This window comes from Streptomyces zhaozhouensis, from assembly GCF_900230195.1.
GTDB classification, from domain to species: Bacteria; Actinomycetota; Actinomycetes; order Streptomycetales; family Streptomycetaceae; genus Streptomyces; species Streptomyces zhaozhouensis.
Genome location: NZ_OCNE01000018.1, coordinates 1 through 56,108 on the forward strand (window position 1 = coordinate 1; position 56,108 = coordinate 56,108).

At 73.5% G+C, this 56,108-nt stretch carries 56 protein-coding genes, 3 tRNA genes and 3 pseudogenes (1 of these 62 running past the window's edge); 49 read left to right on the plus strand and 13 right to left on the minus strand.

Translation table 11 applies throughout. From position 1 onward, the window contains the following. From CRP51_RS21725 to CRP51_RS21750, 6 genes and pseudogenes are all read left to right on the plus strand, one after another. Nucleotides 1-162: pseudogene (locus CRP51_RS21725) on the plus strand (ATP-binding protein); the annotation flags it as partial. Between the two features lie 167 nt (nt 163-329). Further along, nucleotides 330-1,112, plus strand: a complete 783-nt coding sequence (locus CRP51_RS21730; protein ID WP_097232987.1) for a fumarylacetoacetate hydrolase family protein — start codon at nt 330-332, stop codon at nt 1,110-1,112. Continuing rightward, complete coding sequence (gltX, locus tag CRP51_RS21735; protein WP_097232988.1) at nt 1,105-2,580, plus strand: glutamate--tRNA ligase; 1,476 nt, start codon at nt 1,105-1,107, stop codon at nt 2,578-2,580. The genes CRP51_RS21730 and gltX overlap by 8 nt, the downstream gene beginning before the upstream one ends. 148 nt (nt 2,581-2,728) lie before the next feature. After that, nucleotides 2,729-2,800: transfer RNA gene (locus CRP51_RS21740), tRNA-Gln, on the plus strand. A gap of 33 nt (nt 2,801-2,833) precedes the next feature. After that, nucleotides 2,834-2,906, plus strand: a tRNA-Glu gene (locus tag CRP51_RS21745). A gap of 25 nt (nt 2,907-2,931) precedes the next feature. Further along, nucleotides 2,932-3,004: transfer RNA gene (locus CRP51_RS21750), tRNA-Glu, on the plus strand. A gap of 63 nt (nt 3,005-3,067) precedes the next feature. On the opposite strand, the gene CRP51_RS21755 is transcribed toward CRP51_RS21750, so the two are convergent. Next, entirely contained in the window at nt 3,068-3,745 is a 678-nt protein-coding gene (locus CRP51_RS21755) for a MerR family transcriptional regulator (RefSeq protein ID WP_097232989.1), read from the minus strand. Nucleotides 3,746-3,919: 174 nt separating this feature from the next. On the opposite strand from CRP51_RS21755, the gene CRP51_RS21760 reads away from it, so the two are divergent. Beyond that, entirely contained in the window at nt 3,920-4,420 is a 501-nt protein-coding gene (locus CRP51_RS21760; protein ID WP_170970637.1) for a DUF4188 domain-containing protein, read from the plus strand. Nucleotides 4,421-4,581: 161 nt separating this feature from the next. Here CRP51_RS21760 and CRP51_RS21765 read toward each other — a convergent pair whose 3' ends face one another. After that, nucleotides 4,582-5,316, minus strand: a complete 735-nt coding sequence (locus tag CRP51_RS21765; protein WP_097232990.1) for an IclR family transcriptional regulator — start codon at nt 5,314-5,316, stop codon at nt 4,582-4,584. A gap of 163 nt (nt 5,317-5,479) precedes the next feature. Between CRP51_RS21765 and leuC the strand changes: the two genes are divergently transcribed. From leuC to CRP51_RS21790, 5 genes are all read left to right on the plus strand, one after another. Continuing rightward, the gene (leuC, locus tag CRP51_RS21770; protein ID WP_097232991.1) at nt 5,480-6,904 is read left to right on the plus strand and encodes a 3-isopropylmalate dehydratase large subunit; all 1,425 of its coding nucleotides are present in this window, start codon (nt 5,480-5,482) and stop codon (nt 6,902-6,904) included. 3 nt (nt 6,905-6,907) lie between these two features. Further along, nucleotides 6,908-7,501, plus strand: coding sequence for a 3-isopropylmalate dehydratase small subunit (leuD, locus tag CRP51_RS21775; RefSeq protein WP_097232992.1), 594 nt, complete (start codon nt 6,908-6,910; stop codon nt 7,499-7,501). Between the two features lie 124 nt (nt 7,502-7,625). Further along, on the plus strand, nt 7,626-7,877 hold the full coding sequence (locus tag CRP51_RS21780) for an SCO5555 family protein (protein WP_097232993.1): 252 nt from the start codon (nt 7,626-7,628) through the stop codon (nt 7,875-7,877). Nucleotides 7,878-8,003: 126 nt separating this feature from the next. Then, nucleotides 8,004-8,585, plus strand: a complete 582-nt coding sequence (locus tag CRP51_RS21785) for an HU family DNA-binding protein (protein WP_097232994.1) — start codon at nt 8,004-8,006, stop codon at nt 8,583-8,585. Nucleotides 8,586-8,695: 110 nt separating this feature from the next. Continuing rightward, a complete protein-coding gene (locus CRP51_RS21790; protein WP_097232995.1) occupies nt 8,696-8,899 on the plus strand; it encodes a hypothetical protein in 204 nt (67 codons plus the stop codon). 53 nt (nt 8,900-8,952) lie between these two features. On the opposite strand, the gene cofC is transcribed toward CRP51_RS21790, so the two are convergent. Beyond that, nucleotides 8,953-9,600, minus strand: a complete 648-nt coding sequence (gene cofC / locus CRP51_RS21795) for a 2-phospho-L-lactate guanylyltransferase (RefSeq protein WP_097232996.1) — start codon at nt 9,598-9,600, stop codon at nt 8,953-8,955. A 227-nt stretch (nt 9,601-9,827) separates the two neighbouring features. On the opposite strand from cofC, the gene CRP51_RS21800 reads away from it, so the two are divergent. The 3 genes from CRP51_RS21800 to CRP51_RS21810 are packed head-to-tail and all read left to right on the plus strand — an operon-like array spanning nt 9,828 to nt 12,776. Further along, complete coding sequence (locus tag CRP51_RS21800) at nt 9,828-10,589, plus strand: lysophospholipid acyltransferase family protein (RefSeq protein ID WP_097232997.1); 762 nt, start codon at nt 9,828-9,830, stop codon at nt 10,587-10,589. Beyond that, complete coding sequence (locus CRP51_RS21805) at nt 10,586-11,587, plus strand: NAD(P)H-dependent glycerol-3-phosphate dehydrogenase (protein ID WP_097232998.1); 1,002 nt, start codon at nt 10,586-10,588, stop codon at nt 11,585-11,587. The genes CRP51_RS21800 and CRP51_RS21805 overlap by 4 nt, the downstream gene beginning before the upstream one ends. A gap of 34 nt (nt 11,588-11,621) precedes the next feature. Beyond that, the gene (locus tag CRP51_RS21810) at nt 11,622-12,776 is read left to right on the plus strand and encodes a D-alanine--D-alanine ligase family protein (protein ID WP_097232999.1); all 1,155 of its coding nucleotides are present in this window, start codon (nt 11,622-11,624) and stop codon (nt 12,774-12,776) included. Nucleotides 12,777-12,803: 27 nt separating this feature from the next. Here the strand turns inward: CRP51_RS21810 and CRP51_RS21815 are convergent, their stop codons facing one another. Together CRP51_RS21815 and CRP51_RS21820 are read right to left on the minus strand one after the other, a co-directional pair. Continuing rightward, nucleotides 12,804-13,385, minus strand: a complete 582-nt coding sequence (locus CRP51_RS21815; protein ID WP_245880738.1) for a DUF3515 domain-containing protein — start codon at nt 13,383-13,385, stop codon at nt 12,804-12,806. Between the two features lie 20 nt (nt 13,386-13,405). Next, entirely contained in the window at nt 13,406-13,639 is a 234-nt protein-coding gene (locus CRP51_RS21820; RefSeq protein WP_097233001.1) for an Lrp/AsnC ligand binding domain-containing protein, read from the minus strand. A 137-nt stretch (nt 13,640-13,776) separates the two neighbouring features. Between CRP51_RS21820 and CRP51_RS21825 the strand changes: the two genes are divergently transcribed. Then, nucleotides 13,777-14,766, plus strand: coding sequence for a thiamine-phosphate kinase (locus CRP51_RS21825; RefSeq protein ID WP_097233002.1), 990 nt, complete (start codon nt 13,777-13,779; stop codon nt 14,764-14,766). A gap of 74 nt (nt 14,767-14,840) precedes the next feature. Then, nucleotides 14,841-15,635 (plus strand): bifunctional hydroxymethylpyrimidine kinase/phosphomethylpyrimidine kinase, encoded by a 795-nt coding sequence (thiD, locus tag CRP51_RS21830; RefSeq protein ID WP_097233100.1) that lies wholly within the window; start codon nt 14,841-14,843, stop codon nt 15,633-15,635. 88 nt (nt 15,636-15,723) lie between these two features. Here the strand turns inward: thiD and rpmB are convergent, their stop codons facing one another. Next, nucleotides 15,724-15,909: a 50S ribosomal protein L28 gene (rpmB, locus tag CRP51_RS21835; RefSeq protein WP_097233003.1), complete on the minus strand. Its 186-nt coding sequence runs from the start codon at nt 15,907-15,909 to the stop codon at nt 15,724-15,726. 250 nt (nt 15,910-16,159) lie between these two features. Here rpmB and CRP51_RS21840 point away from each other — a divergent pair, with 250 nt between their 5' ends. The 5 genes from CRP51_RS21840 to coaD all read left to right on the plus strand — a co-directional run bounded on the left by CRP51_RS21840 (nt 16,160) and on the right by coaD (nt 22,144). Then, nucleotides 16,160-17,797 (plus strand): DAK2 domain-containing protein, encoded by a 1,638-nt coding sequence (locus CRP51_RS21840; protein WP_097233004.1) that lies wholly within the window; start codon nt 16,160-16,162, stop codon nt 17,795-17,797. 57 nt (nt 17,798-17,854) lie between these two features. Further along, entirely contained in the window at nt 17,855-20,077 is a 2,223-nt protein-coding gene (gene recG, locus CRP51_RS21845) for an ATP-dependent DNA helicase RecG (protein WP_097233005.1), read from the plus strand. Nucleotides 20,078-20,247: 170 nt separating this feature from the next. Then, complete coding sequence (locus tag CRP51_RS21850) at nt 20,248-20,718, plus strand: DUF6227 family protein (protein ID WP_097233006.1); 471 nt, start codon at nt 20,248-20,250, stop codon at nt 20,716-20,718. Nucleotides 20,719-21,020: 302 nt separating this feature from the next. Next, nucleotides 21,021-21,632 carry a 16S rRNA (guanine(966)-N(2))-methyltransferase RsmD gene (rsmD, locus tag CRP51_RS21855; protein WP_097233007.1) on the plus strand — a complete coding sequence of 204 codons (612 nt, stop codon included), beginning with the start codon at nt 21,021-21,023 and terminating at the stop codon, nt 21,630-21,632. A 26-nt stretch (nt 21,633-21,658) separates the two neighbouring features. After that, complete coding sequence (gene coaD, locus CRP51_RS21860; protein ID WP_212615969.1) at nt 21,659-22,144, plus strand: pantetheine-phosphate adenylyltransferase; 486 nt, start codon at nt 21,659-21,661, stop codon at nt 22,142-22,144. Between the two features lie 4 nt (nt 22,145-22,148). On the opposite strand, the gene CRP51_RS21865 is transcribed toward coaD, so the two are convergent. Next, complete coding sequence (locus CRP51_RS21865) at nt 22,149-23,213, minus strand: hypothetical protein (RefSeq protein WP_141514642.1); 1,065 nt, start codon at nt 23,211-23,213, stop codon at nt 22,149-22,151. 151 nt (nt 23,214-23,364) lie between these two features. Between CRP51_RS21865 and CRP51_RS21870 the strand changes: the two genes are divergently transcribed. The 5 genes from CRP51_RS21870 (at nt 23,365) to mutM (ending at nt 27,204) form a co-directional block, all read left to right on the plus strand. Beyond that, nucleotides 23,365-24,483, plus strand: coding sequence for a cell division initiation protein (locus CRP51_RS21870; RefSeq protein ID WP_097233010.1), 1,119 nt, complete (start codon nt 23,365-23,367; stop codon nt 24,481-24,483). A gap of 212 nt (nt 24,484-24,695) precedes the next feature. Next, complete coding sequence (locus tag CRP51_RS21875) at nt 24,696-25,307, plus strand: YceD family protein (protein WP_097233011.1); 612 nt, start codon at nt 24,696-24,698, stop codon at nt 25,305-25,307. Nucleotides 25,308-25,309: 2 nt separating this feature from the next. Next, nucleotides 25,310-25,483 (plus strand): 50S ribosomal protein L32, encoded by a 174-nt coding sequence (gene rpmF, locus CRP51_RS21880; RefSeq protein ID WP_097233012.1) that lies wholly within the window; start codon nt 25,310-25,312, stop codon nt 25,481-25,483. A 19-nt stretch (nt 25,484-25,502) separates the two neighbouring features. Next, nucleotides 25,503-26,351 carry a ribonuclease III gene (gene rnc / locus CRP51_RS21885; RefSeq protein WP_097233013.1) on the plus strand — a complete coding sequence of 283 codons (849 nt, stop codon included), beginning with the start codon at nt 25,503-25,505 and terminating at the stop codon, nt 26,349-26,351. Next, entirely contained in the window at nt 26,344-27,204 is an 861-nt protein-coding gene (gene mutM / locus CRP51_RS21890) for a bifunctional DNA-formamidopyrimidine glycosylase/DNA-(apurinic or apyrimidinic site) lyase (protein WP_097233014.1), read from the plus strand. The genes rnc and mutM overlap by 8 nt, the downstream gene beginning before the upstream one ends. A 40-nt stretch (nt 27,205-27,244) precedes the next feature. Here the strand turns inward: mutM and CRP51_RS21895 are convergent, their stop codons facing one another. Continuing rightward, nucleotides 27,245-28,057 carry a CAP domain-containing protein gene (locus tag CRP51_RS21895; protein ID WP_097233015.1) on the minus strand — a complete coding sequence of 271 codons (813 nt, stop codon included), beginning with the start codon at nt 28,055-28,057 and terminating at the stop codon, nt 27,245-27,247. A gap of 163 nt (nt 28,058-28,220) precedes the next feature. Between CRP51_RS21895 and CRP51_RS21900 the strand changes: the two genes are divergently transcribed. From CRP51_RS21900 to ftsY, 4 genes are all read left to right on the plus strand, one after another. Continuing rightward, nucleotides 28,221-28,550, plus strand: a complete 330-nt coding sequence (locus CRP51_RS21900; protein WP_097233016.1) for an acylphosphatase — start codon at nt 28,221-28,223, stop codon at nt 28,548-28,550. Nucleotides 28,551-28,885: 335 nt separating this feature from the next. Further along, on the plus strand, nt 28,886-29,092 hold the full coding sequence (locus tag CRP51_RS21905) for a hypothetical protein (RefSeq protein WP_097233017.1): 207 nt from the start codon (nt 28,886-28,888) through the stop codon (nt 29,090-29,092). Between the two features lie 192 nt (nt 29,093-29,284). Next, nucleotides 29,285-32,854 carry a chromosome segregation protein SMC gene (gene smc / locus CRP51_RS21910; protein WP_097233018.1) on the plus strand — a complete coding sequence of 1,190 codons (3,570 nt, stop codon included), beginning with the start codon at nt 29,285-29,287 and terminating at the stop codon, nt 32,852-32,854. A gap of 161 nt (nt 32,855-33,015) precedes the next feature. Continuing rightward, on the plus strand, nt 33,016-34,221 hold the full coding sequence (gene ftsY, locus CRP51_RS21915; RefSeq protein WP_097233019.1) for a signal recognition particle-docking protein FtsY: 1,206 nt from the start codon (nt 33,016-33,018) through the stop codon (nt 34,219-34,221). An 18-nt stretch (nt 34,222-34,239) separates the two neighbouring features. Here ftsY and CRP51_RS21920 read toward each other — a convergent pair whose 3' ends face one another. Further along, the gene (locus CRP51_RS21920) at nt 34,240-34,950 is read right to left on the minus strand and encodes a bifunctional DNA primase/polymerase (RefSeq protein ID WP_097233020.1); all 711 of its coding nucleotides are present in this window, start codon (nt 34,948-34,950) and stop codon (nt 34,240-34,242) included. 295 nt (nt 34,951-35,245) lie between these two features. Here CRP51_RS21920 and nsdA point away from each other — a divergent pair, with 295 nt between their 5' ends. From nsdA to CRP51_RS22010, 18 genes and pseudogenes are all read left to right on the plus strand, one after another. After that, entirely contained in the window at nt 35,246-36,760 is a 1,515-nt protein-coding gene (gene nsdA / locus CRP51_RS21925) for a transcriptional repressor NsdA (RefSeq protein ID WP_097233021.1), read from the plus strand. A gap of 324 nt (nt 36,761-37,084) precedes the next feature. Continuing rightward, a complete protein-coding gene (locus tag CRP51_RS21930) occupies nt 37,085-38,341 on the plus strand; it encodes an ammonium transporter (RefSeq protein WP_097233022.1) in 1,257 nt (418 codons plus the stop codon). After that, complete coding sequence (locus CRP51_RS21935) at nt 38,338-38,676, plus strand: P-II family nitrogen regulator (protein ID WP_097233023.1); 339 nt, start codon at nt 38,338-38,340, stop codon at nt 38,674-38,676. The genes CRP51_RS21930 and CRP51_RS21935 overlap by 4 nt, the downstream gene beginning before the upstream one ends. Before the next feature lie 40 nt (nt 38,677-38,716). Further along, nucleotides 38,717-41,155 carry a [protein-PII] uridylyltransferase gene (locus CRP51_RS21940; protein ID WP_097233024.1) on the plus strand — a complete coding sequence of 813 codons (2,439 nt, stop codon included), beginning with the start codon at nt 38,717-38,719 and terminating at the stop codon, nt 41,153-41,155. A 77-nt stretch (nt 41,156-41,232) separates the two neighbouring features. Then, nucleotides 41,233-42,783, plus strand: coding sequence for a signal recognition particle protein (ffh, locus tag CRP51_RS21945; RefSeq protein WP_097233025.1), 1,551 nt, complete (start codon nt 41,233-41,235; stop codon nt 42,781-42,783). 68 nt (nt 42,784-42,851) lie between these two features. Then, a complete protein-coding gene (gene proS, locus CRP51_RS21950) occupies nt 42,852-44,267 on the plus strand; it encodes a proline--tRNA ligase (protein WP_097233026.1) in 1,416 nt (471 codons plus the stop codon). Between the two features lie 83 nt (nt 44,268-44,350). Then, a complete protein-coding gene (locus CRP51_RS21955) occupies nt 44,351-44,998 on the plus strand; it encodes a hypothetical protein (RefSeq protein WP_170970638.1) in 648 nt (215 codons plus the stop codon). Nucleotides 44,999-45,147: 149 nt separating this feature from the next. After that, nucleotides 45,148-45,573 (plus strand): 30S ribosomal protein S16, encoded by a 426-nt coding sequence (gene rpsP, locus CRP51_RS21960; protein ID WP_097233028.1) that lies wholly within the window; start codon nt 45,148-45,150, stop codon nt 45,571-45,573. Nucleotide 45,574: 1 nt separating this feature from the next. Further along, nucleotides 45,575-45,814 carry an RNA-binding protein gene (locus CRP51_RS21965; protein WP_097233029.1) on the plus strand — a complete coding sequence of 80 codons (240 nt, stop codon included), beginning with the start codon at nt 45,575-45,577 and terminating at the stop codon, nt 45,812-45,814. Nucleotides 45,815-45,933: 119 nt separating this feature from the next. After that, complete coding sequence (gene rimM / locus CRP51_RS21970; RefSeq protein ID WP_097233030.1) at nt 45,934-46,485, plus strand: ribosome maturation factor RimM; 552 nt, start codon at nt 45,934-45,936, stop codon at nt 46,483-46,485. Beyond that, nucleotides 46,482-47,291: a tRNA (guanosine(37)-N1)-methyltransferase TrmD gene (gene trmD, locus CRP51_RS21975; protein ID WP_097233031.1), complete on the plus strand. Its 810-nt coding sequence runs from the start codon at nt 46,482-46,484 to the stop codon at nt 47,289-47,291. Before rimM ends, trmD begins: the two co-directional genes overlap by 4 nt. A gap of 131 nt (nt 47,292-47,422) precedes the next feature. Further along, nucleotides 47,423-47,770 carry a 50S ribosomal protein L19 gene (gene rplS, locus CRP51_RS21980; RefSeq protein WP_097233032.1) on the plus strand — a complete coding sequence of 116 codons (348 nt, stop codon included), beginning with the start codon at nt 47,423-47,425 and terminating at the stop codon, nt 47,768-47,770. A gap of 30 nt (nt 47,771-47,800) precedes the next feature. Further along, entirely contained in the window at nt 47,801-48,514 is a 714-nt protein-coding gene (gene lepB, locus CRP51_RS21985; RefSeq protein ID WP_097233033.1) for a signal peptidase I, read from the plus strand. After that, nucleotides 48,507-49,340 (plus strand): annotated as a pseudogene (lepB, locus tag CRP51_RS30105) (signal peptidase I); the annotation flags it as partial. The gene lepB (CRP51_RS21985) and the pseudogene lepB (CRP51_RS30105), both read left to right, overlap by 8 nt. A gap of 268 nt (nt 49,341-49,608) precedes the next feature. After that, a complete protein-coding gene (gene lepB, locus CRP51_RS21995; RefSeq protein ID WP_097233034.1) occupies nt 49,609-50,580 on the plus strand; it encodes a signal peptidase I in 972 nt (323 codons plus the stop codon). A gap of 57 nt (nt 50,581-50,637) precedes the next feature. After that, nucleotides 50,638-51,405, plus strand: a complete 768-nt coding sequence (gene lepB, locus CRP51_RS22000) for a signal peptidase I (protein WP_097233035.1) — start codon at nt 50,638-50,640, stop codon at nt 51,403-51,405. A gap of 13 nt (nt 51,406-51,418) precedes the next feature. Continuing rightward, complete coding sequence (locus tag CRP51_RS22005) at nt 51,419-51,754, plus strand: DUF2469 domain-containing protein (protein ID WP_097233036.1); 336 nt, start codon at nt 51,419-51,421, stop codon at nt 51,752-51,754. A gap of 109 nt (nt 51,755-51,863) precedes the next feature. Next, nucleotides 51,864-52,583 (plus strand): annotated as a pseudogene (locus tag CRP51_RS22010) (murein hydrolase activator EnvC family protein); the annotation flags it as partial. Here the strand turns inward: CRP51_RS22010 and CRP51_RS22015 are convergent. From CRP51_RS22015 to CRP51_RS22030, 4 genes are all read right to left on the minus strand, one after another. Then, nucleotides 52,533-53,186: a TetR/AcrR family transcriptional regulator gene (locus tag CRP51_RS22015; RefSeq protein ID WP_097233101.1), complete on the minus strand. Its 654-nt coding sequence runs from the start codon at nt 53,184-53,186 to the stop codon at nt 52,533-52,535. The pseudogene CRP51_RS22010 and the gene CRP51_RS22015 sit on opposite strands and share 51 nt — an antisense overlap. A gap of 73 nt (nt 53,187-53,259) precedes the next feature. After that, on the minus strand, nt 53,260-54,111 hold the full coding sequence (whiG, locus tag CRP51_RS22020) for an RNA polymerase sigma factor WhiG (RefSeq protein WP_097233037.1): 852 nt from the start codon (nt 54,109-54,111) through the stop codon (nt 53,260-53,262). 144 nt (nt 54,112-54,255) lie between these two features. Continuing rightward, nucleotides 54,256-55,419, minus strand: a complete 1,164-nt coding sequence (gene dprA / locus CRP51_RS22025; RefSeq protein WP_097233038.1) for a DNA-processing protein DprA — start codon at nt 55,417-55,419, stop codon at nt 54,256-54,258. Then, nucleotides 55,416-56,108 carry the 3' portion of a YifB family Mg chelatase-like AAA ATPase gene (locus CRP51_RS22030; RefSeq protein WP_097233039.1) on the minus strand. Its footprint extends 915 nt past the window's final position, so only the last 693 of its 1,608 coding nucleotides appear in the window; its start codon lies beyond the right edge, outside the window; the stop codon is at nt 55,416-55,418. The genes dprA and CRP51_RS22030 overlap by 4 nt, the downstream gene beginning before the upstream one ends.

Consider the following 56,108-nt stretch of genomic DNA (forward strand, 5'->3'; position numbering starts at 1 on the left):
GGTTTTGACGGGCATCAGCCGTATTCGCCGGAGGAGGTGCGGGAGGCGTTGCAGATCGGTCCTGACGCGCCGATCATCACGACCGACGCGCGGCACCGGGCGGAGGCGAAGAGCGGCCTGATCACCCTCGTCGAACACGCGCTGATGGCCCGGCTGCGCTGATCTCCCCCCACCGCACTTCCGCACGCCTCCCGAACACCCGGTTCGGGAGGCGCCTGCTTTTTCGCGCGCGCCGGTGTCCTAGGGTGTGAGGCGCAGGTTTCCAGGCGTGAGCCGGGCTCAGCCAGGGTTTTCGCCACTTCGAGCAGGCCAGTGAGGGACTACCCAGCGTGCGCATCGCCAGATTCTCCATCGACGGGACCGTCGGATTCGGCGTGGTGGAGGGAGAGCCGACCGACGAGGGCGGGCTCCGCCTCGACATCATCAAGGGCCACCCCTTCGCCGAGTTCGAACGCTCGGGGCACCTCGTGCCGCTGAGCGAGGTCAGGCTCCTGCCGCCCGTGCTCCCCAGCAAGGTGGTGGCCATCGGCCGCAACTACGCGGAGCACGCGCGGGAGATGGGGAACGAGGTCCCCGACGTTCCCGTCACCTTCTTCAAGCCCTCCACCTCGGTCATCGGCACCGGAGACGAGATCCGCTACCCGTCGATCTCCTCCGACGTCCACCACGAGGCCGAGCTGGCCGTCGTCATCGGGCGGCTCTGCCGGGACGTGCCGAGGGAGCGGGCCCGCGAGGTGATCCTGGGCTACACCTGCGCCAACGACCTGACCGCGCGCGACGTCCAGCAGCGCGAGAAGCAGTGGGCCAGGGCGAAGGGCTTCGACACCGCCTGCCCCCTCGGCCCCTGGATCGAGACCCAGCTCGACCCCGCTGACCTGGCCATCATGTGCACGGTCAACGGCGAGCAGCGACAGTTGGGGCGCACCAGCGAGATGGTGCGCTCCGTGGAGGATCTGATTGTGCACATCACGGAGTCGATGACCCTGCTGCCGCAGGACGTCATTCTCACCGGAACCCCGGCCGGCGTCGGCCCCGTGCGGGACGGCGACGAGGTCGCCGTGAGCATCGAGGGCATCGGCACCCTGACCAACAAGGTGGTGCGCCGTGGCTGACGTCAGGGTCCGCTTCTGCCCCTCGCCGACCGGCGACCCGCATGTCGGGCTGGTCCGCACCGCCCTGTTCAACTGGGCCTTCGCCCGCCACCACGGCGGCACCCTGGTGCTGCGGATCGAGGACACGGACGCGGCGCGCGACTCCGAGGACTCCTACCGCGCGCTGCTGGACTCGCTGCGCTGGCTGGGCCTGGACTGGGACGAGGGCCCCGAGGTGGGCGGTCCGCACGCGCCGTACCGCCAGTCGGAGCGGATGGACGTCTACGCGGACGTCGCCGCCCGGCTGATCGCCGCCGGCCACGCGTACCACTGCTACTGCACGACCGAGGAGTTGACCGCCCGGCGCGAGGCCGCCAGGGCCGAGGGGCGGCCCTCCGGCTACGACGGCGCCTGCCGGACGCTCAGTGAGGAGCAGGCCGCCGCGTACCGCGCGGAGGGCCGCGAGCCGATCGTCCGCTTCCGGATGCCCGACACCGAGATCGTCTTCGACGACCTGGTCCGCGGCGAGCTGACGTTCTCCCCGGAGAACGTCACCGACTACGGGATCGTCCGAGCCAACGGCGCCCCGCTGTACACCCTGGTCAACCCGGTCGACGACGCGCTGATGGGGATCACCCACGTGCTGCGCGGCGAGGACCTGCTCTCCTCCACGCCCCGGCAGATCGCGCTCTACCGGGCGCTGGCCGAGATCGGCGTGGGCGGCGGCGGGGTGCCGGCGTTCGGACACCTGCCGTACGTGATGGGCGAGGGCAACAAGAAGCTCTCCAAGCGGGACCCCCAGTCCTCGCTCAACCGCTACCGCGAGGCCGGCTTCCTCCCCGAGGGGCTGCTCAACTACCTGGCGCTGCTCGGCTGGTCGCTCGCCGAGGACCGGGACGTCTTCGGCCTCGACGAGCTGGTCGCCGCGTTCGACATCGGCGCGGTCAACGCCAACCCGGCGCGCTTCGACCTGAAGAAGTGCGAGGCGATCAACGCCACCCACATCAGGGAGCGGCTCACGGTCGAGCAGTTCGTCGAGGCGTGTCAGCCGTGGCTCACCGCCCCGCACGCGCCGTGGAGCCCGGAGCGGTTCGACCCGGAGGCGTTCGCGGCGCTCGCCCCGCTGGCCCAGACCCGGGTCACGGTGCTCTCCGACATCACGGCCAACGTGGACTTCCTCTTCCTGCCGGAGCCGGCGATCGACGAGGCGTCCTGGGCCAAGGCGATGAAGCCGGGCGCCGACGCCGTGCTGGGCTCCATCCGGAAGGGGCTGGCCGAGGTGGACTCCTGGACCGCCGAGCCGCTGAAGGAGGCCGTGCTGGCCGCCGGCGAGGCCCACGGGCTGAAGCTCGGCAAGGCGCAGGCCCCGCTGCGGGTGTCGGTCACCGGGCGGACCGTGGGGCTGCCGCTCTTCGAGTCGCTTGAGGTCCTGGGCCGCGAGCGCACCCTGGCCCGCGTCGACGCCGCCCTCGACCGGCTGGCGGGGTAGCGACGAGGGGGGGACGGGGCCCTCGGGAGCGATCTCGTTTTGGTGCACCGTCCCCCATCGGGTAGTGTTCTTTCTGCCGCTGAGGGGGCCAACACCCCGAAGTCCAGCGGTCACCCAAGCAAAACCCCCACTCGGGGTTGCGTTTCGGTGGGCTATGGTGTAATTGGCAGCACGACTGATTCTGGTTCAGTTAGTCTAGGTTCGAGTCCTGGTAGCCCAGCGCGATCTTGTATCGAGCAGTTCACAAGATCTTGCCCCCGTTGTGTAGCGGCCTAGCACGCTGCCCTCTCAAGGCAGTAGCGCCGGTTCGAATCCGGTCGGGGGTACGGAGATCGTCAGATCTCTGCGTGGGCCCCCGTTGTGTAGCGGCCTAGCACGCCGCCCTCTCAAGGCGGTAGCGCCGGTTCGAATCCGGTCGGGGGTACATGATCGAAGAGCGGCTCTCCTCCCCAAGGGGTGGAGGGCCGCTTCTCGTTGTGCGCCCCGCTCAGTCCTCGGCGCCCCCGGCCTCCCCGCCGTCGCCGGCCCCCGCGTCGCCGCGCAGGCGGCGGCTGGCCTGCTCGGCCTGGGCCAGCCGCCGCAGGCTCAGCAGCACCGGCTCGTAGAGCACGGTGAGCGCCACGGCGGCCTCCAGCTGCGTCGTGGGCGCCTCGAACTGCTCGACCAGCGCCAACTCGTGCTCCGCCAGCCGGCCGGCCAACTCCCCGTAGGGCAGCAGCGCCTCACCGTCGCAGGGATAGCCGAGCCGCAGCAGCGCGCTGAGGGCGGAGACCAGCGCCTGGTGCGCCGGATTCTCCGGGACCACGCGCCAGCCGAGGCGTCGCTGGAGCTCCACGGCCACCCGCTCGGCGGCGGGTGCCTCGGCGTCGTCCTCGGCGGGCGCGGGGAGCGCCTGGGGGAGCGCGGCGACCGCCGTGCCCATCCGGGAGAGCTGGTCGAGCGAGGCGTCGTCGACGGCGGTCAGCACCGCGCGCGCGCCGGCCACCGAGACGCCGCCGACCTGTATCAGCGCCCGCACCAACTGGAGGCGGCGCAGATGCTCCTCGTCGTAGTCGGCCTGGGTGCTGCTGATCCGGTGGCCAGGCGGGAGCAGTCCCTCCCGCAGATAGAACTTGATCGTCGCCGTCGACACCCCGCTGCGTCTGCTCAGCTCCGCGAGCCGCATCCGTGACCCCCTTGCGCGATCGGTGGGAGAGTGGCACTATCCAATCATGGATAGTGAAGCTATCCAAAGGATTGTCCGAGGCGTCTCGCCGCTGTTCTCGCCGTTCCCGCCGTTCCCGCGGTGGAGTTGGCGGCGTGGGCGCGGGTGGGCGTGGATCAGGGAGGTGGGGCGTCGATGGCGTCGAAGGTCGTGCGGGGGCGGATGACGGCTCGGAGCGACGAGCCGCTGGTGGTGTTCCTGGTGGGGATGCGGATCAACCGCCTCTGGCGGCTGCGCGAGTGGTGGTCGCCGATGCGGGCCATGACCCGGATGCTGCGGGAGCTGTCCCGCGAGCCGGCGCGCGGGATGCTGGGGTACCGGCTGTGCCTCGGGTCGCCCAGGGAGCTGTTCGTGCTGCAGTACTGGTCGGACGTGGAGTCGTTGACGGCCTACGCTGCCGCGTCGGACGCCGAGCACCGTCCCGCCTGGGGTGAGTTGAACCGCCAGCTCAGGGCCGGCTCCCGGGTGGGCTTCTGGCACGAGACCTTCGTGGTCCCGGCCGGCTCGGCCGAGTCGATCTACAGCAACATGCCGCCGGCCGGCCTCGGCGCGGCCTGGGAGCTGATACCGGTGGCCCGGCGCGGCGAGTCGCTTCCCGAGCGGATGGCCGCGGGGGGCGGCGGATCCGCGGGGTAGGGAGGTGGCGTCGTCGCCGGGGGGCGTCCTCGGGTCCGGCTCGGCCGGCGGGGTGCTCGTCCGGGTGGTGTTCCCCGCGCCTCCCCGCCGCGAGGCGGCCCCGCCGGTGCGGAGGCGGCGCGGTGCGTGGACGGCGTGCCGTCCGGCGGGCGGGGGCCGGGTCAGCCCGCGGCGCCCCGCTTGAGCGCTTCCGTGAGGCGTCCCGCGGCCTCCAGCAGGGCCCCCGCGTGCATCCGGCCCGGGTGTCGGGAGAGTCGTTCGATCGGGCCGGAGACCGAGACGGCGGCGACCACGCGGTTGGACGGGCCCCGGACGGGGGCGGAGACGGAGGCGACGCCGGGCTCCCGTTCGCCGATGGACTGTGCCCAGCCGCGCCGGCGGACGCCGGAGAGCGCGGTCGCGGTGAAGCGCGCGCCCTGGAGGCCGTGGTGAAGCCGCTCCGGCTCCTCCCAGGCGAGAAGGATCTGCGCGGCGGAGCCGGCCTTCATCGGCAGCGTGGAGCCCACGGGCACGGTGTCCCGCAGTCCGGAGAGCCGCTCGGCGGCGGCGACGCAGATCCGGCGGTCGCCCTGGCGCCGGTACAGCTGGGCGCTCTCGCCCGTCACGTCGCGTAGTTGGGTCAGTACGGGGCCGGCAGTCGCCAGCAGCCGGTCCTCGCCGGCTGCCGCGGCCAGCTCGGCGAGCCGGGGGCCGAGTACGAAGCGGCCCTGCATGTCGCGAGCCAACAGCCGGTGGTATTCGAGAGCCACGGCCATCCGGTGCGCGGTCGGCCGCGCCAGCCCGGTCGCCCCGACCAGCCCGGCCAGTGTGGCGGGCCCGGACTCCAGGGCGCTGAGCACCAGCGCCGCCTTGTCGAGGACGCCCACTCCGCTGGAATCGCCACGAGAGTTGTCCATGAAACGATACTCGCGTCTCACAGTGTGAAACGCAAGTTCAATTTCCCCACGAAGACGTCACTCTGGGTCCCATGCTCGGCGACGCGTGCCGGGCAGGCCACCGCCCCGCACCCGGGGGAGCGGGCGGCGGTATGGGATTCAGCGGCGAGCCCGGAGGGACGCGATGGGACGGACACTGGCGGAGAAGGTCTGGGACGATCATGTCGTCCGGCGGGCGGAGGGCGAGCCCGACCTGCTCTACATCGATCTCCACCTGCTCCACGAGGTGACCAGCCCACAGGCGTTCGACGGTCTGCGCAAGAGCGGCCGGCGGGTGCGCCGCACGGACCTGACCCTCGCGACGGAGGACCACAACACCCCGACGCTGGACATCGACAAGCCCATCGCGGACCCGGTCTCCCGCACCCAGCTGGAGACCCTCCGGAAGAACTGCGGGGAGTTCGGCGTGCGGCTGCACCCGCTCGGCGACACCGAGCAGGGCGTGGTCCATGTCGTCGGCCCGCAGCTCGGGTTGACCCAGCCCGGCACCACCGTGGTCTGCGGGGACAGCCACACCTCGACCCACGGCGCGTTCGGCGCGTTGGCGTTCGGGATCGGCACCAGCCAGGTCGAGCACGTGCTGGCCACCCAGACCCTGCCGATGGCGCCGTTCAGGACGATGGCGGTCACCGTCAACGGCGAGCTCCCCGAGGGGGTGACGGCCAAGGACCTGATCCTCGCGATCATCGCCCGGATCGGTACCGGCGGCGGTCAGGGGTATGTCATCGAGTACCGGGGCGAGGCCATCGAGCGGCTCTCGATGGAGGCCCGGATGACCATCTGCAACATGTCGATCGAGGCCGGCGCCCGCGCGGGCATGATCGCCCCCGACGAGACCACCTTCGCCTATCTGGAGGGCCGCGACCACGCGCCTGAGGGCGCGGACTGGGACGCGGCGGTCGCCTACTGGCGCACGCTGCGCACCGACGAGGACGCGGCCTTCGACCACGAGGTCGTCATCGACGCCGCCGAGCTGGCCCCGTTCGTCACCTGGGGCACCAACCCCGGCCAGGGCGCCCCGCTGACCGCCTCGGTGCCCGACCCGCGGTCGTTCGCCGACCCCGGCGACCGGGTGGCCGCCGAGAAGGCGCTGGAGTACATGGGGCTGGCCCCCGGCCAGCGGCTGCGGGAGATCGCGGTGGACACCGTCTTCGTCGGCTCCTGCACCAACGGCCGCATCGAGGATCTGCGCTCGGCCGCCGAGGTGTTGCGCGGACGGCGGATCGCCGAGGGCGTGCGGATGCTGGTCGTCCCCGGTTCGGTGCGGGTCGCGCTCCAGGCGGTGGACGAGGGGCTGGACCGCGTCTTCACGGAGGCGGGCGCCGAGTGGCGGCACGCCGGCTGTTCGATGTGCCTGGGGATGAACCCGGACCAGCTCTCGCCGGGGGAGCGCTGCGCCTCCACCTCCAACCGCAACTTCGAGGGCAGGCAGGGCAAGGGCGGACGCACCCACCTGGTCTCCCCGCAGGTCGCCGCCGCGACCGCGCTCACCGGTCACCTCGCCTCGCCGGCCGACCTGGCCGACGTCCCCACCCCCGCGGAGGTCTGAGAGATGGAAGCCTTCACCACCCACACCGGCCGGGCCGTTCCGCTGCGCCGCTCGAACGTCGACACCGACCAGATCATCCCCGCCCACTGGCTGAAGAAGGTCACCCGCGACGGCTTCGAGGACGGGCTCTTCGAGTCCTGGCGCAGGGATCCGGAGTTCGTGCTCAACCAGGAGGCCCACCGGGGAGCCACCGTCCTGGTCGCCGGGCCGGACTTCGGCACCGGCTCCTCCCGCGAGCACGCGGTCTGGGCCCTGCAGAACTACGGCTTCAAGGCGGTCATCTCCCCGCGCTTCGCCGACATCTTCCGCGGCAACTCCCTGAAGAACGGACTGTTGACGGTCGTGCTCCCCGCGGCCACGGTCGAGGCGCTCTGGGAGCTGGCCGAGCGGGAGCCGGGCAGCGAGGTGACGGTGGACCTGGTCGCCCGCCGGGTCACCGCGCCCGGGATCGAGGCCGATTTCGACCTTGACGAGAACGCTCGGTGGCGTCTTCTGGAGGGGCTGGACGACATCTCGCTCACCCTGCGGGAGGAGGCGGCCATCGCCGACTTCGAGAGCCGACGCCCCGTCTACAAGCCTCGTACGCAGGCAGTCTGACGTTCCGTCACCCTCGCGCCCCCGTCGGCCCCGCCGGTGGGGGCGTCCCCATGTGTGCAGGAGCGACACGGGCGTTGGGGGGCTTAGAGGGCGATAACCGGCCCAAGGTGGCACAATCGGCCGCATGGAACGCGACGGTCAACTCGAACTCTACGACCGCGTCGCCGCTCGACTGAAGGACGCGCACCGCACGGTGCGGGATCTGCAAGTGCCCGAGGACGTACGGCGGGCCCTGACCCGGAGGCTGCTGGTGATCACCGCGGCGTCCAAGCAGGACCTGCCCGGCGCGGCCCGCCGGCTGGAGCGGTTGATGGCGGACGTGGACGAGGGGCGACTGCCCTCGGACATCACCGGCGGCCATGACGGAACTCCGTGACGGGTCGAGTTCGTTGCGACACAAGGGTGATTCGCCCGTTTCGCGTTTGATTTGCGGAATATATCTGCCTAACGTGCGAAAAAGCTTGAACACATTCGTTCCAGCAATGCCTGCGAAGGGGAAGACGTGAACAAGGCGCAACTCGTAGAAGCGATTGCGGACAAGCTCGGCGGTCGTCAGCAGGCGGCCGACGCCGTGGATGTCGTGCTCGACGCCATCATCCGCTCGGTCGTCTCGGGGGAGAGGGTCTCGGTCACCGGCTTCGGCTCGTTCGAGAAGGTCGACCGGCCCGCCCGCTACGCGCGCAACCCGCAGACCGGCGAGCGGGTTCGGGTCAAGAAGACCTCGGTGCCCCGCTTCCGCGCGGGTCAGGGGTTCAAGGACCTGGTCGCGGGGACGAAGAAGCTCCCCAAGAACGACGTCGCGGTCAAGAAGGCCCCCAAGGGCAGCCTGAGTGGCGGCACCACCGCCAAGAAGGCCGCCACCAAGAAGGCCGCCGCCAAGAAGTCGGCGGCCAAGAAGTCCACCGCCAAGAAGTCGACGAGCCGCACCAGCGCGGCGAAGAAGACCACGGCGAAGAAGTCCACCACCAAGAAGGCCACCGCCAAGAAGGCCCCGGCCAAGAAGACGACCGCCAAGAAGGCTCCGGCCAAGCGGGCGTCGTCCCGTGCGACCACCGCCAAGAAGGCCGCCTCGCGCCGCCGCTGACGGTCCCGCACGTCGCCCGCGGGCCGGACTCCCCGAACCGGAGCCCGGCCCGCAGCTGTTTCTCCTCCCGCCCCGCCGACGGGGCGGGGCCCAGCGGCTAGGCTCGCCCCATGCAGGCCACCGCTTACACCTTCGACCCCGAGACGCGCGCCGGCAGCGTCCTGCTCGACGACGGCACGCCGCTGGAGTTCGACGCGGCGGCCTTCGACGCCGGCGGGCTGCTGTTCCTCCGGCCGGGGCAGCGGCTGCGGGTCGAGGTCACCGGCGAGGGCGAGGCGCGCCGGGTCGGCTTCCTGACGCTCCAGACGTTCTAGAACCTCCAGGCGCCCCGGACGGCGCCCCGGCCCGCCCGCGCCGCCCGTCCCCCTCAGGCCGACAACGCGTCCGCCAACCCCGGCAGTTCGCCGCACCGCGCCGCCGTCGCCCGCCCGACGCCGAGCGCGAGCGCCACCCGCAGGTCGGCCGCCGTGTCCACGTCCCGGCGCACGCTCTCCACCCCGGTCGTCGACAACTCCACCGCCCCCGACGCCAGGTGCGCCCGCCGCGAGGCCTCGCCGAAGGCCGGTGCCAGCGCGGCCGGCGGCCGCGCCGCCAGCAGCGTCGTGCCGATCCCCGCCGCGTCCGGCAGGAACGCCCGCCCGTGCCCCGCCGCCTCCGTCAGCACCCGGGACAGCTCCGCCGGCCGCAGCGCGGGCAGGTCCGCGTTGAGCGCGGCGAGCGCCCGCCCCGGCAGGGCCGCCGCGCCGTGCGCCAGCGCCGCGTTGAGCCCCGCGTCCGGCAGGTCGGGGACGACGCGGGCGCCGAGGGCCGTGAGCCGGCGCGCCGCGAGCGGATCATTGGTGACAACCACCACATCCCGCACCGCGGCCGCGGCCAGCGCCGCCGTCACCGTGTCCTCGGCGAAGGCCAGCGCCAGCGCCCGCCGGTCGGCGTCGGGCACCGCCGCGGCCAGCCGGCTCTTGGCCGCTCGCAGGGGTTTCAGGGGGACGACGAGCGTCCACTCACAGTCGCGCACCGGGTCATTCTCCTCTCATGCCACGTTCCGTGACGCGCGTCGCCGCCGTGCCGCCGGTGACCGGGCCGCACACGCGTGCGGTGGCGCGGGGTGGCGCGGACTAGGGTGCCGGGGTGACGGTGGTGGCGCGGCGTGGGGCGCTGGACAGCGCCGGGGCTCGCGACCACACTTGGGCGGCCGTCCGCAGCTGGCCGCGTCGGATCAGTGCAAGAGGAGATGGTGACCGAGTGTCTCGCCGCAGAATCGGCTTCTGGTACCGATTCGCAGCATTTCTGGTAAAACCGATGCTGCGGGTCTTCTTCAAGCGGGACTGGCGAGGAATGGACCGCATTCCGGCCGACGGAGGATTCATCACGGTGGTGAATCACAACTCGTATCTCGATCCGCTCTCCTACGCGCACTACCAGTACAACACCGGCCGCGTGCCGCGATTCCTCGCGAAGAACGCCCTTTTCCAGCACGGCATGGTGGGCCGCTTCATGCGCGGCACCCGCCAGATCCCCGTCTACCGCGAGACCAACGAGGCCGCCGACGCCTACCGCGCCGCCGTCAACGCCGTGCGCTCCGGGGAGTGCGTCGCGTTCTACCCCGAGGGCACCCTCACCAGGGACCCCGACCTGTGGCCCATGGAGGGCAAGACCGGCGCGGCCCGGGTCGCGATGGCCACCAGGGCCCCCGTCATCCCGGTGGCCCAGTGGGGCGCGCACCAGGCGATGCCCCCGTACGCCAAGGAGCGGCGGCTGCGGCTCTTCCCGCGTAGGACACTGGTGGTGGTGGCCGGCGAGCCCGTGGACCTCAGCGAGTTCCACGGCCGCGAGCCGAACGCCGAGCTGCTGCGCGAGGTGACGGACCGCATCATGGACGCCATCACGGCGCTGCTCGCCGACATCCGCCAGGAGACGCCGCCGGCCCGGCGTTTCGTCCACCGCAGGGCGCCGGTGGAAAGGCCGGCAGAGTCGAGCGCGCCCGACAAGGAGAAGGCCGAGTGACACAGGTCGCCGTCTACGGCAGCGGTTCCTGGGGGACCGCGTTCGCCGCCATCCTGGCCGACGCCGGTTGCCGGGTGACGCTCTGGGCGCGTCGCGAGGACGTGGTGTCCTCCATCAACGCCGAGAGGGTCAACGCGGACTACCTCCCCGAGCTGAGACTCCCCGAGGGGGTGCGCGCCACCACGGACTTCGCGGAGGCGGCCGAGGGGGCCGAGTTCGCGGTGCTCTCCGTTCCCTCCCAGACCCTGCGGGAGAACCTGGCGCGGTGGGCCGGGGTGCTGCCGGCGGACGCGGTGCTCGTCTCCCTCATGAAGGGCGTGGAGTTGGGCACGGCCAAGCGGATGAGCGAGGTGGTCGAGGAGGTCGCGGGCGCGGGCCCCGAGCGGGTCGCGGTGCTCTCCGGGCCGAACCTCGCCGGCGAGATCGCGCAACGGCAGCCCGCCGCCGCCGTCGTCGCCTGCCGCGACGAGTCCGTGGCGCGCCGCCTCCAGGCCGCCTGCCACACGCCGTACTTCCGCCCGTACACCAACACGGACGTGGTCGGCTGCGAACTCGGCGGCGCCGTCAAGAACGTGATCGCGCTCGCCGTCGGCATCGCCGAGGGGATGGGCCTGGGGGAGAACACCAAGGCGGCGCTGATGACCAGGGGCCTGGCCGAGACCTCGCGGCTGGGACTGGCGATGGGCGCCGACCCGCAGACGTTCGCCGGCCTCGCCGGCATGGGCGACCTGATCGCCACCTGCTCCTCGCCGCTCTCCCGCAACACCACCTTCGGCACGAACCTGGGGCGCGGCATGTCGGTGGAGGAGACCATCGCCGTCACCCGGCAGACCGCGGAGGGCGTCAAGTCCTGCCGCTCCGTGCTCGACCTGGCGCGGCGTCACGGCGTGGAGATGCCCATCACGGAGACGGTCGTCGGCATCGTGCACGAGGGGACCTCGCCGCGGGTCGCGGTCAAGGAGCTGATGTCGCGAACCGCCAAGGCCGAACACCGCTGACGACCGCCGTCACGTTAGGTAGCCTCGGAGGGTGATGAGCAGCGAGTCCTCTTCCCCCGCTCCCTTCGAGCGCAGCAAGCCCCGTGTGGCCGTGGTCTTCGGCGGTCGCAGCTCCGAGCACGCGATCTCCGTGGTGACGGCAGGCGCGGTGCTGCGGGCCATCGACCGCTCCCGTTACGACGTGTTGCCCATCGGCATCACGCAGGACGGCCGGTGGGCGCTGACCGCCGACGAGCCGGAGCGGATGGCCATCGCCGACCGGGCGTTGCCGAGCGTGGAGGGCATCGCCGAGCCGGGCGGCGGCGGGGTGCTGCTCCCCGTCGACCCGGGGCGTCGCGAAGTCGTCTACGCGGAGCCGGGATCGGTGCCCAAGGACCTCGGCGAGGTCGACGTGGTGCTGCCCGTGCTGCACGGGCCCCACGGCGAGGACGGCACGCTCCAGGGGCTGCTGGAGATGTCGGGGGTGCCCTATGTCGGCGCCGGGGTGCTGGCCTCGGCCGTCGGCATGGACAAGGAGTACATGAAGCGGGTCTTCGCCTCGTTCGGCCTGGCCGTCGGGCCCTATCTGGTGGTCAGGCCCCGGGAGTGGGAGCGCGACCGGGCGGGCGCGCTGGCGCGGATCGAGGGGTTCGCCGCCGAGCACGGCTGGCCGGTCTTCGTGAAGCCGGCCAGGGCCGGCTCCTCGATGGGGATCACCCGGGTCACCTCGCCCGAGCAGCTGCCCGACGCGCTCGCCGAGGCCCGGCGCCACGACCCGAAGGTCGTGGTCGAGGCGCAGCTGGTGGGCCGTGAGATCGAGTGCGGGGTACTGGAGTTCGAGGACGGTCCGCGGGCCAGCCTGCCGGCCGAGATCCCGCCGGTCTCCAGCCACGACTTCTACGACTTCGAGGCCAAGTACATCGACTCGGCCGAGGGCATGGTGCCGGCGCCGCTGACCGAGGAGCAGACGGCCGAGGTGCGCCGGCTCGCGATCGAGGCGTTCGAGGCGGCCTCCTGCGAGGGGCTGGTGCGGGCGGACTTCTTCCTGCTGGAGAACGGCGAGTTCGTCATCAACGAGATCAACACGATGCCCGGCTTCACCCCGATCTCGATGTTCCCCCGGATGTGGGAGGCGACGGGCGTCAGCTACCCGGAGCTGATCGACCTGCTGATCCAGGCGGCGCTGCGCCGCCCGACCGGGCTGCGGTAGGGCCGGGGCCCGGGGCACCGCGCGGGGTCAGTGGTGGTGCTCGTGCCCGTCGTACGCGTCCCCGGGGTCCTCGCCGTCCTCGGGGGTGTCCTGGTCGTCCTGCCGGTACAGCTCGCTCAGCGGTATGTGCCGGTCGATCGGGGCGGCCACGTCGAGCAGCGGGTTGACCTCGGGGGCGTAGGAGTCGGGCACCGTCATCTCGACCAGCACCTCGCGCTCGGTGGTGGTGAACCGCTTGGCCCCCGACTCCTCCTCCAGCAGCCAGGACACCTCGTTGACGCCCACCACGTCGGCGTGCGCGGCGTCGTACTCGGCGCTGCCGGGCGTGAGTTGGGCCGGGGTCTCGACGCCGCAGCGCAACACGATCCCGGGCGAGCCCCAGACCGCGGCGTACGGGGAGGGCTCGTCCAACTCCCGCCGTTCCTGGCCGTCCACCACGTCCGGCAGGTCCTCGGCCAGCGCCCGGCAGGCCGCCGCCGCCTCGCCGCCCGGCTCCGGGACCCGCACGTCGGCCGTCCCCGAGTCCGAGGAGCAGGCCGCCAGCAGCAGCACGAGGGCGGCGGGCGGCAGGGCGCGGCGCACGGCGGCGGCCGGGGGGTGAGCGGTCACGTCGCGAGCATAACGAGCCGCTACAGGTGGACCACCGGGCAGGTCAGGGTGCGAGTGATCCCCGGCACACGCTGCACCTCGGCCACCACGAGACGGCCGAGCTCGTCCACGGTGGCGGCCTCCGCGCGGGCGATCACGTCGTACGGGCCGGTGACGTCCTCGGCCCGTACGACGCCGGAGATCCGGGAGATGACGTCTGCCACGGTGGAAGCCTTGCCCACCTCGGTCTGGATCAGGATGTACGCCTGTACCACGGGTCCTCCACAGCGGCTTCGAGGAGCGGGGGCGCTACCGTAGCGCGTCATGACCTGCGTCGGGAGAGGCGTTCCTGGTCGGTCGGGCGGATCGAGGCACAGGTCGGCGCAGAACAGAGCACGAGGAGAGGCTTCACGTGAAGGGCAGTGTGGGGGCGCTCGGGGAGTTCGGGCTGATCCGGGAGCTGACCTCCCGGATCAGCGGGACCCCGGCGGTACGGCTGGGACCGGGGGACGACGCCGCCGTGGTGGCGGCACCCGACCGGCGCGTGGTCGCCAGCACCGACATCCTGGTCGAGGGCAGCCACTTCCGCCGCGACTGGTCCACCGCCTACGACGTGGGGCGCAAGGCGGCGGCGCAGAACCTCGCCGACATCGCGGCGATGGGGGCCACCCCGAGCGCCGTGCTGCTGGGCCTGGTGCTGCCGGCCGAGCTCCCGGCGACCTGGCCCGTCGAGTTGATGGACGGCATCCGCGACGAGTGCCAGGTCGCGGGCGCCGGGGTCGCCGGCGGTGACGTGGTGCGGGGCGACACCGTGATCGTCTCCATCACCGCGCTGGGCGACCTCGCCGGCCGGGAGCCGCTGACCAGGACGGGGGCGCGGCCGGGAGACCTGGTCGCGGTCACCGGCTGGTTGGGGTGGTCGGCCGCGGGGCACGCGGTGCTCTCCCGCGGCTTCCGCTCCCCGCGCGCCTTCGTCGAGGCGCACCGCAGGCCGGAACCGCCCTACCCGGCGGGCCCGGCGGGTGCCGCGCTGGGCGCGACCTCGATGACCGACGTCAGCGACGGACTGATCGCCGACCTCGGGCACATCGCCCAGGGCAGCAAGGTGCGGATCGACATCGCCTCCGGCGCGTTGGACATGCCGGCCCAGATGAACGACATCGGGCAGGCGGTCGGCGTCGACCCGCTCCAGTGGGTGCTCACCGGCGGCGAGGACCACGCGCTCGTGGCCACGTTCCCGCCGGAGACCAAGCTGCCCGCGCGGTGGCGCGTCATCGGCGAGGTGCTGCCCAGCCGGGGCAGGGGCGCGCCCACGGTGCCTGAGGGCGCGTCGCCGCCCCGGGTGACCGTGGACGGCGAGCCGTGGGAGAACGCGGGCGGCTGGGACCACTTCGCCGGCTGAACGCGCGGGGCGCGCACGCCGGCGGAAGGGGGCTTCGGGCGGCGTGCGCCGGGCCGTTGAGTAGGGTCGTGGCCATGCCCACACCCCCGCGCGTGCTCACCGTCGCCGGCTCCGACTCCGGCGGCGGCGCCGGCATCCAGGCCGACCTGAAGACGATGCTGGCCCTCGGGACGCACGGCATGAGCGTGGTCACCGCCGTCACCGCGCAGAACTCGCTGGGCGTGGACGGTTTCTGGGAGCTGCCGCCGGAGGCGGTGCGGGCCCAGTTCCGCGCGGTGGTCGACGACATCGGGGTCGGTGCCGTCAAGACGGGGATGCTGGCCGGCGCCGAACTGGTCGAGACCGTCGCCGCGTTGCTCTCCGACGTCGACGCGCCCGTGGTGGTCGACCCGGTGGGCGTCTCCAAGCACGGGGACGCGCTGCTGGCGCCCGAGGCGCTGGAGGTGGTGCGCGGGCGGCTGCTGCCCGTCGCGACCCTGGTCACCCCGAACCTGGCGGAGGTCGCGCAGCTGACCGGGGCGCGGGTCGCCGACGCGTCGGACCTGCCGAGGGCCGCCGAGGCGCTGCTGGCGCTCGGGCCGCGCTGGGTGCTGGTCAAGGGCGGCCACCTGCCGGGGGACGCCGTCGACCTGCTCACCGACGGCACGGACACCCATCTGCTGCGCGCGCCGCGCCACGACAACCGCCACACCCACGGCACCGGTTGCACCCTCGCCTCGGCGATCGCCGCGCGGCTGGCGCACGGGGACGCGCTGCCCGAGGCGGTGGCGGCCGCCAAGGAGTACGTCACCGGGGCCATCGCCGCCGGTTTCCCCCTGGGCGCCGGCATTGGCCCGGTGCACCACGGCTACCGGATCGCGGGGCGTTAGGCGCTCTCCCGGGTCCGGGCACACGAAAGCCGGCCCACCCTCGGGGTGAGCCGGCTCAGGCGGCCGGAACGGCGCGTACGCCGAGAGGTCAGCGCGTGACCTTGCCAGCCTTGATGCACGAGGTGCAGACGTTCAGGCGCTTCGGCGTCCCACCGATCACCGTACGCACCCGCTGGATGTTGGGGTTCCAACGGCGGGGCGTGCGGCGGTGCGAGTGGGAGATGCTGTTGCCGAAGCCCGGCCCCTTGCCGCAGACATCGCAGTTGGCAGCCACGGGTCACTCCAAAGACGGGTCAGCCCCCACGACACGCGCGGGAGACCAAGAACTTACGAGGAAAGGTCGGGGCCGCTGGGGCCCCGGGTGCGCCCGACGTACTCCACAGGACATCAGGCAACCGGGGCAGCATACCCCGGGCGTTCCCGATGGGCGAAATCGCCCCCGGGGGGTGAAGCGGCCCCGGACCATGTCACCGGACCAGGGCATAAGCTGCACCCGCCGTTCACCCTAGCCCGGGAGGTTCCCCGTGCCGCAGCCGCTCGACGCCGGGGCGGTGAGTCGCTGGAGCCGGCTGGCCGTGCGCGCGCTGGGCGCGGCCCGCGAGGACATCGACGCCATCAACGTCTATCCCGTTCCCGACGGCGACACCGGCACCAACCTCTATCTGACGGTCGAGTCCGCCGCCCAGGCCGTGGCCGCCGCCGAGGCGGGCGGGCCCAGCCTCGGCGAGGCGGCGCGCGCGCTGGCGCACGGCGCGCTGATCGGCGCGCGCGGCAACTCGGGCACCATCCTCGCCCAGGTCCTGCGCGGGATGGCCGAGGTGCTGGCCGCCGGCCCCGAGCCCGCCACGGCCGCCACCCTGGCGGCGGCGCTCGGCCGGGGCGCGGCCTCGGCGCGGCAGGCCGTGGCACACCCCGTCGAGGGCACCATGCTGACCGTGGCCACCGCGGCCGCCGACGCGGCCGGGCGCGCGGCCGAGGCGCCGGCGGCCGCGCTGGCCGAGGTGCTGCGCGCGGCGCGCGACGCGGCGCGCGGCGCGCTGGCCGCGACGACGGCGCAGCTGCCGGCGCTGGCCGCCGCCGGCGTCGTCGACGCCGGTGCCACCGGACTGGTCACCGTGCTGGACGCGTTGGACGTCGCGCTCTTCGGCGGCCCGCCCGACGCCGTGCCCCGCCCGCGCCCGGTCCGCCCCGCCACCGCCGTGACGCGCGAGCCCGCCGACGTCGTGGCGGGCGGCGGCTGCGCGACGCCGGAGGGCGGGAGCGGCTTCGAGGTGACCTATCTGCTGGACGCCGAGGACGACGCCGTCGGGCCGCTGCGCGCCCGGCTCGACGCGCTGGGCGACTCCCTGGTGGTGGTCGGCGGGGACGGGCTGTGGCACGTCCATGTGCACACCGCGCAGGCCGGCCCCGCCGTGGAGGCCGGCATCGCCGCCGGCCGGCCGCACCGGGTGCGGATCACGGCGCTGCCGCCCGCCGACCCGTCGCCCGCCGAGCCTCCGGCGAGCGGGCGCGCGGTGGTGGCCGTCCTCCCGGGACCCGGGCTGGCCGGGCTCTGCGCCGAGGCGGGCGCGACCACCCTGACCGTGCGGCCGGGGGAGCTGCCGGGCGGGGCGGAGCTGGCCGCGGCGATCGCCGACACCAGGGCCCGCGAGGTGGTGCTGCTGCCCAACGACAAGGAGCTGTGGCACGCGGCGGCGGCCGCCGCCGAACGGGCCAGGACCGCCGGCGCCCGGGTCGCCGTCGTGCCGACCCGGTCCCCGGTGCAGGGCATCGCGGCGCTGGCCGTGCACGCTCCGGACCGGCGCTTCGACGAGGACGTCGTCGCGATGACGGCGGCGGCGGGCGCGACCAGGTTCGGCGAGGTCAGCGTGGCAGAACGCCAGGCGTGGACCATGGCGGGCGTCTGCCAGCGCGGTGACGTGCTGGGCCTGGTGGACGGCGACGTGGTGGTGATCGGCGGCGCACTCCCCGAGGTCGCCGCCCAGGTGCTGGAGCGGATGCTGGCCGGCGGCGGCGAACTGGTGACCCTGGTGCTCGGCGCGGGGGCGCCCGCCGGGCTCGCCGAGGGGCTGACCGAAGGGCTCCGGCAGGGGCACCTGGGCGTGGACACCGTGGTGTGCGCCGGCGCGCAGTCGGCGCCGCTGCTCATCGGCGTGGAGTGAGCGCGCCGGGGGCGCGTGGGGTGCGGGACGCCGCGAGTGTCAGTGCCATGGTGTGCAATGGGCACCGTGACCGCGCCGCACGATCCCCTCGCCTCCGTCGTCGGCGGCACCACCGCCAAGGTGATGGCCGCCCATCTCGACCTGCACACGGTCGGTGACCTGCTGCACCACTTCCCCCGCCGGTACGCCGAGCGCGGGGAGCTGACCTCGCTGGGCGCGCTGCCGCTGGACGAGCACGTCACCGTCGTCGCCGAGATCGCCGACACCCGCACCCGCCCGTTCAACAACGGCCGGGGCCTGCGCCTGGAGGTCACCCTCACCGACGGGCGCAGCAAGCTGCGGCTGGTCTTCTTCGGCCGGCGCGCCGTCCACCACCACGAGCGGGTGCTGCTGCCCGGCCGGCGCGGGATGTTCGCGGGCAAGGTCTCGCGCTTCCAGCGCGATCTTCAACTCTCCCATCCCGCCTACGAGTTGCTCGACGAGGGCAGCGAGGCGGCGGCCGTCGAGGAGTTCGCGGGCCGGCCGCTGCCGCTCTACCCGGCGTGCAAGCAGCTGGAGTCCTGGCGCATCTCCAAGGCCGTCGCGCTGCTCCTCGACTCGCTGGACGCCACCGGCTGGCGTGGCGTGAGCGACCCGCTGCCGGAGGCGCTGCGCCGGCGCCGCGCGCTGCTCCCGCTGCCCGAGGCGTTCGAGAAGGCCCACCGGCCCCGTACCCGCGCCGACATCGCCGACGCGCGCTCCCGGTTCAAGTGGGACGAGGCGTTCGTCCTCCAGGTCGCGCTGGCCCGCCGTCGGCGCTCGGGGGCCCAGCAGCCGGCCAGGCCGCGCGAGCCGGCGGCCGACGGGCTGCTGACGGCGTTCGACGCGCGGCTGCCGTTCGCGCTGACCGAGGGGCAGCGGCGGGTCAGCGAGGAGATCCTGACCGACCTCGCCGCCGAGCACCCGATGCACCGGCTCCTCCAGGGAGAGGTCGGCAGCGGCAAGACGATGGTCGCGCTGCGCGCCATGCTGGCCGTCGCGGACTCGGGCGGTCAGTCGGTGCTGCTGGCGCCCACCGAGGTGCTGGCCCAGCAGCACCACCGCTCGCTCACCGAGATGCTCGGTCCGCTCGCCGAGGGCGGGATGCTCGGCGGCGCCGAACGCTCCACCCGCGTCGGGCTGTTGACCGGTTCCATGGGTGCCAGGGCCCGCCGCCGCGCGCTGCTCGAAGCGGCCAGCGGGGAGGCCGGCATCGTGGTCGGCACCCACGCGCTGATCGAGGACGTCGTCACGTTCGCCGACCTCGGTCTGGTGGTCGTCGACGAGCAGCACAGGTTCGGCGTCCAGCAGCGGGACGCGCTGCGCGCCAAAGGCGAACGCCCCGCGCACCTGCTGGTGATGACGGCCACGCCGATCCCGCGCACGGTCGCCATGACCGTCTTCGGCGACCTGGAGACCTCCGTCCTCGACGAGCTGCCGCCCGGACGTTCGCCCATCGCCAGCCACCTGGTCCCCGCCAGGGACAAGCCGCACTTCCTCGCCCGCACCTGGGAGCGGGTCCGCGAGGAGGTCGCCGGCGGCCACCAGGTCTACGTGGTCTGCCCCAGGATCGGCGACGACGAGCCGGAGGCGCAGGGCCGGGGCGGCCAGGGGGAGCCGCCGGCCGAGGGCGAGGGCGCCGAGCGCCGCCCGCCGCTGGCCGTCCTCGACATCGCCGAGGAGCTGGCCGGCGGGCCGCTGCGCGGCCTGCGGGTCGCCGTGCTCCACGGACGGCTGGCCCCCGAGGCCAAGGACGAGGTGATGCGCCGCTTCGCCGGCGGCGAGGTCGACGTGCTGGTCGCCACCACCGTGATCGAGGTCGGGGTCAACGTCCCCAACGCCACCGTGATGGTGATCATGGACGCCGAGCGGTTCGGCGTCTCCCAGCTCCACCAACTGCGCGGCCGGGTCGGCCGGGGTTCGGCCCCCGGGCTGTGCCTGCTGGTCACCGAGGCCGCCGAGGGCGGCGCCGCCCGCGCGCGCCTGGAGGCGGTCGCCGCGACCACCGACGGCTTCGAGCTGTCCCGCATCGACCTGGAGCAGCGCCGGGAGGGCGACGTGCTCGGCCGGGCGCAGTCCGGCGGCCGCAGCAGCCTGCGGATGCTCTCCGTCATCGCCGACGAGGAGACCATCGCCGAGGCCCGTGACGAGGCCGCCGCGCTGGTCGCGGACGATCCCGAGCTGGAGTCGGCCCCCGCGCTCCGCACGGCGCTCGACGCGCTGCTCGACGCCGAGCGCGAGGAGTTCCTGGAAAAGGGCTGACGCGGTGAACTTCCGGTGTTCTCACGCGTGTTGGTGTTACCGGCGGGTTGGGGAAGTGGTCGACGACCGCTCGGTGTTGGTTTCGGTAAAACCCCCACCGGGGTCACGTTCGGCGGTCTACGGTGTGTGCCCCGCAGCGCCGTACCGCGCCGTACCGGGAGGAATTCCGCATGACCGAACAGCCAGCGGCCTCGGCCGACCCACGCCCGGGCGAAGCCCCGGAGCGCGGAGCGCCCTGGTCGTGGCCCGGCCCCTCGGGGCCGCCGGACGAGGCCTTCGTCCGGGCGCTGGCGGCCGAGGGCCGGCCGGACGGGCGCCGCGCCTACCCGGGCCGGGACGCCGCCGACCACGCGCGGCGGCTGCTGCGCCGCGCCGTCAACGAGGACCGGCCGGGCGACGACAGCAGACTGCTGCTCGCCATGGCCGTGGGGTACGACATCGTCCGCCTCGCCGAGCCCCGCTCGGGCGCGCGCGGGCGGGGCTGGTGCTCGCTCTACGAGCACGCGTTCCTGCTCCCCGACGGTGGCGAGGCCTGCCTCTACGAGCTGGAGCACGACCTCACCCCGGACCGGCGGCTGGTCTGCGAGGTCTACGCCGACGAGGCCAGCGCGACCCGCGCCTGGCGCCTGCGCGGCGTCTGAGTGGATGGGGGACGCGGGCGCCCGCGCGGTGCGGCCTTTCGCGGGGTGGGACGTCGGGGGCGCGGGGAACCGCGCGGGTCGGCGGTGGCGGGCCGTGGTCGACCACTCGTCCGGGCGGCCCCGTTCGGTTGTCGTCCTCGGTCCGGTGGACGGTTGTTCGCGCAGTTCCCCGCGCCCCCGGGTGGGTGGTGCGTTGCCGTGGGTCGGAGAGCATCGCACCCGGCCCCTCGGGTGGCGGCGGCAGCCGTATAGCGTGGGGGCAGCCCGACGACGGACGACGACACCGCTGTGAGGACCCTGGAATGACCCGCGTGATCGCCGGGGCGGCCGGCGGCCGGCGGCTCGCCGTGCCGCCGGGCCGGGGGACCAGGCCGACGTCCGACCGGGCGCGCGAGGGCCTCTTCGCCACCTGGGGCTCGCTCTACGGCCCGTTGGACGGCACCCGGGTCCTCGACCTGTACGCGGGCTCGGGAGCCGTCGGCCTCGAAGCGCTCTCCCGTGGGGCCGCCCACGCCCTGCTGGTCGAGCGTGACCCGAAGGCCGTCGCCACCATCCAGGCCAACATTCGTGCCCTCGGACTGCCCGGCGCCGAGGCCCGTTCGGCCCGCGCCGAGCGGGTCGTGACCGCCGCCCCGGCGGCGCCCTACGACCTCGTGTTCCTCGATCCGCCGTACGCCGTGACCGACGCCGAACTGGCGCGTATTCTCGGCGACCTGCGGGACGCCGGCTGGCTGGCCGACGGCGCGCTCGTCACCGTGGAGCGGGCCACGAGAGGCGGCGAGTTCGGCTGGCCCACGGGGTTCGCCGGCCTGCGTTCCCGGCGGTACGGGGAGGGCACACTCTGGTACGGCGGGTTCGATCCCGACGCCGTCCACGACACCGACGACGCCACCGAAGAAGGTGACCGGCCCTGACCGGCCGGCCGAGCGAGGAGAGTCCGTTGCGCCGCGCAGTTTGTCCGGGGTCCTTCGACCCCATCACCCTTGGCCACCTCGACATCGTGGCCCGGGCTTCCCAGATGTACGACGTGGTCCACATCGCGGTGATGATCAACAAGTCGAAGCAGGGGCTCTTCAGCGTCGACGAACGCATCGCGCTCATCGAGGAGTCGGTCGCCGACCACGGCAACATCAAGGTCGAGGCGTTCCACGGCCTGCTGGTCGACTACTGCGAGCAGCGCGACATCCAGGCCATCGTCAAGGGGCTGCGCGCGGTCAGCGACTTCGACTACGAGCTCCAGATGGCGCAGATGAACCACGGGCTCTCCGGCGTGGAGACGCTGTTCATGCCCACCAACCCCACCTACAGCTTTCTCTCCTCCAGCCTCGTCAAGGAGGTCGCCACCTGGGGCGGCGACGTCTCCCACCTGGTGCCCGAGCCCGTCCTGCGCGAACTGCGCCGCAAGCTCGAACGCCCCGCCGGGTAGGGCGTCAGCACAGCCCGGAGAGTTCCAGCGCGGCGGCCTCGTCGCCGTTCACCAGCAGCAGGGTGACCCGACCTTCGCCGTCCGACAGGCCGGCGCGGGCGCCCAGCGGGGCGCCGCCCATCCGGCCGAGCACGAGATCCGTCAACTCCTCCAGCAGGTGGACCGCGAGCCGGAAGTCCGGCTCCTCCACCAGCTCCTCCGGCCACCCGCCGCCCTCGTCCTCCCCCTCCGCGAGGCCGAGGAGCAGCACGCGGGGCAGCCAGGACCGCAGCCGCGCCGTCGGGAAGGCGGCGAAGTCCCCCTCCCCGTGCCCGTTGCCGCCCGGGAGCCCCGCGTACCAGTGCGCCGCCCCGGCGAGCGGCCCGTCGGCGTTCCCGCCGAGCCGGCCGTGCCGCAGGCGGATGCCGACGGAGTCGTTGTTGTCCACCATGAGCAACGAGTCGAGCACCGTCAGCACGCACGCGATCCGGGCGCGCAGCGCCCCCTCGGCGCCGTCGTCCGCGAGGACCGGCGGCCGGCCGGTCTCGGGCGCGGGGCGCAGCGTGAGGCGCAACGTGGCCCCGTCGAGATCCCGGCGCAGCAGATGGAGCGCGCCGTCCTCGCCCGTCGTCAGCCGGAGCACGTCGGCGAACTCGTCGACCAGTCGGTGGGCCAGCCGGCGCACCAGCAGCCCGGCGCGCCCGTCCGGCGCGCCGACGCACTCCCGCAGCAGCGCCTCGACTTCCCCCGCCGCCTCCTCGGGCGTGCGGGTCGCCCGGGAGGCGGTGCCCGGCCCGGGGGAGACCCGGCCGAGCAGCGACTCGACCCGGGTGATCCCGACGAGACCGGCGGCCTCCCCGATCTCCTCCGGCGCCGGCGGCTCGGACCACCGCCGTTCCCCGCGCGGAACGGTCCGTCCCGGCAGCAGCTCCCACGTCCAGCCCGGCGCCCCGGGCGGGGCCCATGCGGCCAGCAGCCATGTGGCGGCGATCACCCGCCAGTGGTCGGGCGTCGGGCTCCGCCCCTCGCCCCAGTCGACGGGGGAGGGCTGCGGGGGCCAGGCGTTCACGTAGCTCGTGGTCTGGGACAACACGGTTTCTCCGACGGGCGGTTGGTGTGCCGCGCCGACCCTACCGAGTCCCGGGGACCGCCCCCCGCGCGCGTCCCTGCGCCCCCCGCGCGACCGGCCCGGGGCGTGGACGGCTCCCCCGGGAGACCGAGTTGGCCGTACAGTCGCTTCCGTGGACGTACAGCGGAAACTCGACGAGATCGTCGACACGGTGAGCAACGCCCGGGGAATGCCCATGTCGGCCTCGTGCGTCGTCAACCGGTCCGATCTGCTCACCGGCCTCGAAGAGGTGCGCGACGCGCTCCCCGGTTCCCTCGCCCAGGCGAGTCAGGTGCTCGGCGACCGCGAACAGGTCGTGGCCGACGCGCGGGAGGAGGCCAGCCGGGTCGTGGAGGCCGCGCGGGCCGAACGGGCCGCGCTGGTCGAGCACACCGAGGTCGTCCAGCAGGCCCAGGCGGACGCCGCCCGCATCCTGGCGGAGGCGCGCGCCGAGGCCGCCGAGATCAAGGCCGAGGCAGACGACTACGTGGACAGCAAACTGGCCAACTTCGAGGTCGTCCTCGGCAAGACCATCGGCTCCGTCGACCGGGGCCGCACCAAGCTGCTGGGGCCGGACCGGGGCAGCCCCGAGGAGCTGTTGAGCCAGGCCGACTCCTATGTCGAGGCGCAGTTCGGCGCGATCGAGGCAGTGCTGCGCAAGACGTTGGAGGCCGTCGGCCGGGGGCGCCAGAAGCTCACCGGGCACCGGCCCATCGACGAGTTGGCCGAGCACGTCGCGGCCCAGGAGGCCGCCGAGGGCGGTCAGCGCCCCGGTTTCTACGGGCAGAACGGGGCCGAGCAGGACACCTACGAGTATCTGGGCGTCTCCCCTTCCCAGCCGGTCGACGCCGCCCCGGCCTCCCCACCGGCCCCGCAGGCACCCGCGGCACCGCCGGAGGTGGCCCCCGTTCCCCAGCAGGCCCAGCATCCGCAGCAGCAGCCGTACGCCCCCACCGCCGGCTACCAGCCGGGCGGCTACGGCGCCGAGGGGTACGCCCCCGAGGGGTACGACCAGGGGGGCGGCTATCCGCAGGGCGGGTACGGGCAGGACCCCTACGCGCAGCAGCAGCCCTACGCGGGCGGTTACGGCGCGGACGGCTACGACTACGCTCAGCAGCAGGCCGCCCCTCAGGTGCCGGGGCAACAGGGCTACGGCTACCAGGGGCAGGGCGTGCTCGACGAGACCAGCCTCTTCGACACCGGCATGATCGACGCCGAGCAGCTCCGCAACTACCAGCACGGCCAGTCCTGATCCGATCCCGCCGCCGCGGCCGGGGTCGCATGGGCGGGATTGGGAGCTGAGGTGACCGTGTCGTATGCTGGCCCTTCGGTTGTGAACACCTTCGGTGGTCACTGCTGCCCGTAAGGCTCCGACATTCCGGAGCCGACACGCGCGGTCACCCGCAGCCCCTCGCGAGAAAGCAGAACGCCCTGAACGCCCCGCTGGACCACCGAGCCCCTCTCGTGTTCGACACACGCGAGCTGGGTCGGCGACCCGGTGCGCTCAAGCGCCTGTCGCGGGAGGTGCCGGCCCCCGGCAGCCTCGGAGTCGAGGTCATCCGGGTGCCCGAGGGCGCTCCGTTGGAGCTCGACCTGCGTCTGGAGTCGGTGATGGAGGGTGTGCTGGTCACCGGCACCGTCCGTTTCCCGCTGGCGGGGGAGTGCGTGCGGTGCCTGGAGCCGCTGACCCGCGAGGGCACGGCGGAGTTCCAGGAGTTGTTCTCCTATCCGGACTCGGAGTTCTCGGCCCGCTTCGCGGACACCGAGGACGAGGAGGCGGACGAGGAGAGGCTGTTCCTCCAGAACGACCTGATCGATCTGGAGCCGGTGCTGCGGGACGCGGTCGTGCTGGCCCTGCCGCTGCGACCGACCTGCCGGGAGGACTGCCCGGGTCTGTGCCCCGACTGTGGGGCGCGGCTCGCGGAGGACCCCGAGCACCAGCACGACGAGCCCATCGACATCCGATGGGCGGCTCTGCGGGAGTTCGCCGAGGCCGGTGCCTCGGAGGAGCCCGCCGGGTCCGACAAACAAGCGAAGGCTCCCCGCTCGCGCGGGGACGAACCACAGGAGAAGTAGCCGTGGCTGTTCCGAAGCGGAAGATGTCGCGCAGCAACACGCGTCACCGTCGGTCGCAGTGGAAGGCCACTGCCCCGAACCTGGTGCGTTGCGAGCGCTGCCAGGAGCCGAGGCTCCAGCACATCGCGTGCTCCAACTGCGGTACCTACAACCGTCGTCAGGTTCTCGACGTCTGATCGGCGGGTGACAGGCGTCATGGCACACGCCAGGAGGTCTCAACCGCGGCCCCGGGCGGCGGACGTCGCCGCGTCTCTCGCGACGCTGGAAGGGCGGCTCGGCTATCAGCTGGAGCCCGCCCTTCTGGTGCGTGCCCTGACCCACCGCAGCTACGCCTACGAGCACGGTGGCCTGCCCACCAACGAGCGCCTGGAGTTCCTCGGCGACTCGGTGCTCGGCCTGGTGGTCACCGACACGCTCTACCGTCGTCATCCCGACCTCGCCGAGGGCCAGTTGGCCAAGCTGCGGGCCGCCGTCGTGCAGGCCAGGGCGCTGGCCGAGGTGGCGCGGGGGCTCGACCTGGGCGCCTTCGTGCGCCTCGGGCGCGGCGAGGAGGGCACCGGGGGCCGCGACAAGGCGTCGATCCTCGCCGACACGCTGGAAGCGGTGATCGGCGCGGTCTATCTGGACCAGGGACTCGACGCCGCCGACGAGTTGGTGCACCGGCTCTTCGACCCGGTGATCGAACGTTCCTCCAATCTCGGAGCCGGCCTGGACTGGAAGACCAGCCTCCAGGAGCTGAGCGCGGCCGAGGGCCTCGGCGTGCCCGAGTACGTGATCGGTGAGAGCGGTCCCGACCACGAGAAGACCTTCACCGCCGCCGCCCGGGTCGGTGGCCAGACCTACGGCACCGGCACCGGCCGCAGCAAGAAGGAGGCGGAGCAGCAGGCCGCCGAGACGGCCTGGCGCGCCATCCGCGCCTCCCTGGATGCCGCCCGCGAGGCGGAGGCCGAGGCGGCGGCCCGCGCCGAGGCGGCGGAAGAGGCCGCGGCCGGCGACGGGGAGAACGCCAGGGACACCGCTGCCGGCGGGACGTCCGTTGCCTGAGCTTCCCGAGGTCGAGGTCGTCCGCCGTGGCCTGGACCGCTGGATCAGCGGCCGCACCGTCGCCGACACCGAGGTGCTGCACCCGCGCGCCGTCCGCCGCCACCTCGCCGGGGCGGAGGACTTCGCCGCGCGGCTGCGCGGCCTCCCGGTCGCCGCGCCGCGCCGCCGGGGCAAGTACCTGTGGCTTCCCGTCGGGGACGACCTCGCGCTGCTGGCCCATCTCGGCATGAGCGGACAGCTGCTGGTGCAGCCCGACCGCGCGCCGGACGAGAAGCACCTGCGGGTGCGCGTCACCTTCGCCGACGCGGCCGGCGGCGAGCTGCGCTTCGTCGACCAGCGGACCTTCGGCGGCCTCTCGCTCCACCCGGTGCTCGCCGACGGCCTGCCCGACGTCATCGGGCACATCGCCCGCGACCCGCTGGACCCCGACTTCGACGAGGACGCGTTCCACGCCGCGCTGCGTCGCAAGCGCACCACCGTCAAGCGGGCGCTGCTCGACCAGTCGCTGATCAGCGGGGTCGGCAACATCTACGCCGACGAGGCGCTCTGGCGCACCCGGCTGCACTACGAACGCCCCACCGCGACGCTCACCCGCCCGACCACCGAGCGGCTGGTGGCCCACGTCCGCGAGGTGATGCACCAGGCACTCGCGGCCGGCGGCACGAGCTTCGACAGCCTGTACGTCAACGTCAACGGCCAGTCGGGGTACTTCGAGCGCGCGTTGGACGCCTACGGTCGTGAGGGACTGCCGTGCCGGCGCTGCGCGACGCCGATGCGGCGCAGCCCGTGGATGAACCGTTCCAGTTACCACTGCCCCAGCTGCCAGCGCCCGCCCCGGGCGCCGCGCGGCTGACGGAGCGGCACCCCCCGGGGGCGCGGCCCGGCCGGGCGCCTCAGAAGCCGAAGGTCTGGGTCCACCAGGGGCCGCCGCCGTCGGCGAAGTGGGCGCCGAGGCCCATCGTGGTGAAGTCGCAGTTGAGGATGTTGGCGCGGTGCCCCTCGCTGTTCATCCAGGAGTCCATGACGGACCGCGCGTTCTGCTGGCCCATGGCTATGTTCTCGCCGCCCATGTTCGATATGCCCGCCTCGGCGGCGCGGTCCCAGGGGGTCCTGCCGTCCGGGTCGGTGTGGTCGAAGTAGCCGCGTTCCGCCATGTCCCTGCTGTGTGCCAGGGCGACGTTGGTCAGCCCGGCGTCCAGCCGCAGCGGCTGGCAACCGGACTGGCCGCGCGCCTCGTTGACCAGGCGCAGTACCGCCTCGGCCTCCCTGACCTCGGGGGACGTCGGCTCATCCGAGGGCTCGTCCTCGGTGGGGGGCGGGGCGCTGGCCTCCGGCTCCGGCTCGGGGACCGACCTCGGCCGTTCGGTCTCCTCCGGGGTGGGCTCCGGCTCCTCGGTGGTCTCCTCGGGCTCCGGCTCCTCGCTCGGGGTCTCCTCCGCCGACTCGGTCTCCTCGGCGGTCGGTTCCTCCGACTCGCGCTCGGCGCTCCGGCTCGGCCGGGGCTCCTCGCGCTCCAGCGTCTCCGAGGCGAGGGGGGCGTCCGCGCCGTCGCCCGAGGCGTCGGTCCTGGTGTCCTCGCCCGTGAAGTGCTGCGTCAGGCCGGGCATCAGACCGCTCCCCACGGCCACCGCGCCCACGGTGAGCGCGGCGGAGGCACCGATGAGTCCGGTACGCGCGTACCCCCGCCTGCGACGATGACGTCCCATGCGTGGACCCTCCTCGTGTCGTCCAGTTGGCGATCTGGTGGCTCATCGTCCCCTTATGCACGAGATTTTCACTCGAACGGGCGATGCTTCATCGCGTGACTGTACGGCATGGGGTGGTAGGCGGAAGGGTCGCGAAAGCAAAAGAGCGGATAGCGTGCGTCACATGCCGCACACGCCTTTCCCGCCCGCACACCACCGCTCCGCCGAAGTGCCGGAGGAGGGCGCGCGGTTGACCGTCTGGGTGCGCGGGACCGTGCAGGGCGTGGGGTTCCGCTGGTTCACCAGGGCGCGGGCGCTGGAGATCGGGGAGCTGGCGGGGTTCGCCTCGAACCTCTCGGACGGCCGGGTCCAGGTCGTCGCCGAGGGCGCGCGGGGGCGCTGCGAGAAGCTGCTCGCGTGGCTGCGCTCCGGGGACACGCCCGGCCGGGTGGCGGGTGTAACCGAGATATGGGACACACCGCGCGGGGGGTACGAGGGGTTTGACATCCGCTGAGCGGCCCCCCGCGAAGCGGGCGCGAATATGCCCCAAACTGCTTGCCATCCCCGTTGCGACGTGCAAGGCTTCCTGATCAGTGACTCTCGGCGCGCCCGCTCTCTCCGACGAAGATGACGCGGGGCGCCCTCCCCGGCGAGGCCCTGCGGCCGTGGCGCGCTGGGCGATACGCGGTGTGATCGTGTTGACCGTCCCACTTTTTGGTGAGACGCTGAAAGTCCCGCGCGGTTCTGTCGGCTGGCCCTGGAACACCAGGCAGAGCGCCTGTCGCGGCAGTTATCCCTCACGACCCACCACGACTTCGGTCGGTCACTCAGTGTGGAGGACCATCCATCATGGCAAAGGCGCTTCTCGGTCACGTCGGCGGTTTCGACCCCCGAGTCCTCGCCGAGATGCGACGGCTTCAGCAGCGCGTCCAAGACCTGGAGACCCAGCTGGTAAGGGTCCAGGCGGAGAACGACGCGCTGGCCGCCGCCGCTCGGCAGAGCGACCCGATGCTTGACGGCATCGACGTGCGCAAGGCGGAGCCCGCCCTGACCTGACCTCGACGAAGAGGTCGGCGCAGGCGTACCGCCTGATTACCTTATGCGAGGGACGCTTCGGCGTCCCTTCGTCATTTTCGTGACGTAGTGAGTACGGGCGTTGACCCATGGCTGGCTTACTCACTGATCTGCCCCCCATCCTCCGCGTCGAAACGGCGAATCCCCGAAGAGCGGCCGGTAAAGTCCGACGGCGTGCACCTCAAGAGTCTGACCCTGCGGGGGTTCAAGTCCTTCGCCTCGGCCACGACGCTGCGCTTCGAGCCCGGCATCACGTGCGTCGTGGGTCCCAACGGCTCGGGCAAGTCGAACGTCGTCGACGCCCTCTCCTGGGTCATGGGGGAGCAGGGCGCCAAGTCGCTGCGCGGCGGCAAGATGGAGGACGTCATCTTCGCCGGTACCACGGGCCGCCCGCCGCTGGGCCGCGCCGAGGTCTCCCTCACCATCGACAACGCCGACGGCGCGCTGCCGATCGAGTACGCCGAGGTGACGATCACCCGGACGATGTTCCGCAACGGCGGCAGCGAGTACCAGATCAACGGCGACACCTGCCGGCTGCTCGACGTCCAGGAGCTGCTCTCCGACTCCGGCATCGGCAGGGAGATGCACGTCATCGTCGGCCAGGGCCAGCTCGACTCGGTGCTGCACGCCGACCCGGCCGGCCGGCGGGCGTTCATCGAGGAGGCGGCGGGCGTCCTCAAGCACCGCAAGCGCAAGGAGAAGGCGCTGCGCAAGCTGGACGCGATGCAGGCCAACCTGGCGCGGGTGCAGGACCTCACCGACGAGCTGCGGCGTCAGCTCAAGCCCCTCGGCAGGCAGGCCGCCGTCGCCCGCAGGGCCGCCGTGATCCAGGCCGACCTGCGCGACTCCCGACTGCGGCTGCTCGCCGACGACCTGGTCACCCTGCGCGGCGCGCTGCGGGCCGAGGTGGCCGACGAGGCCGCGCTCAAGGAGCGCAAGGAGGCGGCCGAGGAGCGCCTCAAGGGCGCGTTGCGCAGGGAGAACGAGCTGGAGCAGGAGGTCCGCACCCTGGTACCGAGGGTGGCCCGCGCCCAGGAGACCTGGTACCAGCTCTCCCAGCTCGCCGAACGCGTCAGGGGCACCGTCAACCTGGCGGACGCCCGGGTCAACAGCGCCCGTTCCCAGCCGGCCGAGGAGCGCAGGGGACGCGAGCCGGAGGAGCTGGAGCGCGAGGCGGCCAGGGTCAGGGAGCAGGAGGCCGAGCTGACCGCCGCGCTGGAGGCCGCCGGGGTCGCGTTGGAGGACACGGTCGCGCACCGCGCGGAGCTGGAGCGCGCGCTGGCCGACGAGGAGCGGAGGCTGAAGGACGAGGCCCGCGCGCTCGCCGACCGGCGGGAGGGTCTGGCCCGGCTGCACGCGCAGGCCAACGGCGCGCGCGGCCGCGCGGCCTCGGCAGGGGCCGACCGCGAGCGGCTCACCGCGAGCCGGGACGAGGCGCTGCTGCGCGCCACCGAGGCGCGCGAGGCGTACGAGGCGCTGCGCGCGGAGGTCGAGGGCAGGGAGGCCGACGACGGCGAGCTGGCCGAGGCGCACGAGCGGGCGAAGGACGAACTGGACGACGCGGAGACCGCGTTGTCGGCCGCGCGGGAGCGGCTGACCGGGGTGGAACGGGAGCGCGCCGCCGTCGAGGCGCGGCGCGAGGCGCTGGCGCTCGGGCTGCGCCGCAAGGACGGGACGGGCGCGCTGCTGGGCGCGGGCGAGGAGCTGGCCGGCGTGCTCGGCCCCGCGGCCGAGCTGCTGACCGTCACCCCCGGATACGAGGTGCAGGTGGCGGCGGCGCTCGGCGCCGCGGCCGAGTCGGTGGCGGTCGCGGGGCCGGCCGAGGCGGTCGAGGCGCTGCGGCTGCTGCGCAAGCGGGACGCCGGGCGGGCGGCGCTGCTGGTCGGCGGCCCGGCGGCGGACGACCACGGCGCGCCCGCCGCCGAGCCGGCGCCCGCGCCGTGGTGCTGGGCGGTCGACCTGGTGCGGGGCCCGGCCGCCCTGCTGCCGGCGGTGCGGGCGCTGCTGCGGGACGTGGTGGTGGTCGACACCCTGGACGACGCGCTGAGGGTCGTGCAGGCGCGGCCGGGCGCCACGGCCGTCACGGGGGAGGGCGACGTGCTCTCCCGGCGGCTGGCGGGTGGCGGTTCCGCGGGCGCCCCCAGCCTGTTGGAGGTGCGGGCCTCCGTAGACGAGGCGACGGCCGAACGGGAGCGGCTGACCGCGCTGGCCGCCGAGTTGACCGAGGCGCGGGACGCCGCGACCGAGCGGCGCCGCGCGGCGCGGGCCGCCGTGGACGAGCTGGCCGGGCGGCGCAGCGCGGCCGAGCGGGAGCGTTCCCGCGTGGCGCAGGACCTCGGTCGGCTGGGCGGGCAGGCCAGGGCGGCGGCGGGCGAGGCCGAACGGGCCGAGGCGGCCGTCGAGCGGGCCGGCGAGGAGTGGGCCAGGGCCGTCGAGCAGGCGGAGGAGCTGGCGGAGCGGCTGGCGGTCGCGGAGGAGGCGAGCGAGACCGTCGAGGACCCGGACACCTCGGCGCGCGACCGGCTGGCGGCCGACGGTGCCAACGCCCGGCAGACCGAGATGGAGGCCAGGCTCCAGGTCCGCACCCACGAGGAGCGGGTGCGCGGCCTGTCGGGGCGGGCCGATGGGCTGGACCGCGCGGCGCGCGCCGAACGCGAGGCGCGGGCGCGGGCCGAGCGGCGGAAGGCCAGGGCCCGGCACGAGAGCGAGGTGGCGGGCGCGGTGGCCGACGGCTCCCGCCAGTTGCTGGCGCATGTGGAGGCGTCGCTGGCCCGCGCGGAGACGGAACGCGCGGCCGCCGAGGCGGCCAGGGCGGAACGCGACCGGGCCCTGGACCGGGAGCGGGCCGCCGGCCGGGAGCTGAAGGAGGAGCTGGACAAGCTCACCGACTCGGTCCACCGGGGTGAGGTGCTGGGCGCCGAGAAGCGGCTGCGCATCGAGCAGTTGGAGACCAGGGCGCTGGAGGAGCTGGGCATCGAGCCGGCCGGGCTGGTCGCCGAGTACGGGCCGGACCAGCCGGTGCCGCCCTCCCCGCCGGCCGACGGCGAGGAGCTGCCGCAGGACCCGGAGCACCCGCGCAACCAGCCCGTTCCGTTCGTCCGCGCCGAGCAGGAGAAGCGGCTGCGGGCGGCCGAGCGCGCCTACAAGCAGCTGGGCAAGGTGAACCCGCTGGCGCTTGAGGAGTTCGCGGCGCTGGAGGAGCGGCACCAGTTCCTCAGCGAGCAGTTGGAGGACCTGAAGAAGACGCGGGCGGATCTGTTGCAGATGGTGAAGGAGGTGGACGAGCGGGTGGAGCAGGTCTTCACCGCCGCCTACCACGACACCGCGCGGGAGTTCGAGGGCGTCTTCAGCCGGCTCTTCCCCGGGGGCGAGGGGCGGCTGGTGCTGACCGACCCGGACTCGATGCTGACCACCGGCGTGGAGGTGGAGGCCAGGCCGCCGGGCAAGAAGGTCAAGCGGCTGTCGCTGCTCTCCGGCGGTGAGCGTTCGCTGACCGCCGTCGCCCTGCTGGTCTCGATCTTCAAGGCGCGGCCCAGCCCGTTCTACGTGATGGACGAGGTGGAGGCCGCGCTCGACGACACCAACCTCCAGCGGCTGATCCGGATCATGCGGGAGCTGAAGGACAGCTCCCAACTGATCGTGATCACCCACCAGAAGCGCACGATGGAGGTCGCCGACGCGCTGTACGGCGTCTCCATGCAGGGCGACGGGGTCTCCAAGGTCATCAGCCAGCGCCTGTCCTGAGACCGCGGCCGCCGCCGAAGCCACCGCCTGCCGCCGACGGGCGGGGAGCGCTGGCGCTACCTTAGAGCCCCGACCCGAGAACCACAGCCGAGACCCGGAGCCGGACCCCCCGACCGCTCGCCGCGCGGCCCGGCCGGCGCCGGGCACCACCAAGGGAAACCATGGACACCATTCTCCTCGTCGTCATCATCGCCGTGGTCGCCGTGCTGGCGGTCGCGGGACTGCTCGTCAGCCGCAGGCGCGGGCAGGCGCCGCCGGCCGACCGGGGCGCGGGCGCCACCCGCACCGCGCCGCCCGCCGAGCCGCGGGTGGGGGACGACGCCGCGACGCCGACCGCCGAGGAGCGCAGGACGGTCGAGGACGTCGCGCTGCCCGCCCCCGAGGAGACCGAGGTCGTCGAGGAGCCCGAGGCTCCGGAGATCGAGGTGCCGGAGCCGTCCGCCGGGCGGCTGGTGCGGCTGCGGGCACGGCTGGCACGCTCGCAGAACTCGCTGGGCAAGGGCCTGTTGACGCTGCTGTCCAGGGAGCGCCTGGACGACGACACCTGGGAGGAGATCGAGGACACGCTGCTGACCGCGGACATCGGCGTCGGCCCCACCCAGGAGCTGGTCGAGCGGCTGCGGGAGCGCGTCCGGGTGCTGGGCACGCGCACCCCCGAGGAGCTGCGGGCGCTGCTGCGCGAGGAGTTGCTGAACCAGCTCGACCCGTCGCTGGACCGGGCGGTGCGCACCGAGGGCGGCGTCTCCGACGAGGGTGAGGAACGCCCCGCCGTCGTCATGGTCGTCGGCGTCAACGGCACGGGGAAGACCACCACCACCGGCAAGCTGGCCCGGGTCCTGGTCGCCGACGGCAGGTCGGTCGTGCTGGGCGCGGCCGACACCTTCCGTGCCGCCGCCGCCGACCAGCTCCAGACCTGGGGCCAGCGGGTCGGCGCCCGCACGGTGCGCGGCCCGGAGGGCGGCGACCCGGCGTCGGTCGCGTTCGAGGCGGTGCGCGAGGGCATCGAGGCCACGGCCGACGTGGTGCTCGTCGACACGGCGGGCCGGCTGCACACCAAGACCGGGCTCATGGACGAGCTGGGCAAGGTCAAGCGGGTGGTGGAGAAGCAGGGCCCGGTCAGCGAGGTGCTGCTGGTGCTGGACGCGACCACGGGGCAGAACGGCCTGGTGCAGGCGCGGGTCTTCGCCGAGGTCGTGGAGATCACGGGCATCGCGCTGACCAAGCTGGACGGCACGGCCAAGGGCGGGATCGTGGTCGCGGTCCAGCGCGAGCTGGGCGTCCCGGTCAAGCTGGTCGGTCTGGGCGAGGGCCCGGACGACCTGGCGCCGTTCGAGCCCGAGGCGTTCGTCGACGCGCTGCTCGGCTGAGCGACGGGGCCGGGCCGCTCAGCCGGCCGGCGCCAGCCTGCGGCAGAGGCTGGCCAACGCGCCGAGCAGCGGGTTGGCCCCGGGCGGCACGGCCGCCGTGTCCACGTCGGGTCGGCGCAGCCAGACCACCTCGCCGAGCCCGGCGACCGGCGACGGGGGAGCGGCGATGTGGTCGCCGGGGCCGAGCGCCGTCAGCCGGGGCGGCGGCTCCGGCCAGCCCAACGCGTCGAGCAGGGCGGGCAGTCGGGCCGCGATGCCGGGCGCGACGAGGAACCAGGCGCGGTCGTCGGGGGCGAGCGCCACAGGACCGAGCGGCAGACCGAGCCGGTCCAGCCGCGGCAGCGCGGCGCGGGCCACCGCCTCCGGCACCTGGAGCACGTCGAAGGCGCGCCCGATGGGCAGCAGCGCGGTGGCGCCCGGGGGAGCGGGCCGCGCCTTCGACCAGGCGGCGAGCGCCTCGTCGAGCGGCGTGCCCGCCGTGATCACGCGACCGTGGAGGAGCGGATGCGCCCCCGGCGCCGGGCAGGCGGCACCGCCGCAGGAGCAGACGGGCCGCCGTCTGGCGCCCTTGTCGAGAACGGCGCCCGGCGCCACGTCCCAGCCCCAGAGCCCCACGTACTCGGCGACGGCCGCCTCGATCCGGCCCCGGTCGGCGCCGCGTCCCGCGGCGCGGCGGGCCGGTGGGGGCGGCGCTCCGCGCTCCCGCATACCGCCGATGGTGAAGCCCATGCACACTCCAACGGGTCTGGTCTGCCGAGGTTACGGCCCTCGCCGGCGGCGCCCGGGGCGCACAACTCCCGTCGTGCGCCCCCGAAATGCTTCGCTTCGTTTCACGTCGAGCGGCGTGCGTACCAGTGAATCCTGCGAGGTGGGCGGCAGGATCACCGGGGAGGGGTGGCGAATGGTGGCGATTGGGGTGGCGGCCTCGTCACGCGCGTGATCGTAGGATTACTTTCGGTGCATCGTAGACGGGTTGTCAGCAGGGCCCCGTCAAGGCAGAGAGATCCGGGATCGGAGCGTAAGCGTGGGCGGCAACGGCAGCGGCGGCAACCCCGTCAGGCAGCCGAACGAACGGCTGACGTCGTGGTTCCATCGCAGTGGCTGGTCCAAGGGCGAGCTGGCCAGACAGGTGAACCGACGGGCCAGACAGCTGGGCGCGCACCATGTCAGCACCGACACCTCGCGGGTGCGGCGTTGGCTCGACGGCGAACAGCCGCGGGAGCCGATACCGCGTATCCTCTCCGAGCTGTTCTCCGAACGCTTCGGCTGCGTGGTCAGCGTGGAGGACCTCGGGCTGCGCATGACCCCGCAGGCGGCCGCGGCCTCCGGCGTCGACCTGCCGTGGGCCGGCGGCCAGACGATCGACCTGATCAACGAGTTCTCCCGCAGCGACCTGATGCTCGGGCGGCGCGGCTTCCTCGGCACCTCGCTGACCATGGCGGCCGGCACCTCGTTGATCGAGCCCATGCAGCGCTGGCTGGTGCCCGCCCCCGCCGCCCCCGAGGCCGCCCCGGCGCCCGGCGTCCTCCCGGCCGCCGCCCGGATGCCGGGGGCGGCGGCCGCCGTGACCCGCGCCGGGCTCGACGAGCTCGCCTCCACCACCGCGCAGTTCCGCGTCTGGGACGCGCAGTGCGGCGGCGGGCTGCGCCGCAAGGCGGTGGTGGGGCAGCTCCACGAGGTCACCGAGCTGCTCCAGGAGTCCGCGCACCCGCCGGCGGTGCGGCGCCGTCTCTTCGGGGTCACCGCGGAACTGGCCGACCTGGCCGGGTGGATGAGCTATGACATCGGGCTCCAGCCCACCGCGCAGAAGTACTTCGTGCTGGCGCTGCACGCGGCCAAGGAGGCGGAGGACAGGCCGCTCGGCGCGTACATCCTCTCCCAGATGAGCCGGCAGATGATCCATCTGGGCCGCCCGGAGGACGCGCTGGAGCTGGTGCACCTGGCCCAGTACGGCAGCAGGGAGCAGGCGACGCCGCGCACCCAGGCGCTGCTGTACGCGCTGGAGGCCAGGGCGCACGCCTCCCTCGGACAGCCGCCGCGCTGCCACCGCGCGGTGCGGCTGGCCGAGGACGCGTTCGCCGAGAGCACCCCCGACGACGGGGACCCGGCGTGGCTGGACTTCTTCACGCGCCCCGAGCTGTGCGCCGAGAACGCGCACTCCTACCGGGACCTGGCCTATGTCGCCGGCCGCAGCCCCACCTATGTCAGCCGCGCCCGGCCGCTGATGGAGGAGGCCGTCGCCGGCTTCGCCCGGGACAGCGAACGCCGACCGCACCTCAGCCACCAGCGATCGTATGCACTGGCGCTGATCGGCATGGCCACCGTGCATCTGCTGGCGCGCGAGCCGGAGGAGTGCGTGCGGCTGACCGAGCGCGCGCTGGACCTGGCGAGTCGGCTGCGCTCCGAACGGGTGTCGAACCGGTTGCGCACGACGCTGGCCGCGGTGCGCAGGGAACACGGCGACCTCAGGGCCGCCGCGGGGCTCGCCGAACGGCTCACGGTGGAGCTGCCGGAACGGGAGGCCAGCCGGGCGGGCTGAGCGACCGCCCCCACGACACCGGCCGTGCCCGCCGCCCCGGACAGCCCGACTCGGCTCCCCCGCCAGGTCACCCGGGTGGCACCGGGGCACGGCCGGTTTCCTCTCAATACCGGTGTCGCCGGTGGAGACCACGGTGCCCCCGCCGGGCGGGTCCGCACGCCTGATTCATGGGGGCGTAACCCGCGCGAGGCCATCGTCACGCCCGTGAAACACGGCGCGGCATCGAAGGAAACCCCTCCTGGGAACTCTGTGGCGTATCCCGAACCGACCCCCCGCACCGGTCGTACGCGTGAGGAGAAGCCCACCGTGAGTCCTGAAGAAGCGTTGTCCGCAACAAACGTCGCCTATGTGGTGATATGCGCCGCGATGGTGATGCTCATGACCCCTGGCCTCGCCTTCTTCTACGGCGGCATGGTCCGGGTCAAGAGCGCGCTGAACATGCTGATGATGTCGTTCATCTCGCTCGGCATCGTCAGCCTGCTGTGGGTCCTCTACGGCTACAGCCTCGCCTTCGGCGGCACCAGTCCGGTCATCGGGAACCTGGACTTCATCGGGTTGCGGGACATCTCCGTCGACCAGGGCGAGCTCGTCGCGTTCGTCGCGTTCCAGCTGATGTTCGCCGTGCTCACCCCCGCGCTGATGAGCGGCGCCCTGGCGGACCGGGTGAAGTTCGGCACCTGGGCGCTGTTCGTCGCGCTCTGGGTCACCGTGGTCTACTTCCCGGTCGCCCACTGGGTCTGGGCCGCCGACGAGGGGTGGCTGTTCAACCAGGGCGTGATCGACTTCGCCGGCGGAACCGCGGTGCACATCAACGCCGGCGCCGGCGCGCTGGCCGCCGTTCTCGTCGTGGGCAAGCGGGTCGGCTTCAAGCGCGACCCGATGCGTCCGCACAACCTGCCGATGGTGCTGCTCGGCGCCGCCCTGCTGTGGTTCGGCTGGTTCGGCTTCAACGCCGGCTCCGCGCTGACCACCGGCTCCGGCTCGCCCGCCGCCATGATGGCGCTCAACACCCAGGTCGCCACCGGCGCCGCCGTCGTCGGCTGGCTGGTCTACGAGCGGCTGCGGCACGGCGCGTTCACCACGCTCGGCGCCGCCTCCGGCGCCATCGCCGGCCTGGTCGCGATCACCCCGTCCGGCGCCAACGTCAACCCGATGGGCGCCATCCTCATCGGCCTGGTGGCCGGCGCGCTCTGCGCCTGGGCCGTGAGCTGGAAGTTCAAGCTGGGCTTCGACGACTCCCTCGACGTCGTCGGCGTCCACCTGGTGGGCGGCGTGGTCGGCACCCTGCTGGTCGGCTTCCTGGCCACCGAGGGCGCCGGGCTCGAACAGTTCGGCAAGCAGGCGCTGGGCGCCGTCGCGGTGATGGCCTACTCCTTCGCCGTCACCTACCTGATCGCCCAGCTCCTCCAGCGCACCGTCGGGTTCCGCGCCTCCGAGGAGGACGAGACCGCCGGCCTCGACCTGGCGTACCACGCGGAGACCGGCTACGACTTCAGCCAGGCCGGCTCCGGAACGGTCGCCGGCAGCACGGTCACCGCGCCCGCCGACAGGGCGGCCGGTCAGAAGAAGGTGGACGCATGAAGCTCATCGTCGCGGTGATCAAGCCGCACCGGCTCGACGAGGTCAAGGAGGCCCTCCAGGCGTTCGGAGTCCAGGGCCTGACCGTCACCGAGGCCAGCGGCTACGGCCGCCAGCGCGGCCACACCGAGGTCTACCGGGGCGCGGAGTACACCGTCGACCTGGTGCCCAAGCTGCGCGTCGAGATCCTGGTCGAGGACGACGACGCCGACCAGCTCGTCGAGGTCGTCGTCAAGGCCGCCAGGACCGGCAAGATCGGCGACGGGAAGGTGTGGACCCTCCCGGTCGACACCGCCGTCCGGGTCCGCACCGGGGAACGCGGCCCGGACGCCCTCTGAACGGCCCCCAGCCCACGCACCCCACGGAAGCAGGCACCGCATGACGGCCCCCACCCCCACCACGGGCGCACACGAGGGGCCCGACGGCGGCTATGCCTCGGCCCGGCTGCGCCTCCTCCAGCAGGAGGCGCGGTCCGGGCCCGCCCGTCGTTCCGAGCTCGCCCGCCTCACCGACGACTGGCTCGCCGGGCTGCTGCGCGCCCAACCCCGCGCCGGCCGGGTCGCCCTGGTCGCCGTCGGCGGCTACGGGCGGGGCGAGCTCTCCCCGCGCAGCGACCTCGACCTGCTCCTGCTGCACGACGGGAAGGCGAGGCCCCGGGAGATCGCGGCCGTCGCCGACGGCCTCTGGTACCCGGTGTGGGACCTGGGCCTGGCCCTGGACCACTCCGTGCGCACCGTCGCCCAGGCCCGCGCCACGGCCGCCGACGACCTCCGGGCGCAGCTGGGGCTGCTCGACGCCCGCCACCTCGCCGGCGACGCCGCGCTCACCGCCGAGCTGCGCACCGAACTCCTCGGCCAGTGGCGCTCCGGCGCCCACGCGCGCCTCCCCGCGCTCCGGGAGCTGGGCCGGGAACGGGCCGCACGCCACGGCGAACTGCCCCACCTGCTGGAACCCGACCTCAAGGAGGCCGCCGGCGGGCTGCGGGACGCCACCGCGCTGCGCGCAGTGGCCGCCTCCTGGCTCGCCGACGCCCCGCGCCAGGGGCTTGAGGCGGCCCGCGCCACGCTGCTCGACGTGCGCGACGCACTGCACCTGACCACCGGCCGCGCCACCGAACGGCTCGCCCTCCAGGACCAGGACCAGGTGGCGGCCGCGCTCGGCGCCCTGGACGCCGAGAGCCTGCTGCGCCGCGTCTACGAGGCGGGCCGCACGATCTCCTACGCCTCCGACGTCACCTGGCGCGAGGTCGGCCGGGTGCTGCGCGCCCGCACCGCGCGCCGGCGCTTCGGCCGGCGCGCGGCGCCCGTCGAGCGCCGCGTTCCGCTGGCCGACGGCGTGGTGGAGCAGGACGGCGAGGTCGGCCTGGCCCGCACCGCCAGGCCCGACCGCGACCCGGTGCTGCCGCTGCGCGCCGCCGCTGCGGCCGCCGAGGCCGGCCTGCCGCTGGCGCCGCCCGCGGTCGCCGCGCTGGCCGCCCGACCGGCGGCGCTGCCCGTGCCCTGGCCGGCGGAGGCGCGCGAACAGCTGGTCACGCTGCTCGGCGCCGGGCCCGACACCGTCCCGGTGTGGGAGGCGCTGGAGTCCGGCGGGCTGGTCACCAGGCTGCTGCCCGACTGGGAACGCGTCCGCTGCCGTCCCCAGCGCAACCCCGTGCACCGCTGGACCGTCGACCGGCACCTCGTCGAGACGGCCGTGCGGGCCTCCGCGCTCACCCGCCGGGTGCGCCGCCCCGACCTGCTGCTGGTGGCGGCGCTCCTGCACGACATGGGCAAGGGCTGGCCCGGCGACCACAGCGTGGCCGGCGAGACCATCGCCAGGGACATGGCGACCAGGATCGGCTTCGACACGGCCGACACCGAGACCCTCGCCACGCTGGTCCGCCACCACCTGCTGCTGGTCGAGACCGCCACCCGCCGCGACCTCGACGACCCGGCGACGCTCACGCCCGTCGTCGAGGCGGTGCGCGACCCGCTCACCCTGGAGCTGCTGCACGCGCTCACCGAGGCCGACGCGCTGGCCACCGGCCCCGCGGCCTGGTCGCGTTGGCGCGCCTCGCTGGTCGCCGGGCTGGTCGCGCGCGTCGCCGCCCGCCTCGGCGAGGGACCACCGCCGCCCGCCGAGCCCGGCCCCTCGATCGCCGCGGAACGGCTGGCCGTCGAGGCGTTCCGCACCCACGGCCCCGCCCTCGCGCTGCGCGCCGAGGACGCCGAGGGCCCGGAGCCGCACGCCCCGGTCGGCGTCCAGCTGGACATCGCCCTCCCCGAACGCCCCGGGCTGCTGCCCGCCGTCGCCGGCGTGCTCGCCCTGCACCGGCTCGCCGTGCGCACCGCCAGGGTGCGCTCCCACGATCCCGTGGGCGCCGGGCGGGTGCTGCTCTTCGAGTGGCGGGTGACCGCGGAGTACGGCTCCCCGCCCGCGGCCGAACGGCTCCGCGCCGACCTGGTGCGCGCCCTGGACGGCTCGCTCGCCGTCGGCCGCCGGCTCGCCGAGCGCGAGGCGGCCCAACGCCGCCCGCGCCGCCCCCGCCCCGCGCCCCCGCCCCGCGTGACGGTGGCGCCCGCCGGCTCCCGGCTGGCCACGGTCATCGAGGTCCGCGCCCAGGACGCCCCCGGCCTGCTGCACCGCATCGGCCGCGCCCTGGAGACCGCCGGGGTCCGGGTGCGCAGCGCGCACGTCAGCACCCTGGGCGCCAACGCCGTCGACGCCTTCTACGTGACCACCGCGGACGGCGCCCCGCTGCTCCCGGAACGGGCCGCCGAGCTGGCCCGTGACCTGGAACGGGCCCTCGCCGGCGAGAGCGGTACGCACACGGGCTGACACCTTCCCCCGCCGGGCGGATACGCTGGAGGGCACCGCCGACCAGACCCGCCGACGTGTAAGGATTCGCCAGCGCCGTGTTCGACACACTCTCCGACCGCCTCGCGGCCACGTTCAAGAACCTCAGGGGCAAGGGCCGTCTGAGCGAGGCGGACATCGACGCCACGGCACGCGAGATCCGCATCGCCCTGCTCGAGGCGGACGTCGCCCTCCCCGTGGTGCGCGCCTTCATCAAGCAGGTGAAGGAGCGCGCGCTGGGCGCCGAGGTCTCCAAGGCGCTCAACCCGGCCCAGCAGGTCGTCAAGATCGTCAACGAGGAGCTCGTCGGCATCCTGGGCGGTGAGACCCGCCGGCTGCGCTTCGCCAAGAACCCGCCGACGGTGATCATGCTCGCCGGCCTCCAGGGCGCCGGCAAGACGACCCTCGCCGGCAAGCTCGGCCGCTGGCTCAAGCAGCAGGGCCACACCCCGCTGCTGGTCGCCTGCGACCTGCAACGCCCCAACGCCGTCAACCAGTTGAGCGTCGTCGCCGAGCGCGCCGGGGTGGCGGTCTTCGCCCCCGAGCCGGGCAACGGCGTCGGCGACCCGGTGAAGGTCGCCCAGGACTCCGTGGCGTTCGCCAGGGACAAGCAGCACGACGTGGTGGTCGTCGACACCGCCGGCCGGCTGGGCATCGACGAGGAGCTGATGCGGCAGGCCGCCGACATCAGGGACGCCGTCAGCCCGGACGAGATCCTCTTCGTCGTCGACGCCATGATCGGCCAGGACGCCGTCTCCACCGCCGAGGCGTTCCGGGACGGCGTCGGCTTCGACGGCGTGGTCCTCTCCAAGCTCGACGGTGACGCCCGGGGTGGTGCCGCGCTGTCGATCGCGCAGGTCACCGGGCGTCAGATCATGTTCGCCTCCAACGGCGAGAAGCTCGACGAGTTCGACGCCTTCCACCCCGACCGGATGGCTTCGCGCATCCTCGGCATGGGCGACGTGCTCAGCCTGATCGAGCAGGCGGAGCGCACCTTCAGCCAGCAGGAGGCGGAGAAGCTCGCCAGCAAGCTGGCCAAGGGGCCGAAGGAGTTCACGCTCGACGACTTCCTGTCCCAGATGGAGCAGGTCCGCAAGATGGGCTCCATCTCCAAGCTGCTCGGGATGATGCCGGGCATGGGCCAGATGCGCGACCAGATCAACAACCTGGACGAGCGCGAGGTCGACCGCACCGCCGCCATCATCAAGTCGATGACCCCGGCCGAGCGCGACGACCCGAAGATCATCAACGGCTCGCGCAGGGCCCGCATCGCCAAGGGTTCCGGTGTCGACGTCAGCGCCGTGAAGAACCTGGTGGAGCGGTTCTTCGAGGCCCGCAAGATGATGTCCAAGATGGCCCAGGGCGGCGGCGTCCCCGGGATGCCGGGAATGCCCGGGATGGGCGGCCCCGGCGCCGGCAAGCGCAAGGGCAAGCAGCAGAAGAAGGCCAAGGGCAGGCGCCGTTCCGGCAACCCGATGAAGCGTCAGGCCGAGGCGGAGTCCGGCGGCCGTTCCCAGGAGGGCGACGCCTTCGGCATCCCGGGCGCGGGCCAGGACCCGGGCGACTTCGAACTGCCCAAGGAGTTCCGGGACATCCTCCCGCCGAAGTGACCCACCGGGGGAGCGGGCCGGGAGAACCGATTCACGCTCCCGGCCCGTTCCCCCGTACCATCGGCGCCATGGCAAAGGCTCCCGTACTCACCCCCCAGGCGGAGGACTTCCCCCGCTGGTACCAGGACGTGATCAGCAAGGCCGAGCTGGCCGACAACGGGCCGGTCCGCGGCACCATGGTCATCCGACCGTACGGCTACGGTCTCTGGGAGCGGATGCAGGCGGAGCTGGACACCCGGATCAAGGCGACCGGCGCGCGCAACGCCTACTTCCCGCTGCTGATCCCGCAGTCGTACCTGGCCAAGGAGGCCGAGCACGTCGACGGCTTCGCCCCCGAGCTGGCCGTGGTCACCCACGGCGGCGGCAAGCAGCTGGAGGAGCCGGCGGTCGTCCGCCCCACGTCCGAGACCATCATCAACGAGTACTTCGCGAAGTGGGTGCAGAGCTACCGCGACCTGCCGCTGCTGATCAACCAGTGGGCCAACGTGGTCCGTTGGGAGATGCGGCCGCGGGTCTTCCTGCGCACCAGCGAGTTCCTCTGGCAGGAGGGGCACACCGCCCACGCCAGCTACGAGGACGCCCGCGACTTCGCCTCGCTGATCCACACCGACGTCTACGCCGACGTGATGGTCAACGTGCTCGGCATCGACGTGGTGCTGGGCCGCAAGACGCCCTCCGAGCGCTTCGCCGGCGCGATCAACACCCTGACGCTGGAGGCCATGATGGCCGACGGCAAGGCGCTCCAGATGGGCACCAGCCACGAGCTGGGCCAGAACTTCGCCCGCGCCTTCGACACCCGCTTCCTCGGGAAGGACGGCGAACGCGACCTGGTCTGGCAGACCTCCTGGGGCGCCTCGACCCGCATGGTCGGCGGTCTGATCATGTCCCACGGCGACGACAACGGTCTGCGCGTGCCGCCCCGGCTCGCCGCCGTCCAGGCCGTCGTGCTGGCGATCAAGGGCGACGACGCGGTGGTCACCCGGGTCCGCGAGATCGGCGCCCAGCTGGCCGCCGCCGGCGTCCGCGTCGAGGTGGACGACCGCACCGACATCCCGTTCGGCCGTCGCGCGGTCGACTGGGAGCTGAAGGGCGTGCCGATCCGCGTCGAGGTCGGGCCGCGCGACCTGGAGGCGGGCACCGCGATGCTGGCGCGGCGCGTTCCCGGCGGCAAGGAGCCGGTCGCGATCGACGCGCTGCCCACCGTGGTCCCGACCGCGCTGGAGGAGGACCAGGAGCTGCTGCTGCGGCAGTCGCGGGAGCGCAGGGAGAGCCGCACCTTCGACGTGCGGACCCTGGACGAGGCCGCCGAGGCGGCGAAGTCCGGCGGCTGGGCGCGGCTGCCGTGGTCGGAGGTCGGCGCGGAGGGCGAGAAGCGCCTTGCCGAGGACGCCGTCACCGTGCGCTGCCTGGTCGCCGAGGACGGCTCCGTGCCGACCTCGGACGACGCCCCCGGCACGCTGGCCGTGGTGGGCCGCTCCTACTGAGCCCCGGCCCGGGGGCGGTGCCCGCCGCCCCCGGGCCCTCGTGTGTGCGCTACGAACTGACGGGTAAGTGCAAATTCGCGGACTTGCCCCGGAATCGGAACACAGCGGGGGCATCGCTCGTTATCCACGACGTGAGCACGACACCACCAGTTCTCGCCGCCGAGCTGGCACACGCGTGGGCCGACATCCAGAGGCACCACCCGGAGCTGCCGGACCTGGCCGCGCCCGAATCCCTGATCGGAGAGTCCTCGTCGGCCTGCGGCGCCGAGCTCTCCTTCGAACGACTGCTGCACGAGGCGGTGCACGGCATCGCCGCCGCCCGGGGGGTCAGGGACACCTCTCGCGCGGGGCGCTACCACAACCGCAGGTTCCTCGCGATCGCCGAGGAGCTCGGGCTCGACCACCCCGAGGAGCCGCACCCCAGCAGCGGTTTCTCGCTGGTCACCGTCAGCCCGGAGACCAAGCGCCGCTACCGGCTCACCGCCGAGCGGCTCCAGCGCGCCCTCAAGGCGCACCTGGCCGCGACGGCCAGCGACACCAAGCGCAGCTTCCGCGGCCCGGCCGCCCGCCACGGTTCCTCCGGCGGTGGGGTCCGCGTCAAGGCCGTCTGCGACTGCGGTCGGAACGTCCGGGTGGTGCCCTCGGTGCTGGCCCAGGCCCCGATCATGTGCGGCGCCTGCAAGACGCCCTTCCAGATCGTGGAAGCGGTGACCGTGGCGGCCTCCTCCTGAGCGGCTGTGGCAGAATGGTCCGCTGAACTCGACAGTCGCCAGGAACCCTCTCTCCCTCGGCTGCCGCAGTCCACCGGGCCTCGGCCGGCCGCATCCCCACGCGGCGCGGACGGGCTCACCACGTCAATCACGCAGGAGACACCACACCCGTGGCAGTCAAGATCAAGCTGAAGCGTCTGGGCAAGATCCGTTCGCCTCACTACCGCATCATCGTCGCCGACGCACGTACCCGCCGGGACGGTCGGGCCATCGAGGAGATCGGCCTGTACCACCCGGTGCAGAACCCGTCGCGCATCGAGGTCGACTCGGACCGCGTGCAGCACTGGCTGAGCGTCGGTGCCCAGCCGACGGAGGCCGTGCTCGGCATCCTCAAGGCGACCGGCGACTGGCAGAAGTTCCGTGGTCTGCCGGCCCCGCCGCCCCTGAAGGAGCCCGCCGTCCGCCCCGACCGCCGCGCCGCCTTCGAGGCCGCCGCCAAGGAGTCGGGTGGCGAGCCGAAGGGCGAGGCCATCACCCCCAAGGCGAAGAAGGCCGAGAAGAAGGCCGAGGCACCGGCCGAGTCCTCCGAGGGCTGAGATGCTTGAGGAGGCCCTGGAGCACCTGGTGAAGGGCATCGTCGACAATCCCGACGAGGTCCAGGTCGCCTCGCGCACTCTGCGCCGGGGCCGTGTGCTGGAGGTCCGGGTGCATCCCGAGGACCTCGGCAAGGTGATCGGCCGCAACGGCCGCACCGCGCGTTCGCTGCGCACGGTCGTGGGCGCGCTCGGGGGCAAGGGCATCCGTGTCGACCTGGTCGACGCGGACGAGGTCCGCTGAGAGCGTCACATGGCATCACCGTGAGGGCCGGGTGCGGTTCGCCGCACCCGGCCCTCACGCGTGCCGCCCCGCCATCCGCGGGTCCCCGACCCGCCACCACGTGAGGAACGAAGAGCACAGTGCAACTGGTCGTCGCGCGCGTGGGCCGCGCCCACGGGATCAAGGGCGAGGTCACCGTCGAGGTGCGCACCGACGAGCCCGAACTGCGGCTGGCCCCCGGCGAGGTCCTGACCACCGAGCCGGCCGGCGTCGGCCCGCTGACCGTCGAGAGCGGCCGGGTGCACGGCGGCCGCCTGCTGCTGCGGTTCGCCGGCGTCGGCTCCCGCGACGCGGCCGAGGCGCTCCGGAACACCCTGCTGGTCGCCGAGGTGGACCCCGACCAACTCCCGGACGACCCCGAGGAGTTCTACGACCACCAGCTGGTCGGGCTGACCGTGGTCACCGCGCGCGGTGGGGCGGAGGTCGGCACCGTGCGCGAGGTGTCCCATCTGCCGGGGCAGGACCTGCTGGTGGTGGCCGGGCCCGAGGGCGGCGAGGTGTTCGTCCCCTTCGTGGAGGCGATCGTGCCCGAGGTCGACCTGGAGCGCGGCCGGGTGGTCGTCGACCCGCCGCCCGGACTGCTGGAGCTGGACGGGCAGGGTTCGGCGGCGGAGCCGGGGGCCGGCGCGTGAGGCTGGACGTCGTCACCATCTTCCCCGAGTACCTGGAGCCGTTGAACGTCTCCCTCGTCGGCAAGGCGCGCGCCCGGGGCCAGCTCGACGTCCGCGTCCACGACCTGCGCGCCCACACCCACGACCGGCACCACACGGTCGACGACACTCCCTACGGCGGCGGGCCGGGCATGGTCATGAAGCCCGAGCCCTGGGGCGAGGCGCTGGACGCCGTGCTGGCCTCGGGCGAGGGGCGTCCCGTGATGGTCGTGCCGACGCCGAGCGGGCGGCCGTTCACCCAGGAGCTGGCCGTCGAGCTGGCCCGTGAACCCTGGCTGGTCTTCACCCCGGCGCGGTACGAGGGGATCGACCGACGGGTGATCGAGGAGTACGGCGCGCGGCTGGACGTGCGGGAGCTGTCTGTCGGCGACTACGTGCTGGCCGGGGGCGAGGCGCCGGTGCTGGTGATGGTCGAGGCCATCGCGCGGCTGCTCCCCGGGGTGCTGGGCAACGCGGACTCGCACCGGGACGACTCGTTCGCGCCAGGGGCGATGGCCGAGCTGCTGGAGGGGCCGGTCTACACCAAGCCGCCCGAGTGGCGCGGCAGGACCGTGCCCGAGGTGCTGAGCAGCGGCCACCACGGGCGCGTCGCCCGTTGGCGCAGGGACGAGGCGCTGCGGCGCACCAGCGCCCACCGTCCCGATCTGATCACCGGGCGCGGCCCCGAGGGCTTCGACAGGCACGACCGCGCGACCCTGGCCGAACTGGGCTGGCGGGAGGACGCGGACGGCCGATTTTGGCGGGCGCCCGAGGCCGTGGAAGAATAGGCCGCTGGCTCACGCCGGGCGTGCGACCCCGCCACAGGGGGACCGACGCCGCCGGGCGTCGCGCCGCACCACACCCACTTCTCGACGTTCCGCCGATGACCTGTGGCATCGGGCGAGGAAAGCAGCAGGCCATGAACCTCCTGGACAGCATCGACAGCGCCTCCCTGCGCGAGGACGTCCCCGACTTCCGCCCGGGTGACACCGTCAACGTCCACGTCCGCGTCATCGAGGGCAACCGCTCCCGTGTGCAGCAGTTCAAGGGCGTGGTCATCCGTCGCCAGGGCTCCGGCGTGCGGGAGACCTTCACGGTCCGCAAGATCAGCTTCGGCGTCGGCGTCGAGCGCACCTTCCCGGTCCACACCCCCGTGGCGGAGAAGATCGAGGTCGTGACCCGCGGTGACGTCCGCCGCGCCAAGCTCTACTACCTGCGCAACCTGCGCGGCAAGGCCGCCAAGATCAAGGAGAAGCGGGAGAACTGACCTCCCCTCGCGGGCGGTTAGCATCTCCGCGTGACCGACTCCGACGCGGGGGCCTCCTCCGAACCACCCGAGCGCGACCAGCCCTCAGACTCACCGAAGTCCCGCAGGCGCTGGCCGCGCTCGGCCCGTTTCTGGCTGTCGGTGGCGTTGGCTACCGTGGTGGTGACCTCCCTGGTCAGCCGGTTCGTGGTGCAGCCCTTCGTGATCCCCAGCGGGTCCATGGAGGGCACGCTGCGGGTGGGGGACCGGGTACTGGTCAACAAGCTGGCCTACAGCTTCGGCGGCGAGGTGGAACGGGGGGACATCGTGGTCTTCGACGGCGCGGGTTCCTTCGTCGCCCAGGAGCCCGATCCGGGGCCGTTGGAGCGGCTGTTGCGCACCGCGGCGGGCGCCGTGGGGCTGGCCAGCTCGTCCGACACGGACTTCGTGAAGCGGGTGATCGGGATCGGTGGGGACCGGGTGCGCTGTTGCGACGACGAGGGGCGGATCGAGGTCAACGGCGAGCCCCTGGAGGAGCCATATCTGCATCCGGGGGACAAACCTTCGAATGTCAGGTTTGATATTCGAGTGCCCGAGGGACGGTTGTGGGTAATGGGCGACCACCGTTCTGACTCGGCGGACTCCAGGGAGTATCTGGGCTCCCCGGGGGGTGGCACTGTCCCTGAGGACAAGGTCATCGGCCGCGCGGACTGGGTCGGTTGGCCCGTGGGGCGCTGGACGTCGCTCCGGTCGGACCATGGGTGAGCGAGGCCGTCCGCGCGGGCGCCGGGGTGATCGCCCGGAGCGCGCCGCGGGGCGGGGGCACGAGCGACCCGACTCCGGGGCGGCCCAGGGCGCGCCCGGCGCGGGGGCGTCGTCGGACGAGGCGGACCAGGAGCGGTGGGGACGGCACGCGGCCTCGCGGGGCGCGCCCCGCGAGGAGCCGGGGGACGAGCCCGCCGCGACGCTGCGCGGCCCCGGCGAGGGGCGGGCGGCCCGCCGCCGCGCGGCCAAGCGCATCAAGCGCCGCAGGCGGCTGCGCGCCACCCGTGAGATACCGATACTCATCGGCACCGCGCTGCTGATAGCGCTGGTGCTGAAGACGTTTCTGGTGCAGGCGTTCGTGATCCCCTCCGGTTCGATGGAGGAGACGATCAAGATCGACGACCGGGTGCTGGTGGACAAGCTCACCCCGTGGTTCGGCTGGAAGCCCGACCGGGGGGATGTCGTGGTCTTCAGGGACCCGGGCGGTTGGCTCGCCTCCGAGGGGGCCGAGACCACGGAGAGCGAACTGCCGGTCGGGATCGAGCAGGGGCGGGACTTTCTGACCTGGATCGGTCTGCTGCCGTCGCAGGACGATCAGGATCTGATCAAGCGGGTGATCGCCGTCGGTGGTGACACCGTGGTCTGCTGCGACGACTCCGGCCGGATCACGGTCAACGGCGCGGCGTTGGACGAGCCCTATCTCTACCCGGGGAACCCTCCCTCGCAGATCGAGTTCGAGGTGACCGTCCCGGAGGAGCGCCTCTTCGTGATGGGCGACCACCGGTCGAACTCGGCCGACTCCCGCTATCACCTGGACGACGAGGGGCAGGGTACGGTACCCGAGAGCCTGGTCGTGGGCCGGGCCATGGTGATCGCCTGGCCCTTCGGACACTGGCAGCGGCTGGGCGACGCCGAGGCGTTCGCCGGGGTCCCCGACCCCGGCACGGGCACGGTCAACGCCCGGGGGCCCACCGAGGCGAAGGAAAACCCACCACTGCCGATCCCTGCGGAACTCCCGCTCGTTATGGGTGTGGTGGGCCTGTTGCGGCCCTCGGACCGGTCAACGCGGAGCGTGAGGAGTGGATGTGGGGGATGTGGCGGTGGGTGCGCGATCCAACGCGGAGGAGCCGGAGGACCGTCCGGTGAGTCCGACTGGCGACGTGCCCGGCGATGGCACCCCCGACTCGGGATCGGCCGCCGGCGCCGGCGAAGACGGCGCGCGGGAGGCTGCCGGGGCGCCGGAGGAGAAGCCGGAGCAGAAGAAGGCGGAGGAGGGCGGGCGTAAGCACCGTTCCTTCTGGAAGGAGCTGCCGATCCTGATCGGGATCGCCGTGGTGCTGGCCCTGTTCATCAAGACGTTCCTGGTGCAGGCCTTCTCGATCCCGTCGGACTCGATGCAGAACACCCTCCAGCGGGGCGACCGGGTGCTGGTGGACAAGCTCACCCCGTGGTTCGGCTCCACGCCGGAGCGCGGGGAGGTCGTCGTCTTCGAGGACCCGGGCGGCTGGCTCGGCGACTCCCCGTCCAGCGGCGGGTTCGGTGCGGCCGTGCAGGACGCGTTGAGCACGATCGGGCTGATGCCGTCCTCCGAGGACAAGGACCTGATCAAGCGCGTCATCGCGGTCGGCGGCGACACCGTGGAGTGCCACAAGGGCGGCCCGGTCCTGGTGAACGGCGAGGCCGTCGACGAGAGCGACTACCTCTACCCGGGGAACAGCGCGTGCGACGATCGTCCGTTCGGGCCGATCGAGGTGCCCGAGGGGCGGCTGTGGGTCATGGGCGATCACCGGCAGGACTCGCTGGACTCCCGCTACCACCAGAACCTGGCCGGTCAGGGCACGGTCTCCGAGGACGACGTGGTGGGGCGCGCCGTCGTCATCGCCTGGCCGGTGACCCGTTGGGGGACGCTGCCGGTGCCGGGTTCCTTCGACGCGCTGGCCGGGCCGGCTGCGGTGGGAGCCCCGGGCGCGGTCGCGCTGGTGGGTGCCGTTCCGCTGGTGCTCTGGCGCCGCCGACTGGCCGCCTCGGCGGCCGGGCGGATCGATATGCGGGGCCCCGCGGGCTGATCGGAACCGCCCCGATGGGTAGGGTCACCCTCTGAGAGCAATCAGGAGGGGGCATCGATGAGCGGGACGTCGCGCCGTGGCGGGCGGGTCGGCCGCACGTTGTCCAGCGTGGCCGTGGGCCTGGGGTGCGTGCTGTTCCTTGGTGGCTTCGTGCTGGCCGCCTTCCTGTACCAGCCGTACACGGTGCCGACCAACTCGATGGCTCCCTCCGTCTCCTCGGGTGATCGGGTGCTCGCCGAGCGCATCGAGGGCCACGAGGTGCGGCGGGGCGACGTGGTCGTCTTCCGGAGCTCCGACTGGGGCGACCTCCCGATGGTCAAGCGCGTCGTCGGCGTCGGAGGCGACACCGTGGCCTGCTGTGACGACGCCGGCCGGCTGCTGGTGAACGGCGAGCCGATCGAGGAGCCCTATCTCGACGAGAGCGAACGAGTCGCCTCGCCGACCGGTTTTGATACCGAGGTGCCCGAGGGCGAGCTCTTCCTCATGGGGGATGACCGTTCGGACTCGCTGGACTCCCGGAGCCTGCTGGCGGAGGGCGAGCCGGGGACGGTGCCGAGGGATGCCGTCTCCGGGCGGGTGACGGCCACGGTGTGGCCGCTGGACCGGATCGGTTCGCTGTCGGAGGCGAAAGGATTCGCCGATCAGCCGGGCGGCATCTCGGGGACCGGGCCGTTCTGGCTGCTGGTCTGGGCGACCGGCGGCGGTGCCGTGCTGATCATCGCCGGCGGCCTGTACGGACCCGTGGTCCGGCTGACCTCGCGAGGCCGCCGCCGCGATGGCGTGCGCTCGTCCTCGGTGACGCACAATGAGGGAACGCACGGCTGAAGGGGATCACGCCATGAGTGCCGAGGACCTCGAAAAGTACGAGACCGAGATGGAGCTGAAGCTCTACCGGGAGTACCGCGACGTGGTCGGGCTGTTCACTTACGTGATCGAAACCGAGCGCCGGTTCTATCTCACCAATGACTACGAGATGCAGGTCCACTCGGTGCAGGGCGAGGTGTTCTTCGAGGTCAGCATGGCCGACGCCTGGGTGTGGGACATGTATCGGCCGGCGCGCTTCGTCAAGCGCGTGCGGGTGCTCACATTCAAGGATGTGAACATCGAGGAGCTGAATCGCAGCGAACTGGACCTCCCCGAAGACTCCGGCTTCAGGGGCGGGCGCGGGGGCTGACGCTTCCGTTTCACCCTGGTGGGTGAGCAGTTTCCGGCCAGTGCCCGGGTTATCCACAGATTTGCGTTCTCGTCCCCTTCGGTGCGCGAAAGCTGCCAGGCTTCCGGCCATGAGATCCCTCACGGCCGTTGTGTCGAAGGGTGCCCTCGTGGCCCTGCTGACGCTGGCTCTCCTCTGCCCGGCCCTGCTGCCGGCCTCGCCCTCGTACTCGTCTCCGCGACCGTCGCCGTCGTTCGCCCCGGCGTCGGTTCCTGAGACGTCGGTTCCTGGGACGTTGTTCGAGGGGGCGTCGTTCCCCGGGGCGCCGTTCGAGGGAGGCCCCGAGGGCGAAGCGGCCCGATCGGCCGAGCCGGGGGCCTCAGGCTCGGGGGCGGCACGCTGGCCGGTGCCCGGCGTGGTCGGGGGCGCGAGGCCGACGGTGACGCGCGGCTTCGAGCCTCCCCCCGCGCCCTGGGCGCCGGGACATCGCGGTGTCGATCTGGCCACCGCCCCCGGCGCCACGGTCCGCGCGGCGGCGGAGGGGCGCGTGACATTCGCCGGCCGGGTCGCCGGGCGCGGGGCGGTCACCGTGGAGCTGTCCGGTACCGGTCAGCCACCGCTGCGGCTGACCCACGAGCCGGTCGAGCCGCTGGTGGGGGAGGGGGACCGGGTGCGGGCGGGTGACCCGCTGGGAGTGCTGGCGGACGGGCCATGGCACTGCGCCGAGCCGTGCCTGCACTGGGGGCTGCTGAGGGGCGCGGCCTATCTGGACCCGCTCTCGCTGCTGCCGGAGCGGCTGCTACGCCGGGGCCCCGCCCGGCTCCTCCCGGTGTCCGGCGTCCCCGAGCCCACGGGCGGACTGCGCGTCGAGGGCTCCGGGGGCGACGGGACCCACGCCGGCGACCCCGTCGAGGACGAAGGCGACGGCCAGCTCGGCGACCCGCTCCGGCGGGGGCGCCCCGGGGCCGGAGGTGGCGGCGGCCACGGCCGCGTCCACCACGCCGCGCAGCAGCCCGGCGACCGTGGCCGGCTCCCGGTGGCCCCACTCCCGCAGCACGGAGACGACCAGCTCGGCCAGCTCCCCGTGGGCGGCCCTGATCCCGGCCCTGGTCGTGTCGTCCAACTCGCTGGCGGAGATCGCCACCACCGCCTGGTGCCTCCGGTCGGTCGCCAGCGCCAACTGCGCGCGCACATAGGCGCCGAGCTTCGCCCGTGGGGTGTCGGCGGCGTCCATGGCGGCCGACACCTCGGCGGCCCAGAGCGGGAAGTCGTTGGCGCACAGCTCGGCGACCAGGGCCGCGCGTGAGGGGAAGTACTCGTAGACGGAGGAGCGGGCCAGGCCCGTCCGCCCGGCCAGCGCGGCGAACGTCAGCGCCTTCGCGCCGCCCTCGACCAGCAGGACACGGGCCGCGTCGAGCAGGGCGGCCCGCCGCATCGCGCGATGCTCGGCCACCGTGGCCGCTTCGATCCTGGGCACCCCTCCACTCTAGGGCGTGGCCGCCCGCGCGGAGGGCGTCCCGGCCTGGTCAGCCCCGCACGTCGGCGAGCTTGGCTCGCAGCTGCAACACGGACTTGGTGTGGATCTGGCTCACCCTGCTCTCCGTGACGCCCAGCACCGCGCCGATCTCCGCCAGTGTCAGGCCCTCGTAGTAGTAGAGGGTCACCACCGTCTTCTCCCGGTCGGGGAGCGTGTTGACCGCGCGGGCCAGCAGCCGGCGCAGCTCACGGTCCTCCGCCACCTCGACCGGGTTGTCGGCCGCGGTGTCCTCCAGGGTGTCCATCAGGCTCAGCCGGTCGCCCCCGCCTTCGCCCGCGTGCAGCAGCTCCTCCAGCGCCACCACGTTGGCCAGGGACAACTGGCTGAACACCCCGTGCAGTTCCTCCAGGGTGACGTCCATCTCCTTGGCCACCTCGGGCTCCGTGGGCGTGCGCCGCAGCGAGGCCTCCAGCGTCGCGTAGGCGCGCTCGATGGCGCGGGCCTTCTGCCGGACCGAGCGGGGGATCCAGTCCAACGCGCGCAGCTCGTCGATCATCGCGCCCCGGATGCGGGTGATCGCATAGGTCTCGAACTTGATCGAGCGCGTCGGATCGAACTTCTCGATCGCGTCGATCAGCCCGAACACCCCGGAGGAGACGAAGTCCGCCTGCTCGACGTTGGGCGGGAGCCCGACGCTGACCCGCCCCGCCACGTACTTCACCAGCGGCGAGTAGTGGAGGATCAACTGCTCGCGCAGCCGTTCGTCACCGGAGGACTTGTAGGCACGCCACAGCTCGTCGAGCGCGGAGGGCGCGGCGGGCGCCGAGGGGGTCATGGCGCCCTCCGCCGCGTCCGGTGCAGCCTGGGCCACCTGCCAGGGCCCGGGGGAGTGCTGGGGCATACGTCGTCATGAGCCGTTCTGCGGGGGGTCCGGTGGGGTTCTGTCGACAGAACCCTGTGAGCGTAGCGTGACTGAGAGGTCGCATCGCGCACGCGCCGGGCGGGGACGGATGCGCAGATACGTTCCGCTGGCCGCACGCTGGGCTTACACGCCGCCATGAGCCTTCCCCGCAAGCACCACCCGCGCGTGTCGGGTTGACCCCGGTGGCAACCGCCAGTGCTCGCCCACCCGTTCGACGAAGCCGAGCGCGCACAGCTCGACCAACCGGGCGCGCGCCTCCTCCTCCCCGGCGCACGCGCCCCGCGCGATCTCCGTCAACCCCAGGGAGCCTTCGGCCGGAAGGGCCTCCAACACCCGTGCCGCACGCGGCGCCAGCAGATCGCGCGGCACCAGCGGCTCCGGACCGGGATCGGCCAGCTCCCCGATCTCGCCGACCAGCTCGATGATCTCCGCCGCGCTGCTCACCAGCGTCGCCTCCGAACGGATCAGCCGGTGGGCACCAGCGGAGAGCCCCGATGTCACCGGCCCCGGGACGGCCATCAGATGGCGGCCGAGCCCGGCCGCGTGCCGGGCCGTCGCCAAGGCGCCGCTGCGCCGCGCCGCCTCCACCACGACGGTGCCCCTGGACAGCGCGGCGATCACCCGGTTCCGCTGGATGAAGCGCCCGCGCGTCGGATGGTCGCCCGGCGCCAACTCGGCGATGACCAGCCCCGCACCGGCGATCCGGTCCAGCAACTCCGAGTGCGCCAGCGGATAGCTGACATCCACCCCGCACGCCAACACCGCGACCGTCACCCCCGAGACCGCCAGCGCCCCCCGGTGCGCGGCCCCGTCGATCCCGAAGGCGGCTCCCGACACCACCGTCCATCCCCGCTCCGCCAGGCCGGTCGACAACTCGGCGGCCACATGGGCCCCGTAGTCCGTGCAGGCCCTGGCGCCCACCATGGCCACCGCGCGCAGCCCGACGAACCGCAGCGAGCAGGGGCCGCGCACCCACAGCCCGATCGGCGCCGCCGCCCCCAGATCGGCCAGCTGACCGGGCCACTCCCGATCCCCCGGGCACAGGAACCGGCCGCCCAACTCCCCGATCCGCTCCAGGTCGCGCGCGGGATCGGCCTGCTCGGCGCGCAGTCCGAGCCCCGACCAGCGCTGGGCGCTCACCCCCTCGGGAGCCGGCCGGCCCTTCCGCAGGGCTTCCCACACGGGCTCGGGACCCCACGCGGCGATCAACCTCCCCAGCCGCTCGTCCCCCGGCTCGACGACCCCGGCCAGCGCCGCCCGCGCCAGCCGCTCGCCCGGGGCGGTCACGCGGGGCTCCCGGCGACACCGGCACCGCGCCGCACCCCGGTGCGCAGCTCCAGCGCCGCGTCCACGTCCTCCGCCGTGGGGCGGTCGTGCCCGACGAGGTCGGCGATCGTCCAGGCGACCCGCAGCACCCGGTCCAGGCCACGTGCCGTGAGCAGGCCCCGGTCCATGTCCTGCTCCGCCCGCGCCAGCGCGCCCGGCGTCGGGGCCCAACGGGACCGCAGCGCGTGCCCCGGCACCTCGCTGTTGGTCCCCCAGGGCGTGCCGGCCAGCCGCTCCGCCGCCCGATGCCTCGCGGCCAGCACCCGGCCCGCGACCCGGGCCGTCGACTCGCCGCCGCCCGGGGCGACCAACTCGGCGCGGCTGACCGGCTCCACGGACACCCGCAGGTCGACCCGGTCCAGCAACGGCCCGGACAGCCGGGCCTGGTAGCGCCGCACCGTCCCCGGAAGGCAGTCGCAGTCCCCCAGCGGGGAGCCGAACCGGCCGCACGGGCACGGGTTCGTCGCCATGACCAGCAGCACCCGCGCCGGCATCCGCACCACACCGGCCGCCCTGGCCACCACCACGCACCCCGACTCCAGCGGCTGCCGCAGCGCGTCCAGCGCCTGCCCGCTCATCTCGGCGGCCTCGTCGACGAAGAGCACCCCGTGGTGGGCGAGGGAGATGGCGCCCGGTCTCGGCGTCCCGCT

Excerpts from the sequence above, each read along its gene's own strand:
- CRP51_RS21755 (WP_097232989.1), bottom strand. The coding sequence starts at position 3,745 with ATGCGGCTCGCGGAGCTGAGCAGACGCAGCGGGGTGTCGACGGCGACG.
- CRP51_RS21760 (WP_170970637.1), top strand. The coding sequence starts at position 3,920 with ATGGCGTCGAAGGTCGTGCGGGGGCGGATGACGGCTCGGAGCGACGAG.
- CRP51_RS21765 (WP_097232990.1), bottom strand. The coding sequence starts at position 5,316 with ATGGACAACTCTCGTGGCGATTCCAGCGGAGTGGGCGTCCTCGACAAG.
- leuC (WP_097232991.1), top strand. The coding sequence starts at position 5,480 with ATGGGACGGACACTGGCGGAGAAGGTCTGGGACGATCATGTCGTCCGG.
- leuD (WP_097232992.1), top strand. The coding sequence starts at position 6,908 with ATGGAAGCCTTCACCACCCACACCGGCCGGGCCGTTCCGCTGCGCCGC.
- CRP51_RS21780 (WP_097232993.1), top strand. The coding sequence starts at position 7,626 with ATGGAACGCGACGGTCAACTCGAACTCTACGACCGCGTCGCCGCTCGA.
- CRP51_RS21790 (WP_097232995.1), top strand. The coding sequence starts at position 8,696 with ATGCAGGCCACCGCTTACACCTTCGACCCCGAGACGCGCGCCGGCAGC.
- CRP51_RS21810 (WP_097232999.1), top strand. The coding sequence starts at position 11,622 with ATGAGCAGCGAGTCCTCTTCCCCCGCTCCCTTCGAGCGCAGCAAGCCC.
- thiD (WP_097233100.1), top strand. The coding sequence starts at position 14,841 with ATGCCCACACCCCCGCGCGTGCTCACCGTCGCCGGCTCCGACTCCGGC.
- recG (WP_097233005.1), top strand. The coding sequence starts at position 17,855 with ATGGGCACCGTGACCGCGCCGCACGATCCCCTCGCCTCCGTCGTCGGC.
- CRP51_RS21850 (WP_097233006.1), top strand. The coding sequence starts at position 20,248 with ATGACCGAACAGCCAGCGGCCTCGGCCGACCCACGCCCGGGCGAAGCC.
- rsmD (WP_097233007.1), top strand. The coding sequence starts at position 21,021 with ATGACCCGCGTGATCGCCGGGGCGGCCGGCGGCCGGCGGCTCGCCGTG.
- rnc (WP_097233013.1), top strand. The coding sequence starts at position 25,503 with ATGGCACACGCCAGGAGGTCTCAACCGCGGCCCCGGGCGGCGGACGTC.
- CRP51_RS21895 (WP_097233015.1), bottom strand. The coding sequence starts at position 28,057 with ATGGGACGTCATCGTCGCAGGCGGGGGTACGCGCGTACCGGACTCATC.
- CRP51_RS21900 (WP_097233016.1), top strand. The coding sequence starts at position 28,221 with ATGCCGCACACGCCTTTCCCGCCCGCACACCACCGCTCCGCCGAAGTG.
- CRP51_RS21905 (WP_097233017.1), top strand. The coding sequence starts at position 28,886 with ATGGCAAAGGCGCTTCTCGGTCACGTCGGCGGTTTCGACCCCCGAGTC.
- ftsY (WP_097233019.1), top strand. The coding sequence starts at position 33,016 with ATGGACACCATTCTCCTCGTCGTCATCATCGCCGTGGTCGCCGTGCTG.
- CRP51_RS21920 (WP_097233020.1), bottom strand. The coding sequence starts at position 34,950 with ATGGGCTTCACCATCGGCGGTATGCGGGAGCGCGGAGCGCCGCCCCCA.
- CRP51_RS21935 (WP_097233023.1), top strand. The coding sequence starts at position 38,338 with ATGAAGCTCATCGTCGCGGTGATCAAGCCGCACCGGCTCGACGAGGTC.
- CRP51_RS21940 (WP_097233024.1), top strand. The coding sequence starts at position 38,717 with ATGACGGCCCCCACCCCCACCACGGGCGCACACGAGGGGCCCGACGGC.
- proS (WP_097233026.1), top strand. The coding sequence starts at position 42,852 with ATGGCAAAGGCTCCCGTACTCACCCCCCAGGCGGAGGACTTCCCCCGC.
- CRP51_RS21965 (WP_097233029.1), top strand. The coding sequence starts at position 45,575 with ATGCTTGAGGAGGCCCTGGAGCACCTGGTGAAGGGCATCGTCGACAAT.
- rplS (WP_097233032.1), top strand. The coding sequence starts at position 47,423 with ATGAACCTCCTGGACAGCATCGACAGCGCCTCCCTGCGCGAGGACGTC.
- lepB (WP_097233035.1), top strand. The coding sequence starts at position 50,638 with ATGAGCGGGACGTCGCGCCGTGGCGGGCGGGTCGGCCGCACGTTGTCC.
- CRP51_RS22005 (WP_097233036.1), top strand. The coding sequence starts at position 51,419 with ATGAGTGCCGAGGACCTCGAAAAGTACGAGACCGAGATGGAGCTGAAG.
- whiG (WP_097233037.1), bottom strand. The coding sequence starts at position 54,111 with ATGCCCCAGCACTCCCCCGGGCCCTGGCAGGTGGCCCAGGCTGCACCG.